This window comes from Metasolibacillus meyeri (assembly GCF_003049505.1).
GTDB lineage: Bacteria > Bacillota > Bacilli > Bacillales_A > Planococcaceae > Metasolibacillus > Metasolibacillus meyeri.
The window spans coordinates 1-48,009 of record NZ_PYWN01000024.1 but is presented as its reverse complement, the minus strand read 5'-3'; the positions used below and the strand labels follow the sequence as shown (position 1 = coordinate 48,009).

43 protein-coding genes and 1 riboswitch are annotated in these 48,009 nt (G+C 37.0%); of the genes, 37 read left to right on the top strand and 6 right to left on the bottom strand.

Going from position 1 to position 48,009, the window contains the following annotated elements:
* Positions 1 to 459: 459 nt before the first annotated feature.
* Complete coding sequence (locus tag C9J34_RS03735) at positions 460 to 2,919, bottom strand: ABC transporter substrate binding protein (protein WP_107838518.1); 2,460 nt, start codon at positions 2,917 to 2,919, stop codon at positions 460 to 462.
* Positions 2,920 to 3,630: 711 nt separating this feature from the next.
* Between C9J34_RS03735 and C9J34_RS03730 the strand changes: the two genes are divergently transcribed.
* The 14 genes from C9J34_RS03730 to C9J34_RS03665 all read left to right on the top strand — a co-directional run bounded on the left by C9J34_RS03730 (position 3,631) and on the right by C9J34_RS03665 (position 18,583).
* Positions 3,631 to 4,614, top strand: a complete 984-nt coding sequence (locus C9J34_RS03730; RefSeq protein ID WP_107838517.1) for an ABC transporter substrate-binding protein — start codon at positions 3,631 to 3,633, stop codon at positions 4,612 to 4,614.
* 13 nt (positions 4,615 to 4,627) lie between these two features.
* Positions 4,628 to 5,977: an NtaA/DmoA family FMN-dependent monooxygenase gene (locus C9J34_RS03725; RefSeq protein WP_107838516.1), complete on the top strand. Its 1,350-nt coding sequence runs from the start codon at positions 4,628 to 4,630 to the stop codon at positions 5,975 to 5,977.
* Positions 5,978 to 6,095: 118 nt separating this feature from the next.
* Entirely contained in the window at positions 6,096 to 7,613 is a 1,518-nt protein-coding gene (locus tag C9J34_RS03720; protein ID WP_193768879.1) for a helix-turn-helix domain-containing protein, read from the top strand.
* Between the two features lie 20 nt (positions 7,614 to 7,633).
* Positions 7,634 to 8,449, top strand: a complete 816-nt coding sequence (locus tag C9J34_RS03715) for an ABC transporter ATP-binding protein (protein ID WP_107838514.1) — start codon at positions 7,634 to 7,636, stop codon at positions 8,447 to 8,449.
* 65 nt (positions 8,450 to 8,514) lie between these two features.
* The gene (locus tag C9J34_RS03710; protein ID WP_420799114.1) at positions 8,515 to 9,489 is read left to right on the top strand and encodes a FecCD family ABC transporter permease; all 975 of its coding nucleotides are present in this window, start codon (positions 8,515 to 8,517) and stop codon (positions 9,487 to 9,489) included.
* Positions 9,486 to 10,514: a FecCD family ABC transporter permease gene (locus C9J34_RS03705; RefSeq protein WP_107838512.1), complete on the top strand. Its 1,029-nt coding sequence runs from the start codon at positions 9,486 to 9,488 to the stop codon at positions 10,512 to 10,514. Before C9J34_RS03710 ends, C9J34_RS03705 begins: the two co-directional genes overlap by 4 nt.
* A 49-nt stretch (positions 10,515 to 10,563) precedes the next feature.
* Complete coding sequence (locus C9J34_RS03700) at positions 10,564 to 11,598, top strand: NAD(P)/FAD-dependent oxidoreductase (protein ID WP_193768878.1); 1,035 nt, start codon at positions 10,564 to 10,566, stop codon at positions 11,596 to 11,598.
* A gap of 198 nt (positions 11,599 to 11,796) precedes the next feature.
* Positions 11,797 to 11,900: riboswitch (SAM riboswitch) on the top strand.
* 78 nt (positions 11,901 to 11,978) lie between these two features.
* Entirely contained in the window at positions 11,979 to 12,716 is a 738-nt protein-coding gene (locus C9J34_RS03695) for a cyclase family protein (protein WP_107838510.1), read from the top strand.
* Between the two features lie 201 nt (positions 12,717 to 12,917).
* Complete coding sequence (locus C9J34_RS03690) at positions 12,918 to 13,715, top strand: AraC family transcriptional regulator (protein ID WP_107838509.1); 798 nt, start codon at positions 12,918 to 12,920, stop codon at positions 13,713 to 13,715.
* A 124-nt stretch (positions 13,716 to 13,839) separates the two neighbouring features.
* A complete protein-coding gene (locus tag C9J34_RS03685; protein WP_238600556.1) occupies positions 13,840 to 14,847 on the top strand; it encodes an ABC transporter substrate-binding protein in 1,008 nt (335 codons plus the stop codon).
* Between the two features lie 125 nt (positions 14,848 to 14,972).
* Positions 14,973 to 15,977, top strand: a complete 1,005-nt coding sequence (locus tag C9J34_RS03680; RefSeq protein ID WP_107838520.1) for a FecCD family ABC transporter permease — start codon at positions 14,973 to 14,975, stop codon at positions 15,975 to 15,977.
* Entirely contained in the window at positions 15,967 to 16,995 is a 1,029-nt protein-coding gene (locus C9J34_RS03675) for a FecCD family ABC transporter permease (RefSeq protein WP_107838508.1), read from the top strand. The genes C9J34_RS03680 and C9J34_RS03675 overlap by 11 nt, the downstream gene beginning before the upstream one ends.
* Positions 16,996 to 17,001: 6 nt before the next feature.
* A complete protein-coding gene (locus C9J34_RS03670) occupies positions 17,002 to 17,826 on the top strand; it encodes an ABC transporter ATP-binding protein (RefSeq protein WP_107838507.1) in 825 nt (274 codons plus the stop codon).
* 28 nt (positions 17,827 to 17,854) lie between these two features.
* Positions 17,855 to 18,583, top strand: a complete 729-nt coding sequence (locus C9J34_RS03665; RefSeq protein WP_107838506.1) for an alpha/beta hydrolase — start codon at positions 17,855 to 17,857, stop codon at positions 18,581 to 18,583.
* Between the two features lie 356 nt (positions 18,584 to 18,939).
* On the opposite strand, the gene C9J34_RS03660 is transcribed toward C9J34_RS03665, so the two are convergent.
* Positions 18,940 to 19,260 (bottom strand): winged helix-turn-helix transcriptional regulator, encoded by a 321-nt coding sequence (locus C9J34_RS03660; RefSeq protein WP_107838505.1) that lies wholly within the window; start codon positions 19,258 to 19,260, stop codon positions 18,940 to 18,942.
* A gap of 142 nt (positions 19,261 to 19,402) precedes the next feature.
* Here C9J34_RS03660 and C9J34_RS03655 point away from each other — a divergent pair, with 142 nt between their 5' ends.
* From C9J34_RS03655 to C9J34_RS03620, 8 genes are all read left to right on the top strand, one after another.
* Positions 19,403 to 19,801 carry a DoxX family protein gene (locus C9J34_RS03655; RefSeq protein ID WP_107838504.1) on the top strand — a complete coding sequence of 133 codons (399 nt, stop codon included), beginning with the start codon at positions 19,403 to 19,405 and terminating at the stop codon, positions 19,799 to 19,801.
* Positions 19,802 to 19,811: 10 nt separating this feature from the next.
* Positions 19,812 to 20,660, top strand: coding sequence for a VOC family protein (locus C9J34_RS03650; RefSeq protein ID WP_107838503.1), 849 nt, complete (start codon positions 19,812 to 19,814; stop codon positions 20,658 to 20,660).
* Positions 20,661 to 20,896: 236 nt separating this feature from the next.
* Entirely contained in the window at positions 20,897 to 21,535 is a 639-nt protein-coding gene (locus C9J34_RS03645) for an NAD(P)-dependent oxidoreductase (RefSeq protein ID WP_107838502.1), read from the top strand.
* A 346-nt stretch (positions 21,536 to 21,881) separates the two neighbouring features.
* Positions 21,882 to 22,634, top strand: coding sequence for a class I SAM-dependent methyltransferase (locus C9J34_RS03640; RefSeq protein WP_193768877.1), 753 nt, complete (start codon positions 21,882 to 21,884; stop codon positions 22,632 to 22,634).
* A gap of 15 nt (positions 22,635 to 22,649) precedes the next feature.
* Positions 22,650 to 23,801 carry an ABC transporter substrate-binding protein gene (locus C9J34_RS03635; protein WP_107838500.1) on the top strand — a complete coding sequence of 384 codons (1,152 nt, stop codon included), beginning with the start codon at positions 22,650 to 22,652 and terminating at the stop codon, positions 23,799 to 23,801.
* A 15-nt stretch (positions 23,802 to 23,816) separates the two neighbouring features.
* Positions 23,817 to 24,818, top strand: a complete 1,002-nt coding sequence (locus tag C9J34_RS03630; RefSeq protein ID WP_107838499.1) for a FecCD family ABC transporter permease — start codon at positions 23,817 to 23,819, stop codon at positions 24,816 to 24,818.
* A complete protein-coding gene (locus C9J34_RS03625; protein ID WP_107838498.1) occupies positions 24,815 to 25,636 on the top strand; it encodes an ABC transporter ATP-binding protein in 822 nt (273 codons plus the stop codon). Before C9J34_RS03630 ends, C9J34_RS03625 begins: the two co-directional genes overlap by 4 nt.
* Positions 25,637 to 25,657: 21 nt before the next feature.
* Entirely contained in the window at positions 25,658 to 25,951 is a 294-nt protein-coding gene (locus C9J34_RS03620; RefSeq protein ID WP_107838497.1) for a cupin domain-containing protein, read from the top strand.
* 103 nt (positions 25,952 to 26,054) lie between these two features.
* Here the strand turns inward: C9J34_RS03620 and C9J34_RS03615 are convergent, their stop codons facing one another.
* Positions 26,055 to 26,834 carry a class I SAM-dependent methyltransferase gene (locus C9J34_RS03615; RefSeq protein WP_107838496.1) on the bottom strand — a complete coding sequence of 260 codons (780 nt, stop codon included), beginning with the start codon at positions 26,832 to 26,834 and terminating at the stop codon, positions 26,055 to 26,057.
* Between the two features lie 113 nt (positions 26,835 to 26,947).
* Here C9J34_RS03615 and C9J34_RS03610 point away from each other — a divergent pair, with 113 nt between their 5' ends.
* The 6 genes from C9J34_RS03610 (at position 26,948) to C9J34_RS03585 (ending at position 32,755) form a co-directional block, all read left to right on the top strand.
* On the top strand, positions 26,948 to 27,631 hold the full coding sequence (locus C9J34_RS03610; RefSeq protein WP_107838495.1) for a Crp/Fnr family transcriptional regulator: 684 nt from the start codon (positions 26,948 to 26,950) through the stop codon (positions 27,629 to 27,631).
* A 278-nt stretch (positions 27,632 to 27,909) separates the two neighbouring features.
* Entirely contained in the window at positions 27,910 to 29,622 is a 1,713-nt protein-coding gene (locus C9J34_RS03605) for a methyl-accepting chemotaxis protein (RefSeq protein ID WP_107838494.1), read from the top strand.
* 15 nt (positions 29,623 to 29,637) lie between these two features.
* Positions 29,638 to 29,850, top strand: a complete 213-nt coding sequence (locus tag C9J34_RS03600; protein WP_107838493.1) for a YdbC family protein — start codon at positions 29,638 to 29,640, stop codon at positions 29,848 to 29,850.
* Positions 29,851 to 30,090: 240 nt separating this feature from the next.
* The gene (locus tag C9J34_RS03595; protein WP_107838492.1) at positions 30,091 to 31,407 is read left to right on the top strand and encodes a transglutaminase domain-containing protein; all 1,317 of its coding nucleotides are present in this window, start codon (positions 30,091 to 30,093) and stop codon (positions 31,405 to 31,407) included.
* 297 nt (positions 31,408 to 31,704) lie between these two features.
* Positions 31,705 to 32,343, top strand: coding sequence for a hypothetical protein (locus tag C9J34_RS03590; RefSeq protein WP_107838491.1), 639 nt, complete (start codon positions 31,705 to 31,707; stop codon positions 32,341 to 32,343).
* 118 nt (positions 32,344 to 32,461) lie between these two features.
* Positions 32,462 to 32,755, top strand: coding sequence for a hypothetical protein (locus C9J34_RS03585; protein ID WP_238600555.1), 294 nt, complete (start codon positions 32,462 to 32,464; stop codon positions 32,753 to 32,755).
* Positions 32,756 to 32,842: 87 nt separating this feature from the next.
* On the opposite strand, the gene C9J34_RS03580 is transcribed toward C9J34_RS03585, so the two are convergent.
* A complete protein-coding gene (locus C9J34_RS03580) occupies positions 32,843 to 34,384 on the bottom strand; it encodes a S26 family signal peptidase (RefSeq protein ID WP_107838490.1) in 1,542 nt (513 codons plus the stop codon).
* On the bottom strand, positions 34,377 to 34,895 hold the full coding sequence (locus C9J34_RS03575; RefSeq protein ID WP_107838489.1) for a sigma-70 family RNA polymerase sigma factor: 519 nt from the start codon (positions 34,893 to 34,895) through the stop codon (positions 34,377 to 34,379). Before C9J34_RS03575 ends, C9J34_RS03580 begins: the two co-directional genes overlap by 8 nt.
* 314 nt (positions 34,896 to 35,209) lie before the next feature.
* On the opposite strand from C9J34_RS03575, the gene sstT reads away from it, so the two are divergent.
* The 6 genes from sstT (at position 35,210) to C9J34_RS03545 (ending at position 43,696) form a co-directional block, all read left to right on the top strand.
* Positions 35,210 to 36,418: a serine/threonine transporter SstT gene (gene sstT / locus C9J34_RS03570; RefSeq protein ID WP_107838488.1), complete on the top strand. Its 1,209-nt coding sequence runs from the start codon at positions 35,210 to 35,212 to the stop codon at positions 36,416 to 36,418.
* 276 nt (positions 36,419 to 36,694) lie between these two features.
* A complete protein-coding gene (locus C9J34_RS03565) occupies positions 36,695 to 37,900 on the top strand; it encodes a DUF2399 domain-containing protein (RefSeq protein WP_107838487.1) in 1,206 nt (401 codons plus the stop codon).
* The gene (locus C9J34_RS03560; RefSeq protein ID WP_238600554.1) at positions 37,882 to 39,291 is read left to right on the top strand and encodes a hypothetical protein; all 1,410 of its coding nucleotides are present in this window, start codon (positions 37,882 to 37,884) and stop codon (positions 39,289 to 39,291) included. The genes C9J34_RS03565 and C9J34_RS03560 overlap by 19 nt, the downstream gene beginning before the upstream one ends.
* Entirely contained in the window at positions 39,245 to 39,913 is a 669-nt protein-coding gene (locus C9J34_RS03555) for a hypothetical protein (protein ID WP_107838486.1), read from the top strand. The genes C9J34_RS03560 and C9J34_RS03555 overlap by 47 nt, the downstream gene beginning before the upstream one ends.
* Complete coding sequence (locus tag C9J34_RS03550; protein ID WP_107838485.1) at positions 39,910 to 43,119, top strand: SMC family protein; 3,210 nt, start codon at positions 39,910 to 39,912, stop codon at positions 43,117 to 43,119. The genes C9J34_RS03555 and C9J34_RS03550 overlap by 4 nt, the downstream gene beginning before the upstream one ends.
* Positions 43,120 to 43,294: 175 nt before the next feature.
* Entirely contained in the window at positions 43,295 to 43,696 is a 402-nt protein-coding gene (locus C9J34_RS03545) for a hypothetical protein (protein WP_107838484.1), read from the top strand.
* Positions 43,697 to 43,865: 169 nt separating this feature from the next.
* Here the strand turns inward: C9J34_RS03545 and C9J34_RS03540 are convergent, their stop codons facing one another.
* Complete coding sequence (locus C9J34_RS03540; RefSeq protein WP_107838483.1) at positions 43,866 to 44,690, bottom strand: methyl-accepting chemotaxis protein; 825 nt, start codon at positions 44,688 to 44,690, stop codon at positions 43,866 to 43,868.
* Positions 44,691 to 44,929: 239 nt separating this feature from the next.
* On the opposite strand from C9J34_RS03540, the gene C9J34_RS03535 reads away from it, so the two are divergent.
* The 3 genes from C9J34_RS03535 to C9J34_RS03525 all read left to right on the top strand — a co-directional run.
* Positions 44,930 to 45,274: a DUF3307 domain-containing protein gene (locus tag C9J34_RS03535; protein ID WP_107838482.1), complete on the top strand. Its 345-nt coding sequence runs from the start codon at positions 44,930 to 44,932 to the stop codon at positions 45,272 to 45,274.
* A gap of 9 nt (positions 45,275 to 45,283) precedes the next feature.
* Complete coding sequence (locus tag C9J34_RS03530) at positions 45,284 to 47,047, top strand: CHASE2 domain-containing protein (protein ID WP_107838481.1); 1,764 nt, start codon at positions 45,284 to 45,286, stop codon at positions 47,045 to 47,047.
* Positions 47,044 to 48,009: FecR family protein (locus C9J34_RS03525; protein ID WP_153062604.1), on the top strand; the 966-nt coding region annotated here is incomplete at its 3' end. The genes C9J34_RS03530 and C9J34_RS03525, both read left to right, overlap by 4 nt.

Below are 48,009 nucleotides of genomic sequence, written 5' to 3'. Positions count from 1 at the left end.
ATGATTATAAATGCTCATAAAAAAATAATCCTCCTTTACAATATGAATATATAATAATCTTATTGTCCTATAAAAGGAAGTGAAATGATTTTTAAATTTTTTCAGACGTTTTGACTAGTCTTGATTTTACAAAGAATATATATGTGAATTTGTTGATTTTTGTTGTGGGAGATACTTTCCACAAGCGTGGTCTCCACTAACTTTTTCAGCGTGGCTGAAAAAATAGGTTTTCCACCTACGCTGTTCCTGTAGGAAAGTTTACTTTGCCCTCCACTTCAATCAACAAGTAAATGCTTTATAAAAAAGCGTTTTCTCCTACAAATTACACTATTTAACAATAATGGGCGCGTGTATTTAAATTTGTTAAGAGAAGGCTAAAAGAATAATTCAAAAATAGTGTTATGTTGTTTTATTAAATTAGGCTAGTCTAGCTACACACAAAGCCGCTTTGCATTTTGTTTAATGTTGCACTTGATCGCCTCGTATCGGTTTACTGAAGTAGTAGCCTTGGATGTAATCGCAGTTGGAGTGTTTTAGTTTTAAATATTGTGCTTCTTCTTCGACACCTTCCACTGTTATTTTTTTATTTAGGCTATGCGCGAGGCGGATGATATTTTCGATAAATGATTCTTTGCCATCTTGTAAAAAAATATCGACGAATGATTTATCGAGTTTGATTTTTTGAACAGGAATGAATGTTAAATAGCGAATAGAAGAGTAGCCTGTGCCAAAGTCGTCCAATGCTAATTGGATGCCAGCGGCTAGGAAGTTTTGGAACAGTTTTGTTGCTTCTTCATCGTTATTTATTAAAATACTTTCAGTAAATTCAATTTCAATTAAATTTGCTTGTAAATGATGTTTGTCCAACAATTGCTTTAAAAATGTCGCATAGTCTTTATCATTTATTTGTTTTGGTGAAAAATTGAGCGCAATTGGGACGAGTGCTATGCCAGCTTCTCGCCAAGAGACTAACTGTTCAACAGCTTTTGTAGCGACAATTCGCCCGATAGTTATCATGAGTTCGCTTTCTTCTGCAACTGGTATAAATTGTGCAGGTGAAAGTGCATCATTTTTCAGGCGTAGCAAAGCCTCATAACAATAAACTTTTTCCGTTGCTACATCAATTTGTGGTTGGAATAATAAATAAAATTCATCTTCTTCACATGCTGTGTGCAAAATATGTTTAATTTCTTGCGTTTGTATTAGTGCTGTGCGCATTTCTGGAGAGTAATAAACATCTTTATTTTTGCCAGTTTGCTTTGCTTCGTGTAATGCCAAATCAGCGTTTGCAAGCAGGCTGTCTACGCTGTCGGCATTTGTGTTGTGCGCAATACCGATACTTACTCTAATATCATATTGGGAGTCATCGTAGATAATTGGCGTCACAAAAGCTTCTCTTACTCGTCTTATCCTATTATCTGAAGGTGTGATATGTCCATTTATGATAATAAGGAACTCATCTCCACCAAAGCGAGAGATATAGATGTGGTCATTTTCTTCTGCCATCGTTAAAAAACGCTTTGCTAAAATAGATAAAAGCATATCACCAGAAAAATGGCCGTATGTATCATTAATTTCTTTAAAGTTATCTAAATCAACGAGCAATACTGTAAAAGGTGTGCGCTCTAACAACAATGTTTTTAAATGAGCTGTTGTTGCACGGCGGTTCGGCAAGTTTGTTAAGTCGTCGTGTGTTGCTTGGAAACGTATTTGCTTTTCCTGTATTTTCAAAGCCTCAATATGCTTTTTGTTGCTTTCAAATTGCACTTTTAAGTCAGCCTCTGTCATAACTAGTTGATTGTATGCTATTTTTAGTTGCTCACTTGCTTTGCGACGTACAAAGTAAGCGACAGTCGCAAGAGCAAGGCAAAGTACTAAAATATTAATAATCCATAGGGCATATTTTTGCAGGAAATGTTCGGGTTCATTCATAATATCCGCATCAATAGGTAGCTTGGAAGAGGCTATATTATATTTCTCCATCACCTTATAATCAAATAAATAAGTAGATGGTGTGTCCAGCTCGATTGGTGGCACGATATTATCTTCAAGAATAGAGCGCATCATCTCACCTGCTAAAAATCCACATTTTTGATGATCAATAATATATCCACCAAGCATGCCGCTACCAACACCTGCTTGCGTAATGCTAAAAAAGGGTGCTTGTGCGTATTTGCGTACTAATGTGTAGCGCTCATCTTCACTATAAATAAGCCCATCTTTTTGTTGACCGATGGAAATACCGAAGACGATACTATTTGTGTTTAATTGCGTAAGCCTTTCGATAAACTGCTCTTTCGTATAATGTGATGTATTTAAATGTTCTACATCATACTGGCCAAACAAATCATTCGCTTCCTTAAGCTGCTCGGTAATGCCGATACCGTTTTCTGTATTATCACTGATGAGTACGAGCTTTTCCGCGGTAGGAAATAGAGAATGGGCAAGCTTTATATTCGCTTCGTAGTTTACCTTTTCAATGACGCCCGTAATATTTGGTGCTTGTGCGGCTTTTTTAGCACTTTCTATATTGTCGATGCCCTCAAAAACAATCGGTGTATTTGGGAATAACTCATCTTTATAGAGCATCATAAATTGTAATGCTGCATCGTCACCAACGATGACACCATCATATGGTAAACGATCGTTTAATTTGTATTTCAAAAACTGGTAAAATTCAGCGTAGTCGGTGCTATATTTCGTATTTTTTGTATCCATAAATTCGTAATTCACCGTATATTGCTCAGCATTCAAACTATTTAAAATGCCATCTATTTGGTGTGGAATTGAACCCCAAGAGTAAGAGTAGGAGCTGATAAATAAAATGCGGTAATTTTCTTCAGAAGGTGCAGCGTGAACAGTATGTAACGGAAATAATAAAGACATCATGAAAGTGCAAACGATGAAGTAAATACGCATAACTGTACCCCCTTCCTATAGTATATAAGTAATATAAATCATAACATTTTAACAATTTAAAATACAATCACTGAAACCATAAATGCTAACTATTTTAGTTGTTTATGTTAAGGTCTGTCCGAGTATAAAGAAGTTGTAAAAAACATATTAATTTAGCTATAATTTTTGATCTTTTTCAATGTAAACTGTTTGAAAAAGCATTTCTTTTTACCGCTTATACAGCTCTCTTACCTCTCCTAAATAAGCGAGGTACGCCTGCTTTTCCTGCCATTATCCGCATAACTGTAATCCAACATTCTCAAAGTTGAAATCACTTTTGAGTAACAAAAAACTAGTTGACTGCTTGATTGAAAGAAAAGACGTAGAAGCGAGTGTTTTCGAATTTATTAGTTCAAAAGTAATGATTCGCTCGTAAGATAGGTCAATTCGCACACAAGATGCTTATTTTCGCACGTTAAACATTAAAATTCGCACGTAAGACAAGCTAATTCGCTCAACCAAATTTAGGAGGTATCTGAAAAGCTGATACCTTTCCACAATCGGGCCGTTTAGAATTGCGAAAATGGAGTTGATTTGAAACGATTTATGAAATAGTCATTTCATTTTTTGTCCGAAATATCCAATAGATTTATGGCGCAATTGTCGCTTGTTAAATCATAGCCACTAAATGATAATGATAATTGTTATCAATTATTTTGTGGAGGGTTACATATGAATAAGTTAAGAAAGTCGAGTTTATATTTTGGATTACTTTTAATGGCAATGGTTTTAGTTGGATGCAATTCCGATGATGCCAAAAATGCAGCTGCGGAAAAAGCAGAAGATATAGTTGAGAAAGAAGAGGCAAAAGTGGAAGCGGAAAATGTAAGTGCAACAAAGATGTATACGGATGCACTTTCACGAGAGGTTGAGATTCCTACTAATCCACAAAGAGTAGTAGCGTTATGGACGGTGGGAGAAATACTTGCTTTAGATGTGCAGCCAGTTGGTTCAACTACACAGTTGTTACGCTTCTATACGGATGAAGAAAAAGACGGTATTGAAATCGTTGGAGATTCTGTAATAGGCGATTATGAAAAAATTCTATCGTTAAATCCAGATTTAATTGTACTTTATGCACTTGCAAAGGAAGAGGAAATTGAGCAATTCAGTAAAATTGCACCGACTGTTACAACACAATTCTTTGGAGAGCCGATGGAATCGTTAAGAGATTTAGGGGAGATTCTTAATAAGCAAGAGGAAGCAGAAGATTGGATAAAAGAATATAACAGACGCGTAGAAGTTGCACGTGAGGAAGTAAAAGATTTAAATTTACAAGATGAAAAAGCAGTAGTTATTCAATTGGCATTAAAGAATATGTATTTATATCGAAGCTCAACATTCCCAACAATTTTTGATGCTTATCAATTCCAATTATCTAGCTATCAGGAAAAGCTCCAACAAGATGGTAATTTTGCAAAGGAGCAATTATCAATAGAAATATTACCGGAGTTTTCGGATGTGGATCGAATTTTCTTAATTGTTAATGATGAAGATTCAAAGGCTGCATATGAAACATTAAAAGACAGTACAATTTGGAATAACCTTCCTGCGGTAAAGAATAATCAAGTTTATGTAATGCACAATCGATTTTCGATTACAGATATAACTACTTTAGATTGGGCATTAGATGAAGTGAAGCGATTATTGAAATAGGAGGAAAAAGGTAATGTCTACAACAAAGCAGTTGAAACTAGGGACAAGTATCATTGCTCCAAGGGCTTCAAATGGCGGGTGGCGACACCCCCTTTCGGATTCCTATATTCGTAATCCGATGAAATACTTTACGCAAGTGATTCAAACAGCAGAAAAAGGGAAAATGGATTTTGTTTTTTTACCAGATTACTATAATGTATTTGCTCGTTCAGAAAATGAATTTGAAAAAAATATTAATGTATGGCTAGAGCCGGTAACATTATTATCTGCAATGTCAGCGGTAAGTGAAAAAATTGGGTTAAGTGTTACCTTATCAACAACATATAATGAGCCTTATCATGTAGCGAGAATGATGGCAAGCTTAGATCACTTAAGCAATGGGAGAGCTTGTTGGAACATTGTAACTTCCCGTGGTGATTCGGAAGCTGTGAATTTTAATGTAGAGCACCGTCCTCAAATTCATGAAAGGGATGAACATGCCACGCTTTTTATCGAATTAGTGAAATCATTATGGGAAAGCTGGGAACCAGATGCAATTATTGAGGATAGAGAATCAGGTGTCTTTGCTCTACCAGAAAAGATTCATCCCGTCCAACATCAAAGTAAGTGGTTTTCAGTTGCGTCTCCATTGAATGTTGCCTCGCCACCACAAGGCCATCCAGTATTGATGCAGGCAGGACAGTCAACGGAGTTTAGAGAGCGTGCGGTGAAAACATCAGAAGTCATTTTCACGCAATTGAATAATATGACGGATGCGAAAGCTTTTTATAAAGATGTGAAAGAGCGTGCGCTGAAAAATGGTGTAAATCCAGCAGAAGTTCTCGTGATGCCTGGGGTTCAAGTAATTGTAGCCAAAACAGAAGACTTGGCTCGACAAAAGCAAATAGACTACCAACAATTTGATAATCTTGCTTCAAGAAATGATCGAATTGCTTTATTTATAGGGTTAGACATGACTAGCTTATCACTTGATATGCCATTACCAAAGCATTCAAATATGAGGCAAGATGCTAAATACCAAGAAGTTTTACACATTGCGAAGGAACACCAGTTAACAACGATTTATGATCTTTATATGCATCTGGAGGAAACCAAGAATCATCATCTGACACTTGTAGGTACTGCAGTTCAAATAGCAGATGTGATGGAAACATGGTTACAAGAAGGCGCAGCAGATGGATTTATTTTAATTCCTCATCTACTGCCAGTAGGAATTCAAGATTTTGTAGAAGAGGTCATACCAGAGCTTCAGAAACGAGGCATATTTAGATCCGATTATGAAGGGAGTACATTGAGAGAACATTTAGGGTTGTCATTACCACCTAAGTCTATTCATCCATATGCTTATGAAAAAACAACGTAAATCCATTCAAACAAATTGCTATCTGACTCAAATGACCGCTTTTTCTTTAAATGAACAGGAAATATTTGAATATGGAGAAGCTAATTTTAATTGTCTAATCATTATTTTAAAAGGAAGTTTGAAATGCTCGTATATTGAAGACATCATTTTAAATAAGGGCGATTCTGTAATATTAACATGTAATCACTCACTTCGTTTGAAAAGCGAAGAGAAGCAAGTAAAGGGGTATATTTTAGAATATCAAACAAATGAACATCATGCAGTTTACGACAAGCCGAATGATTACGAAACGATTCATGGGAAGCCAATTCAAATAAAACCTTTTAGTCATTTAGTTATCCAACTGGAGAAGCTCTATGAAAATGTAGATCATCCAGCATTACAAACACAATTAACAAATCAAATTTCCTTTTTACAGCTACTAGAAAAAGTGTTGCATGCTGTATCGAGTAGTTGTGAGCTTGGTGATGCGGTTTCGCTAGTTAATAAATCTATTGACTACATTCATAGTAATTATATGAAAAAGCTAACGGTTGAGCAGTTAGCGCAAAATGCTAACGTCAGCGTGCGTCAGTATTTGCGGATATTTAAAAAAATAACAGCGGCAACACCAGTAGCATACATCAATCAATATCGAGTTTATCGCGCTCAGGAATTATTATTACAAAAAGATGATTCCGTGCAAAAAATAGCATTGGATGTTGGATTTGATGATGTGAATTATTTCAATCGTATCTTCAAGCAAAAAGTGGGCTGTGCACCAAAAGAATATATCCGATTAAAACATAAAAATCCGAGAATTGTTACTATACATTATACTGGTGAATTATTGGCACTTGGCATTGTGCCTATCGCTGATTTAAAAACGACATTAATGCAAGTTTATCAGCTACCAGAAGGCATTAATCAGGTCGGAGAAATGACATGTGATATTGAAAAGATTAAGGAACTAAACCCCGATATCGTTATTTTGTCAGATGCCATTGAATGTGATGTGAAGGAACAAATTGAAAAGTTTGTTCCTCTCATTGTCATTCCGTGGGATATGGATCCTATTACGAGATTACAGCAGATTGCAAAAGTAATGGGTAAGACTGTTGAAGCAAGCCACTATATTTCAACGTATGAGCAAAAAAGAAAAGAAATGAAGTTATGGTGCTCGCAACAAAATTTCCAAGCTCAAAGCACAACGATTTTACGTTTGGATGAAGGAAAGGTTTGGATACATGCAGCTCGATTTTTTCCATTGTTTTATGAAGTATTGCCATTGAAGCCATCACAACTCATGTTAGAAACAACGGAATCTGAAAAAAGATTACGTCGTTATGATGTGCCTTTTCATCAGTTGTCAGCAATTGAATCGGATCGGATTTATATTGTGTTAGGTATTGAAAGGCAGTTTTCCGCGTGGCTAAAGCAGTTGATTTGTTTAAAGGAATGGCAGCAGCTTCGAGCTGTAAAGAATGATGAAGTGTACATACTTCGTCAGCAAGGTCTCGCCAATAGTATTTATAATCAGCAAAATCAGCTAAAAGAGCTACCAGTTATTTTAAGTGGTCAAGCACAAGCTGATGATGAAGGATTATTAATTGGGAAATTATCCATGTTGCAAAATGTGCTAGGAAATTATTTATAAGAAAATAAGGTTGTGAGTATGTGTCTGCTTTTGAAATTAATGAAGTTGCAGTGAAGTATACATCTAAGTGGATTATTGAGGACTTAACAATAGCTATTCCTAAAGGAAAAATTACGACAATACTAGGGCCGAATGGCTGTGGCAAATCGACATTGTTAAAGGCAATATCGCGTATTCTTTTAGCACAGGGAGGTCAAGTATATATTGACGGAAAAGCAATTCAAGCCTTAGCTACAAAAGAAATTGCAAAGCGTTTAGCCATTTTACCACAAACGGCTACAGCACCAGAAGGCATTACCGTATTCGAATTAGTTTCCTATGGTCGCTTTCCATATCAATCAACATTTGGCAAGCTACAGCAACAGGATTATGACTACATTCATTGGGCGATTGAAGTGACAAATTTAACAGCCTTTTCATCTTGTGCAATTGATGAATTGTCAGGTGGGCAGCGTCAACGGGTATGGATAGCAATGGCATTAGCACAAGGTACAGATATTTTAGTGCTAGATGAGCCGACAACCTATTTAGATATGGCACATCAACTAGATATTTTATTATTGCTTCAAAAATTAAATCTTGAGGGAAAGACCATTGTCATGGTGCTACATGATTTAAACCATGCTTCACGTTTTTCTGATTTTTTAATTGCAATGAAAGCAGGTAATTTAATTACGAGTGGTACGCCACAACAAGTAATGACGAAAGCCAATTTGCAAAAAATTTTTCAGATTGATGCTGTGCTAACCCTTTGCCCGTTCAGTGAAAATCCAATTTGTTTATCGTATCAGTCATCTAAAGAAAACGATAATTGCTCATGGGACAAAGGGGGATAGATAGGATGCCATCGACAATGAAACAACAAAATCCAAAGCTAAAAACATATCCTTTTAAAGTCATTATGGTCCTTTTTATAGGGATCTTTGGCTTAATTATTTCGATGTTTATCGCCATCTCATTAGGTGCAGCTAATATTACGTTTTCGACTGTTTGGGAGGCAATCTTTCACTTGGATATGAAAAATACAGAACATCAAATTATTCATGAAATACGGATACCAAGAGTTATCGGTGCGGCACTCGTTGGTACAAGCTTTGCGGTTGCGGGGGCTATGATGCAAGGCATTACGCGAAATCCCTTGGCTGACTCAGGCCTGCTAGGAATAAATGCAGGGGCTACATTCATGCTAGCAATTTGCTTTGCCTTCTTCCCGCATTTATCGTATACATATGTCATTTTATATGCCTTTTTGGGCGCAGCTTTAGGCGCAATTTTAGTATTTGGGATTGGTATGGCCTCGAAAAAAAAGCTATCACCTCTTCGACTTGTACTGGCAGGCGCAGCTGTGGGTGCATTATTAATGGCGTTAGGAGAAGGAATAGCTTTGCATTTTGAAGTTGGGCAAGATTTAGCGTTTTGGTTTGCAGGAGGTGTTTCAGGGACAACTTGGGCACACCTAAAAGTGATTGCCCCTTGGGTAGTAATAGCGTCAATAGGCGCAATTATTCTTTCTAAATCCATTACCGTGATAAGTTTTGGTGATGAGATTGCCATGGGCTTAGGGCAAAAAGTAACACGAATAAAAATATTTTCTCTAATTATCGTGCTGATTTTAGCTGGTGGGGCTGTTTCTGTTGTAGGTGCAGTAGGTTTTGTTGGGTTGATTGTGCCACATTTAATGCGTTATCTTGTTGGGCATGATTATCGTTGGATTATAAGTGGTTCGATTATTTATGGCGCATGGCTCGTTGTATTGGCAGACTGTTTAGCTCGAACATTGAAACCTCCTTACGAAATACCAATAGGTGCTTTAATCGCATTAATTGGTGTACCGTTCTTCCTGTATATTGCTCGTAAAAGGGGGAGAGAACTATGAACTACCGTGATGTACTTACACACAATCATCAGAAAAAAATCCGTAAAAATCAATATATTCTTCTCACTTTGATTGTGCTCATATTTTTGATGTTTTTTATTAGTATGAATACAGGGTCCATTCGTTTGTCACCAGTAGAAGTAATCAGAGCATTCTTTTTCATAGGTACAGAAAAACAGCAGCTTATTTTATATGAATTCCGCTTGCCAAGGATTGTTATTTCAATTTTAGTTGGATGTGGGCTAGCTGTTGCTGGAGCCGTATTGCAAGGTATTACGAGAAATGCGCTAGCAGACCCAGGAATTATAGGGATTAATGCTGGAGCGAGCTTAATGGCCGTATTATTTGTTACTTTAGCACCTAGTAATAAAATGATTTCGGCATTTGTATTACCATTTGCTGCATTTTTAGGAGCTGGGCTAGCTGCAATTTTAATATATTTACTTTCTTATAAAAAAGGAGAAGGTATTACGCCCATTCGACTTTTATTAAATGGTATTGCAGTTGCTGCTGGAATTAGTGCTGTGACAATTGTTTTAGTATTGATGATTACACCCGAACAATATCAATTCGTTGCAACTTGGATGGCAGGTAGTATTTGGGGCTCTACATGGAAATATGTGTTTGCATTAGTCCCTTGGATTGTATTATTATTACCACTTTTAATGAGACAAGCGAATATGTTAAATATTTTAAGTTTAAATGAATTATCAGCGATTGGCTTGGGCGTAGAAATTGAAAAGGAAAGACGCTATTTGTTATTTCTGGCGGTTGCATTAGCTGGGGCAAGTGTGTCTGTAAGTGGAGGAATAGGGTTTGTTGGGTTAATTGCCCCTCATTTAGCGAGAAAATTAGTCGGAGGTAATCATAAAATATTATTACCTGTAGCAGCCTTAGTAGGCGCATTATTAGTTTTAAGTGCCGATACAATTGGGCGCTCATTATTTGCCCCTTCAGAAATTCCCGCAGGTATTGTAGTAGCAGTGATTGGAGCTCCTTACTTTTTATATTTATTAAGAAAATAAGCTTGAAATAGAGCAAGCGTTTTTAAACGTAAATGAGAGGTGAATCTTGATGGAATTATATGATGTAACGATTATAGGTGGCGGTGCTTCAGGATTATATAGTGCATTTTATAGTGGGTTGCGTGATCTGAAAACAAAGGTAATAGAATATCATCCATATTTAGGTGGAAAGCTAAACGTTTTTTTAGAAAAAATACTTTGGGATGTTGGAGCACAAACACCAATCATGGCAGAACAGCTGTTAAAAAATCTTGTGACACAGGCAATGACATTTTCTCCAACAATTTGTTTGAATACTAAAGTTAATTTTATTGATAAAATAGATGAATATTTTGTGATTTCAACTGAAGCTGGGGAGCATTATTCTAAAACGGTTATTATCGCAATCGGTGGGGGCATTGTTCAACCGATAAAACTTGAAATTGATGGCGCTGAAAAGTTTGAAATGACCAATTTACATTATACGATTAAGCATATCGAGCGCTTTAAAGATAAAGAAGTTATCGTCTCTGGTGGAGGGAATGCCGCAATTGATTGGGCAGTAGAATTATTACCTGTCACCAAAAAAATTACAGTTGTTTATCGAGGTGATGAACTAAAAGCGCATGAAGCATTCGTAAATAAATTGAAGGCAAATCATATTGAGATATTAGTAAATGCTACGATAAAATCATTGAAATCTAATCATGAACGAACTTTGGTAGAAAAAGTCATCATTGATCAAAATGGTGTTGAACTAGAACGCGATGTCGATGATATAATAATTTGTCATGGCTACAATCGTGACATTTCTCTTGATTTTGCGGAATCGATTAGCCCAGAACGTAAATCGGAAACATTATTCCAAAGCATCGGTCAATGTCAAACAACTATTCCAGGAATATTTGCTGTAGGTGATATTGTTGCTTATGAGGATAAAGTAAATTTACTTGTAGGAACATTTCAGGACGCTGTATTAGCAGTAAATGGCGCAAAAAAATATCTTCAGCCTGATGCCAACCCATATGCGATGGTATCTTCTCATAATGAAAAGTTTATTGAACGGAATCAAAAGGTTTTTAATGGGAATTTAGTGAAAAAATGATGCGATAGCTAGTGGCACTGTTTATAAAGTATATAGAACAATCATCTAGCGTTTTTGAAAAGATACGTGGTGATATAGCTAGATAGGCATCATTCATTTATGCAATCGTTTTTGGGATGACGGATAGAAAAAATAAAATCTAATTCATATAAAACTTGTAGGATAAGAAGGGTTATGCTACAATCAAAATAATTTCATAGCTTATCAAGAGAGATTGAGGGATTTGGCCCAATGACGTCTCAGCAACCAGCTGCATACAGTATGGTGCTAAATCCAATAGGCGATTGCCTTAAAGATGAGTGGAACACGATGAAACTGCAATCGAGGCTCTCTTTATAAAAGAGGGCTTTTTTACATTTTACAGAAAGTAGGGATGCATAATGACAAATGATTTATTACAGGCGGTTGAATTATTAAAGGAGAAGAAATGGGTAGATTTAACGCATACATTTGGGCCAAATTCTCCACATTTTTTCATGTTTGAGGATGCCAAATTTGAAACGCTATTTTCACATGATGATGGATTTTTTGCACAGCAATTTTCATTTCCTGGTCAATATGGTACACATATTGATCCACCGATTCACTTTGTGCGTGACACACGCTATTTAGATGAATTAGATTTAAAGGAACTTGTGTTGCCGCTTGTTGTCATTGATAAATCAAAAGAGGCGGAGACAGATAATGATTTTACTTTGAGTATACAGGATATTTTGGCATTTGAGGCTGAGTATAGTGAAATTGAAGCAGGCACATTTGTTGCGCTACGTACAGATTGGAGTAAGCGCTGGCCTGATAAAGAAGCGTTTAGTAATAAGGATGAGGAAGGCAACAATCATATTCCTGGCTGGGGCTTAGAGGCATTACAGTTTTTGTTTAAAGAGCGTAAAGTTAGCGCGGTTGGGCATGAAACCTTCGATACGGACTCTGCTGCCGATTTCCGTAAAAATGGCAAGCTGGAGGGTGAATATTTTGTGCTTGAACAGGATACGTATCAAATCGAGCTGTTAACAAATTTAGACCAGCTTCCAGCAAAGGGCGCAGTGATTTTTAATATCGTGCCAAAGCCTGAAAAAGCATCTGGCTTCCCAGTTCGCTCATTTGCGATTTTGCCATAGTTAAGTGAGCTATATTGACAAAATAAAGTAACCATCTAATGCGTGAGGATTTTCGCATTAAATGGTTTTTTTTGATATGAAGATAACCGCTATTGAATATTGCTGGATGAATAGAGATGTCATCAGATAATACGCAAATAAAATTTTTGCGCATTTTTTTCATTTCCTATACAATCATCAATTATTGGGAGGTTATTTATAATGAATATTTCGTTAAATGAAACGATTAAATACTTTGCTCGGTCAACCATTCAGTATTCAGATTTATTTGTTAGGGCGCTTGCTTCAGGAATGGTTGATAGGAACCGTTATACTGCACCAAAGGTTAGTGGTTTAGTCATTACATTATCAGGTTCAGCTACGTTTTCATTGAATGGCGTAAAGTACGTATTAAATAAAGAACGCATATTACATGCGGGACCAAACATGCTCATTGAAATTACTACAAATGATACTGTAGCGTGGGAATATGTTGTAATTCATTACAATATGTATGTTGGTAAGCTTGGCTATGAAAATAAACATTTTATGATTGAAACGGGAGAACATAATAAAATTGAATATTTCGTTCAACAGCTTATTCAACAAGATCAACAACCTGGTGATATTGCTAATTTAAAATGTCAATTATTATTTTATCAGCTTATTGAAACGATGTTAGTTTGTGCAAAAATGCAAATTTCTAATAATTTTGTAGACTATGCATTAATATTGCTTGCTGAAAATTATGCACAGCCTATTTCGATTGCAGATATTGCGGAGCAGATTGGCTGTGAAAGACGACGCTTTGCTTATTTATTTAATAAACAAGTAGGCATGACACCTATTCAATATTTAACAGAGATACGCTTAAAACAAGCCAAAAAATTACTACGTACAACGAAAATACCAATTAATGAAATTGCAGAGCTTGTTGGTTATGCAGATTCCTTTTATTTTTGCCGCGTCTTTAAAAAGCAGTATCATATGACCCCTACGCAATTTCGCAACGAAATATAACCTGTTTGCGCAAAAGTCCATATGGATTGAAAAAAACTCTATTTACTTTAAATCCGGCTATTGTTATCATTTTGTATGTGATAATGATAATCGTTATCAATTGAAAGCTAGGAGGATTTTAAAAGTGAATAAACTTAATGCATTATTTAGTGTATCAGCATTAGCTTTAATGTTAGCTGCATGTGGAGCAGAGGGAGCTAGCGAAGAAAAAACATCTGCTGTTGCGCAAACGTCAGAGGCTGCTACAAAAGAAAATAAAGAGGAAGCTTCAACACAAGCTGATGACAAGGCAACTCAAACGATTACATATTTAGGTACATCATATGAAGTACCTGCTCAAGTAGATACAATCATCGCAGCAAGCCTTGAGGCAATGGAAGACGCTGCAGTGTTAGGGATAAAGCCAGCTGGTGTTATTTCAAATGATGGGCAAACAATACCAGAGTACTTGGCAAAGGAATTAGAAGGTGCAACAGTTGTTGGGACAAAAAGGGAGCCTAGCACAGAAGCGATGTTAACTTTACAGCCAGATGTAATTTTAGGAACGAGTAAATGGGATGAAGCGCAAATGGTTAATTATAATAAAGTAGCTACAACATTCCCATACTCTCATATTTCAGAAAACTGGAAAGAAAATTTATTATTATTCGGTCAACTAGCTGGGAAAGAGGCACAAGCTCAAAAAGCACTGGATGATTATGTTGCAAAATTAGTAGATGCGAAAGAGAAAATTCAAAACAGTGACTTAAAGGATAAGGAGGTTGTCATGATCCGTGTTCGTGGCGGTCTAGCTGTTTATCCAGAAGGAGTATATTTAAATCCCTCATTATATGAAGATTTAGGTTTACAAGTACCTGCTAACTTAGCATCAGTGGAAGCGCAAACTGAAATTTCATATGAGGCATTAGCTGAATGGAATCCCGATGTGATTTTATTACAGTTTGCAACTGATGAAAATACGGATAATCCTAAGTTACTAGATGAAATTTTAAATAACAAGATTTTCAAAGGTACGACAGCAGCTCAAAATGACCAAGTATTTGTCAACATTGTTGATCCACTAGCGCAAGGTGGTACAGCTTGGTCAAAAATTAACTTCTTAGATGCTTTTGTTGAAAATGTACTAAAGTAATAGTGAAGAAAGATGCTGTTTGACAGAAACAGCTCGAAAAACTGAGGTGAGCTGGTGAGAGCGTTCTTGCCAGCTTACTGTCGTTTGCTACTAGCAATCACAAATTAGAAGGTGAAAAAGAAATGATGGCATCTAAGAAAATATATTGGTTTACATTCGTTATGCCAATTTTAATTGTTATGGCTGCTCTAATTTCAATTATGTTTGGCACAAAGGACATACCGCTTTCAGACATATGGCAGGCTATTGTAAATTTTGATGAGAGTAATTTGAATCATCAAATCATTTGGTCAGGCCGTGTTCCGCGGGTATTAGCAGTATTATTTGTTGGGGCATTTCTTGCAGTTGCTGGAGCAGTTATGCAAGGTGTCACACGCAACTTTTTAGCATCTCCTTCCATTTTAGGTGTTGCAGATGGTTCAGCATTTGTTGTTACGATGGCCATTGTTTTTTTACCAAGTATTACGAATTTCCAACTTGTTTTGCTGTCAATGCTTGGCTCATTATTTGGTGGAATGCTTGTATTTGGCTTTGCATCAATGATTAAAAACGGCTTATCTCCTGTTCGTTTAGCGATTATCGGAACAGTGATTGGTACGTTTTTAAGCAGTATTGGCACAGCGATTGCTATGTATCATCAAGTATCACAAACAATTACAATGTGGTACAACTCTAAGCTACATACAGTTCAAATGGATATGGTGCTATTATGTGTGCCGATTGGTTTGTTAGGACTCATACTTGCACTTAGCTTGTCTAACTCTGTCACGGTTATGTCGCTTGGTGAAGATACAGCAGTCAGCTTAGGACAACGTACACGAATCGTCAAAGTGTTAAGTATGTTATCCGTTGCTATTTTAACTGGAACTGCGGTAGCACTTGTTGGAAAAATTGCTTTTGTGGGACTTGTTGTGCCACATTTAGTACGAATGCTTGTAAGTGTTGACTATCGTTATATTATTCCATGCTCAGCAGTAATGGGGGCATTTTTCTTAACTGCATGCGATGTAATTAGTCGTTATATTAATTTCCCATTCGAAACGCCAATAGGTGTCGTAACAGCGTTAATTGGTGTACCGTACTTCTTATACTTAATTCGTAAAAAGGGCGGTGAAAAATATGCCGCATAATATAAAGCGCTATCGCTTCATTCTTTTTACAATGTTTGTGGCGTTGCTGCTAGCTATTTACTTACATTTAACGAGTGGTGCATTTACGATGACGACGTTGGAAGTATTTAAAACATTGCTTCGTATTGATAGCACAGATAATTTCGATTTAGTGATTTTTGATTTCCGTCTGCCACGAATCGTTACAGCAGTGATCGTTGGCATGGGACTAGCACTAGCTGGTGTTGTTTTGCAGGGCATTACAAAAAATGGGCTTGCCGACCCGGGGATATTAGGCATTAATGCAGGTGCTAGCTGTACAGTAGTGATTTTTATGTATTTCTTTCAAATCCAATTAGTCAATGTAGAAATACATAGCATTTTTAAAATTATTGTTATCCCGATTTTTGGTTTTGTTGGTGGTGTCGTTGCAGCCGCTATTATTTTAGCTTTTTCCTATAAAAATAGTCGTATGGATATGCAAAAGCTTATTTTAACTGGGATAGCTATTAATACAGGTTTCGGTGCATTGACATTATTTTGGTCATTAAAAATGAATGCGGATGATTACCAAGCAGCCGCTATTTGGATGAATGGTACAATTTATAATTCAAATTGGTATTTCGTAGTCGCAATGCTACCATGGGTTGTGCTACTTAGCATATTTGTCTATCGCAAATGTCATTTACTCGATTATTTTCAATTAGAAGAGGATAGCATTATTAGCTTAGGAATTGCGCTTGAAAAGGAAAAGATTTTCCTGCTGCTAGCAAGCGTAGGTCTAGTAAGTGCCTGTGTTTCGGTATCAGGCAGTATAGGCTTTATTGGTTTAATGGCACCACATATTGCAAGGCAGCTTGTCGGTATTTCACATCGTGCTGTCATGCCTGTAAGTATGCTTATCGGTGCGATTTTACTCGTCTTTGCTGATTATATTGCCAAAAATGTCTTTGCTCCTGCTGAATTATCAGTTGGTATTGTTGTATCCATTATTGGGATTCCTTATTTCTTATATTTACTTGTAAAAGCGAAAGGATAAGTGCATATGACAGAAGTTTTTCAAGTTAACCAGCTTGTTGCTGGCTACAGCCAAGTGCGTATTTTAAATGAGCTTACAGTGTCAATTCCAGCAGGGAAAGTCACGACGATTATAGGTCCAAATGGCTGTGGGAAATCGACATTATTAAAAACACTTGGGCGCATTTTAAAAAAGGACAGCGGAGATATTTTTTTACAGCAGCAAAATATGAATACAATGTCTACAAGAGAAATTGCTCAAAAGCTAGCAATTTTATCCCAGTCTCCTTCTGGGCCAGGACAATTAAAAGTATTTGAGCTGATTGCTTATGGACGTTATCCACATCGTAAAAATCTGGGAAAGCTTACTGAACAAGATAAAGAAAAAATTGCTTGGGCAATGGACATAACGAACACGTCAGCCTTTGCAGAGCGTGAAATTTCAGCACTGTCTGGTGGGCAACGTCAGCGTGTGTGGTTAGCAATGGCACTCGCACAAGAAACCGATATTTTACTGTTAGATGAGCCGACAACCTATTTAGATATGGCACACCAGTTAGAGGTGCTTGAAATCGTTGAGGAATTAAATAAAAATCTAGGCTGTACCATTGTCATGGTATTACATGACTTAAATCATGCTGCACGTTATTCGCATGAATTAATTGCAATGAAGGACGGGCAAATTCAATGCTGTGGTGCCCCAAACGATATTATGACAAATGACATGTTAAAAAAGGTATTCAATATTGACGCACAAATTTTATATGATGAGCACAATATTCCTGTTTGTTTTTCCTACAAGCTTATCAAAGAAAAGGCTGAGAGAATAGAAAGAGAAAAAGTGCTCGTATAATTTTAGTTATTCAAATGGAGGTACATGGATGTATTCAACTTATTGTCAATACGATTATCCGATTGAAGTATTTATTCCAGAAATGCCTGTGCCAAAAGATGGTTTTCCAGTTATTTTTGTATTAGATGGACACCGCTATGCACAGATGATGTTTATTGCTATGAAAAATCAAATGCTTGTAAGCGAAAAAACAAAAGTTCATCCAAGCATTATTGTGAGCGTTGGGCATAATCAAGACGAAGCAAGCAATCGTCGTTTTTACGATTTCACTGCACCAGCTGAACAATATCATTTCCCGATACGTAGAGGGAAAGCGATGGAGCCAGTTCCTGTAGGGGGAGCAGCAGATTTTCAGCAATTTTTCATTCATGAATTAATACCGTATATTTGTGATAAATATGATGTTAATCGCGCGCGTTTTTCTCTATATGGTCATTCATTAGGCGGTTTATTTTCACTATGGTGCTATTTAACAGAGCCAAATTTATTTGAAAAATATGTAGCAATAAGTCCATCTGTTTGGTGGAATAACCATGATTTACTGCGCATTTTGCATGAAAATAAGGAAAAAAGCGTAACACCTGTTGCAATTTTTGTTGGTGGTGATGAAGGGGATATGGTAGATGATGCGATGACTTTTTATAATCATCGTCTTGCAGCTAATTTACCTGTACAGTTTTATGTGGCACTGGAAGAAAATCACGCTTCAGTAATTCCAGCAACATTGAGTAGGGCGCTGCGTTTTATTAGTAGCTAATCTTTAAAATGAAAACCTATAAAAGCTTGCTTTGTTTATTAAATAAATAGTTCAAAAGTTACAATTCGCCCAGCGGATAAAGGAAATCGCCCAACCAACCACTAAATTCGCCCAACCAATCCTTATTTTCGCCCGTTAAACAGTGAAATTTGCTCAAAAATAGGGGCGTGGCTGAAAAGATCATACCTTTTCAGCCACGCCCCGTCCCCCATTAGAGAATATTATTTCTTATATAGAGCTTAAAATAGTTAATCCCCTAGTTCTCCAAGATTTAGCTTCAATTAATTTTTCCAACCGTGCTTTTGGAGAAGGCCTCGAAATAAAGCCAATGAACATACATTTCAGCCCTGTAACGATTATTCAGATTCAAGTTTAACCCACTGTTGAGACCAGTTTTCGATTGTTCGTAAAATAGGTTCCATGGATTTTCCCTTTTCTGTTAACGAATATTCAATGACTACTGGAGTTTCTGGTATAACCTCACGCTTAACGACCTCTTGTTGTTCTAATTCCTTTAAACGCTCAGATAATACTTTGCCGCTAATTCCGATTGCAGATTGAATTTCGCTGAATCGTTGTGAGCCTGATAATAGTTGATAAATAACGAGTGCAGTCCATCTTTGGCTTAATAATGAGATAGCTTTTTCGAATTTTGGGCAAATCGCTGGTTGCTTCATACTTTTTTCACACCTCACTTAGTTAAAGTATACCACAAACTAAAAAATAAATTACAAAAAGAAAATTAGTTACTTGACAAAAATAAATTACTAAAATAAACTAAGTTACATAAAGTAAGTTATAGAAAAGGAGAAAGTGATAATGAATAAAAACGAAATTGGGAAAGTTATTTTAAGAGCTGTGTTAGGTCTTACATTCTTTATTCATGGATTATCAAAATTTCAAGGAGGAATTGCTAATACGGCTGGTTTCTTTGATAGCATAGGTATTCCTGGATTTATGGCGTATATTGTTGCCAGCATTGAATTGCTAGGTGGTATTGTTGTGATTTTCGGTTTAGGAACGCGAATTGTTTCAACATTACTAGCACTCATTATGGTAGGCGCTATTTTTACAGTAAAGCTTCCAGCAGGCTTTCTTGGCGATGGGCAAATGGCAGGGTATGAGCTGGAATTATTATTACTAGCAATGTCCATTTATTTCATTTTTGCAAGTAAGTCAAAATTTTCGTTAGATCAAAAATTTTCAGCTGACAATTAGGAGGGAGACAATGGGATTTCATACTAAGCCAACTACATTTGTAGGGCATGTCAAAATTAAAGTAACGAATTTACAGCAAGCTATAAAATTTTATCGAGATATTCTTGGCTTTGGAATTTTAGAACAAACTACGTCGACAGTAGAGCTGACGACAGATGGGAAAACAAGTATTTTATCACTTGAACAACCACAAGATGTTATTGCGAAAGAAGGAAGAACAACGGGATTATATCATTTTGCGCTCCTTTTACCAAAAAAATCAGATTTGGCAAATATTGTAGTGCATTTAATGGAACATCATATTCGCTTTGGCTCTTCTGACCACCTTGTCAGTGAAGCATTATATTTACATGACCCTGATGGAAATCAAATTGAAATTTATAGAGATAGAGCATCTTCCGAATGGACTTGGCAAAAGGAAGAAGTAGCGATGGCAGTTGATCCGCTAAATTTCGAAAATTTATTAAAGCATGTAACCACAAGTAAATGGAACGGTATGCCAGAACAAACAGTAATGGGTCATATTCATTTACATGTTGCGGAATTAAAAGAGGTAGAAGAATTTTATGTAAAGGGTCTAGGGTTAGAGGTTGTCAATCGATATGGTGGGCAGGCGCTATTCCTTTCGGATGGTAAGTACCATCATCATGTTGCTGTTAATGTATGGAATGGTATAGGAGCACCAAAGCCAGCTAAAAATAGCGTAGGTCTTGAATTCTTTACACTTGTCTATTCAAATGAAGAAGCGCGTAAAGAGGTTATTAGTAATTTGCAGAAAATCGGCAGTGTAGTTGTTGAAGAAAATAATCGTATCATGACACAAGACCCTTCAGGAAATTCGATTGTGTTAGCTGTTTAAGCTTGGAGGAAACTATGAGCCAAGAAAATAATAGCAGCTTTGAAATCGGCATTTGCGGATAAAGGTTGTATAGCTCCCTGATGAAGTGAGGGAACGACATCGCTGATTCGTTCCTAGAAGTACAATTGATAGACGTTGCAAATGAAGCAGACGAGTAGGACAAAAGAGAAGGATACGGGCTATGAAAATACTGTGCGTATCAGTATATAGAAATGAAAAAAATGGAGGAAACAAAGATGAAAATTGCAATAATCGGAGCAAGTGGAAAAGCAGGAAATCATATTTTAAAAGAGGCTGTTAGCCGTGGGCATGAAGTGACAGCTATCGTGCGAGAGGCAGCGAAATTACAAGATAAAAATGTAACAGTTATTGAAAAAGATATTTTTAAGCTGACAGCAGCAGATTTAAATCAATTTGAGGTTGTTGTGAATGCTTTTGGTGCGCCACTTGGTGAGGAGCAAGCGCATGTGGATGCGGGTCATGTGCTAATAGAGGCACTAAAAGGAACAGAAACAAGAATCATTGTTGTAGGTGGTGCTGGTAGTCTGTATGTTGATGAAAATAAAACTGTGCAGTTAGTTGATACAGCTGAATTTCCAGAGATTGTGAAGCCAACAGCAAAAGGTCAGGGACGCAACTTAGAAAAATTACGTCAAACAACGGATTTAACATGGACATTTATTAGCCCCTCTGCTTTCTTTGATGCAGAAGGCAAAAGAACAGGGACATATCAATTAGGTAAAGACCATCTTCTTGTCAATTCAAAAGGTGAGAGCTACATCAGTTATGCAGACTACGCCATTGCGGTAGTGGATGAAATTGAGAATGCGCAACATGTAAAGCAAAGATTTACTGTCGTTGCTGAAGCGGAATAATTGCTATTTGAAAAGAGCATCCAAAAAGGTTAAGCTTATGCTAACACAATCAAAACTTGATTTTTCAAAGAAAAGCCTTTATAGCTATTAAAAAAGTATCTATTTTTCTAAAAGATGAATATTTCAAAAAATAATAAATATCCGCTATGTGTACCTGTCGCGTCGCAAATATTGCACACGTTTGTACAGAAGTACAGCTTGTTAATATGGAATAAACAAAATGGTCTCTGCCTGTCAAAGCAGAGATCATTTTTTTATTTTGCTGTTATGTGATGTGCGTCACAGAAAGTTTAATTGATAATGATTATCATTGTGAATGTACCCAATTACGGAAAGGAAGTATTTTATGACAGTAGAGCAGCAAGAGATGTTACCTCTTTTTTTAGCGCGTATGGGCAAGACAATTATTCGTCCAGGTGGGATGACAATGACAAACGAGCTACTTGAGCAATGTCACTTAAATGAGCAAACGACTATTTTAGAAGTGGCATGTAATATTGGAACGACAGCTATTCATTTAGCGAAAAAATATGGCAGTAAAGTAGTTGCTGTAGATTTAAACCCACAAATTGTTGCAATGGCACAGGACAATATAGGGAAGCATGGGGCATCAAATTTAGTCTCTGTTCAACAAGGAGATGCCTTAAGTTTACCGTTTGAAGATAGTCGCTTTGACGTGTTGATTAATGAGGCGATGTTAACTGCATTTGCACCAGAAATGCGTACACAAGCATTGGCTGAATTTTCACGTGTCTTAAAGCCAGGAGGCGTATTAGTCACACATGACTTGTTGCATATTGAGCCACAGTCAACGTTAACTGACAATGAAATTCCAGCAGAGCAGCTAGATGAAAAGAGATGGCGCTCTTATTATGAAGCATCGCCATTTGAAATTATGGAAATGAAAACAGGTGACTTACGGTTATTTTCATTTATTGGCATCTTACAGGATGAAGGCATAACAGGGTTAATTCGTATTTTGCAAAATATTGAGGACAATGAGGAAGATCAGCAGCGCTTTATTGACGTTGTGCAAAACTTTGATGACCGCCGCAAAATAGTTGGAAGTATTGCATTCATTAGTAAAAATCAAAAATAAAGGAGTTTATATAAGATGAAAAAGAAATTAGCAGCACTGTCGATTTTTTCAGCGCTTGTGTTAGCAGCTTGTACTGAAGAAGAGGGTAAAAGTGTGAAAGATATCGAGCAGGACAAGCAGCAGGTAGAACAAGCAGCTGAGAAAACAGAAAAGACAACAAGAGTAGCAATGGACCATTTAGATCGCGAAGTTGAAATTGAGGGTGAAATTGCAAGGGTCATCTCTGGAACGCTGACACCGTATTATTCACTTTGGTATGTAGCAACGGATTCAACAAAAGAATTAGTTGGAATGAATCCCACATCATATAGCACTGCTAAAAATTCAATTTTAGCAACAATGTCACCAGAGGTTTTGAATGCTTCTACAAGCTTTATCGAAAATGGCGAAGTCAATGTGGAAGAAGTATTAAAATTAAATCCAGATATTCAATTTGAACCATCTGGGTCACAGGACTTAATTAGCAAGCTAGAGAGCGTTGGCGTGACAGTAGCTGGATTAAATACGATTAATGCCAATTCTGCCGACCCATTATCCACTTATGATAGCTGGCTGACATTTACGAGCCAATTAACAAATACAACAGACAGAGCAGAGCATTTTTTAAAGGAAGCGCGCAGTGTACAGGATGACATTGCAGAATCATTAAAAGATGTAAAAGAAGAGCAGCAGCCACGTGTCATGTTTATATTCCAGCACGATGAAAATGCAATTACAATAACAGGAAACAATCATTTCGGACAGCAATGGTTAAATTCTACAGGCGGTATTAATGTTGCAAAAGAAGAAATTACTGGATCGAAGCAAGTGAATATGGAGCAAATTTTCGAATGGAATCCAGATATTATTTATATTACAAACTTCACAGAAACACAGCCAGTTGATTTATTTGAAAATAAATTTGCTGGTCAAGACTGGAGTCAAGTAAAAGCAGTGCAAGAGGGGAAAGTGTATAAAGTGCCTGTTGGCGTATTTCGCTGGTATCCACCAAGTGGTGATGCACCGTTAATGTTAAAGTGGATGGCACAAAAAAACCACCCAGAATTATTTAAGTATTCAATGGAAGAGGAAGTGAAGAAATATTATAAAGACTTTTATCATTTCGACTTAACAGATGAGCAAATTTGGGACATTTTAAATCCATCATCAAAAGTAACGAACGGATAATGTGGTGAATGGAAAATGAAACTTTGGAAAAATATTTTAATATGGTGTTTACCAGTTGTTCTAGCTGTTTTTTCATTAAGTATTGGACGTTTTGATGTTAGTTTCTTTACAGCGCTTGATATTGTTTTAGCACAAGTTTTTCCGATTGAGCCGTATTGGACACCAATGCAGGAAAGTGTCATTTTAAACTTAAGATTACCACGGATTTTATTAGCATTATTAATTGGGGCAGGGCTATCAATTGCAGGAGCATCATTTCAAGGGATGTTTGGCAACCCATTAGTAAGTGCTGATATTTTGGGAGTAGCAGCAGGTGCAGGGTTTGGTGCAGCGCTCGGGATATTATTATTTGGTCACAATTTTTTAGCAAATATTTTAGCGCTAATTTTCGGCTTAGTTGCTATTGGCTTTGCATATATGATTAGTGGCGCTGGAAAAAACCTGCCCATATTTATGCTTGTTTTAGGAGGAGTCATTACAAGCGCTTTATTCCAAGCACTTGTATCGCTTGTAAAATTTTTAGCCGACCCCGAGGAAAAGCTACCAGCGATTACATATTGGTTAATGGGAAGCTTAGGTACAGCTTCTTATCGCGATTTACTCGTTAGCGGTCCGTTAATTATTGTTGGGATGATTGTACTAATTAGTGTGCGTTGGCGTCTCAATTTATTAACATTGCCAGAAGATGAAGCAAAGTCACTGGGCATTTCAGTTGCTAAGCTACGTTGGACGATTATTTTAAGTGCAACATTAATTACAGCCGCTGCCGTATCCGCAGCGGGGATTGTTGGCTGGATAGGTCTTGTCATCCCGCATATTTGCCGAATGCTAGGAGGAAATAATAATCGCATTGTCCTTCCGCTTTGTGTAGCGATAGGCGGTAGTTACTTGCTGCTAATTGATAATTTAGCGCGGTCGTTAACAGCAGCAGAAATTCCACTTTCTATTTTGACAGCAATTATTGGTGCACCATTCTTTGCCTTTTTATTAAGAAGAACAGGAGGGAAATGGGCATGAAGATAGATGTAGTAAACGGCAATTTCTTTTATGCTTCCAAGAAAATAAAATCCACCGCTTTCCTCTATGAGCAAGATATTAATTTCACCTTAAATAGTGGTGAAATACTAGCAATTCTAGGCCCAAATGGAGCGGGTAAAACGACTTTACTGAAATGTATTACAGGGCTACACCCATGGAAAAAAGGGCAAACGCTGATTGATGATGTGGAGCTAACGACAATCCCATATCAAACTTTGTGGAAGCGGATTGGCTATGTGCCACAAGCTCATAAAATGGTGTTTGGTTTTTCGATTGAGGAATTAGTTGTTATGGGAAGAGCGCCATATATTAGCTCGATTTCGAAGCCGAAAGCGGAGGACTACAAGCTGGCGTATGAGGCGTTAGAGAAGGTCGGTATCGCTAATTTAGCGCAAAAATCTTGCAATGAGGTGAGCGGTGGTGAGCTGCAGCTCGCCCTCATTGCTCGCACACTTGTGTCAGATCCACAAATATTAATCTTAGATGAACCTGAATCGCATTTAGATATTCAAAAACAAGTAACGATTTTACAAGTTATTAAACGTTTAGCAAAGGAACATGGAATCAGCTGTATTATTAATACGCATTACCCGAATCATGCATTTTATTTAGCGGATCAAGTATTAATGATTGCTAAAAATCAAGCACCACTTTATGGGCCAGTGGATGACGTTATGACAGAGCAAAATATGCAGAAGTATTTCCAGTTGGAGCTTGAAAAAATTGCATATGAGTCAAAAAAACAGTTACTGTTCGAGACGCTGGTACCAACTGCATTTGCAACGTTAATAAAATAATCAATAAGGGAGCTATGGAAGATGCAAAAATTAGAAATTGCTAATGTTTTAGCAGAGCAAAGTAAGAAAATGGGCAAGGTATTTAGTCATGATAAGTTCGATGTATTAAATATTCAACTTAAGCAGGGTGAAGCAATTCCAGAACATAGTGCTAACAATGTTGCTGTTATTATCGTGCGACAAGGAACAGTTCATTTTGATGTAGAAGGGAAAGAGGTTATGTTAACTGACGAGGATGTACTAATTATGGAACCGCTAGAAATGCATAGTCTAAAAGCAATAACGGATGTAGACATTGTTGTACTGAAGTTGTAGTAAGAGGCTGTCCAAATACTTTTTGGACAGCCTCAGCTATTAAGTGAAGTTTTCGAATTAGCTCTATTTGTACTCTTGAGCTAGCTCTTTCTCCACGTATAGATTAATCTTCCTTTAGCGTTGCCACAATACAAATGCCTTGTAAGTATTTTTCATATTTCATGAATGTATGTCGCATTTTAAGGACACGTTTTCTTGCCGCAGGCTTTGTTAAGATGTTTTTGGCAATTTTCGCTACACCTAAAAGACCCTCGTCCTCAATTAAACGTTTTGGATGTAGCAGATGCATCGGTACTTTTTTCACGTAGTCAATCTCAAAGCCATGGCTTTTAAGTGCAGCCTTCCATTCCTCCTCAAGAAGTGGCGTTGCATTGACACGGATGGCCTCTACTAAATCTTTACGAATATTTTCTCGCATACCATCCATTTCAACAGCGGGTGTTAGGCTCATTTCATGAATCGCATATTTCCCACCTTTTTTCAGAATGCGTTTTGCTTCGGAAATGATTTGATCTTTTTGTTTTGCTGATTGCATTGTTAGCATAGCTTCACCATAAACGATAGTCGCACTGGCATCTGGCAACCCTGTTCGTTCAGCAGTACCAATTAAGCATTGTTGATTCGCTTTTTGTAAGTAGCTACGTACTTTACTTGCTGCTTGTTCATTTTGCTCGATTGCGATGTAATTTGGATTAGACTGTAATGTTAGCTTGGCTGTTACACCAAGTCCAGGGGCAAATTCGACAACATAATCCTCAGCTGTTATTTGTAAATGCTGGAGCATGGATTGTGTTAATTGTAAGCCACCAGGTCGCAGTACGGTTTTTCCTAAACTGGATAATAGCCAGTGGCCAGGCATTTTTTCATAATCAAATTTTGACATCTATTACACTCCTTATTGATAATGATTATCATTATTGATAATATTATACGAAATAGATGTTGTCTATGCTGTGATGCACATCACAAAAAATAGGATTTTAAGAGGTGTTTATAATGATTTGTCCGAGTACATATTGTTTTTCACATGTGCCAATATTTCAAAATTTAAAGCCAGAGGAATTCGAAAAAATTTCTAAAATGATTACACGACACGTGTTTAAAAGAGGAGAGCATATCCTATTAGCGGGAGATATTAAAAAGAGTTTATTTATTATTCGAAAGGGACAAGTGAAAATCGTCAAGCTTTTGCCAAATGGTCAGGAGCAAATTGTTCGTATTTCAGGAGCAGGTGATTTTTTTGGTGATACAACACTTTTTAATAATTTGCCACTGACGACAAATGTAGAGGCAATTGAAGAAACATATATTTGTATGATTAATGGAGATGAATTAAAACAATTACTTGCACAAAATCCCAATATTTTATTTAAAATTTTGCAGGAAATGTCTATGCGTATTGATGCAATTGAAGAAAATATAAGCGAAATTTGCCATTGTGACGTGGAAGCGAGAGTGGCTTCCTTTCTAGTGAGGCATCACGACGAAGCTGGCACACAGCCGATTACAATGAGTAAAAAGGACATTGCTTCTTATTTAGGTACAACCCGCGAGTCTATTAGTCGGAAGCTATCAGATTTTCAACGTGCAGGCTTTATAAAAATTGAGCGTAATAACATTTATATTGAAAACATTGAGGGGCTGAACGAACTCCATCAATCAAATCTTTTTAAAGTTTAAGCTTTCATTGCTTGCCACTAACTCTATCTAATGGTTCGCTCGGTGTTAGATTAATGGTTATTTAAATATTAATGTAACTTCGAAAATACGAAGAAAGGCGATACCAGCACGAAGTATTATAAAAAGATTGTGTGGGATGGAGCTTGTCTCATTTGAATTACAGTAAACTAAAAAATGGAATAAAATACCTTTTTCGAATGCCTTAAAAAAGATTCTTTTAAAATACATCTTTTTTATAGTATGATTGCTTCATACGGATAAAAAAGGAGAAAAATATTATGAATCTGCGAAAATCATTGACTTTCCAACTTGGAACGATTATTGCTAGTATTTTAGTCGTGATGTTAAGTATTAGCTCTTTTGCTACATATATCACAGCTTATAATAAAATATATGAGGCTGCAGGAATAGAAGCTTATGGCTGTGCGAATATTACGACAGGCCTAATTGCAGCAGCTGATGTAGAGCAAGCTTTAAATGGAAGTGATGCAAAGAAGCAGGAAATGAGCGATGCATTGAATTGGACGACAGCGCATAAAGATATTTTTCAAACGCAGTATATTTTAACGTTAGATGGAAAATTGCTAGCACTTGATCAGCATCTGGCACAGGATGGCTTTAAAATTGGCGATACATTTCAGGTGGATGAAAAAGCTGTAAGCGCTTTATTAGAGCATAGACATCCAACATATTCTGAAATTTACAATTTCGGTGGAATGGATCGTTTATCGGGCTATGCACCGATTTTCAAAGACCATGACGCAACGAAAGAGATTATTGCGATTAGCGTCATTGATTTTGATGCAAATATTGTAAAAGAGCGCACATGGGATGTAGTACGTAACGGCATTTTAATTAGTATTTTCCCTATGTTTTTAGCATCGGTTATTACAGGCTTTTTAATTCGCCGTAAAGTGAAGCCGATTAGTGATTTAATTCATCAGGCGAAGGAGATTGCTAACGGCAATTTAGCAGTTGAAAAAACATCGATTAAAAATCAAGATGAAGTGGGCGACTTAGCCTTAACTTTAAATCAAATGACAGATAATTTACAAGGTATGATTTTAACAATGCGTCAAACGGCACATACATTATCCAACAATGCAGAGAAATCGGCAAAAACATTAGGAAGTATGACGAACACAATGCAAGGTGTTGCAAGTCATATTAGTGAGGTGACAAGCTCGATTACTGGTGGTATGCATCATGCGGAAGAGGCGAGCGATGCCCTTGTGGATTTAGCGAAAGAATTGCAAATGATGAAGGTAAAGGCAGACCATACTGTAGAAAACTCGCAAACGACATTGCGAATTGCACGAGATGGTGAGCAGCGTGCATTAGATATTAACAATGATATTGCGTTGATTCAAAAAGGCTCTGACGAAGTAAGTCAAACCGTCGAGAATTTAGTAGCTTCTGCAACAAAAATCCAAGCGATTACAACAACGATTACAGAAATTGCTGCTCAAACAAATTTACTGGCACTTAATGCATCGATTGAATCGGCACGTGCAGGCGAGCATGGCAAAGGCTTTGCCGTCGTTGCAGAGGAAGTACGTAAGCTAGCAGAACAATCAAATCGTGAAGCATCGCAAGCTGAAAAGTTAGTCCAAGACATTATGGCAAATATCGAGCATGTCATTACATCATCGAAGGATAATACGAAATATATCGTACAGGGAACGGAAACTGTCAAGCTTACAACCGAGTCCTTACATGCTATTTCACAGGCTGTGACAGAGACGGTCGAGGAAATTATCCACATGACCTCAATGATGACAGCAGAGGCAGAAAAATCGCAGCATGTTGTACAAATGATTCAGCACTTAGCAGCTAATATAGCTGAAATTGAAATAACAATGAACAATCTAACAAATGCTTCTCAGCAAACGACGAACAGCATTGATGAAGTGGCACAAGGCTCAAATGAAACAAATGAAATGGCACAAACATTAACAGAGCATGTAAAAGCATTTACATTAAAATCGTAAACATTGGAGGCAACTATGGCAGAAATCAAATACGAAATTGTCGAGCATATTGGCGTACTTTCGGAATCAGCAAAAGGCTGGAAAAAGGAACTAAACCGCATTAGTTGGAATGGCAACACGCCCAAATATGATATTCGTGAATGGGCTCCAAACCATGAAAAAATGGGCAAAGGGGTTACTTTATCGGAGGATGAGGTAAGGGTTTTGAAGGAATTGTTGAATAAATAATACGATCAAGTCACCTCAGTTTTTAGGAGGTGACTTTTATTGTGATTCAGTAGATGTTTAAACAATTGCTGCATCACAATGAAGAAATTTGTAACTCCATTAAGTACTATAAAATCGAATAAATTCTAGGTGAATAAAATGTAAAAATAAAAAGTGTCCTCACTTTATTTTAACTAGCTTTGAGGGTTTCAATGCGCATTTTTTAGTCTATCCTTTATAATGATAGGAAGAGGTGATGATATGCTGAGTGAGCTAAGTAGTTTTATTATATTTACTGTGATTTTTTGTATAGTGGCTTTGCTATTTATTGCTTCATTAAAGTCCTTTTTTTCTCAACTGAATATACGACGTCGATTAAAGAAAGCGCTGCGCCAGAATCGTAAGGAGATTCGCCAAGCAAAAGGTAATAGAGCGCAGCAGTTCGAGATATATAAGCGTGTTTATAACAATGTAGTATATGGCAGGAGGCGTTTTAGACGGGCGCGGAAGCAGGAGAAGTATGAACAAAGGCTGAATGATGAGTTAAATTTAATGATTAAAAATCCGTTGACAGCGCTTTTTTCTTGGCTAAAGTCAGTTGTGTTCGGTGTTGCTACTGTATTATTCTTGCTTTGTAGCCTATTGTTTGGCTCCATTGCTGTGGATGAATTTAAGGCTTCCTCTTTAACCCTACCGACAGTTAATCCACAAATTGCATTGAAGTTAGACACCGATTTTAACTTTGATGTTGAGAGACAAATCAATCAGCTTTTGAATCTATTTACTGAGCAACCTAGCTTTAATATTGAGAAGGTTGCAACAACGAATATTACGCCTGTTTATAAGGAGAGCGATTACCCAACAGCTGTGACGAATGGGGAGCAGCTTGGACAGGCAATGGCTTATTATATGGGGCAGTTTGAAAGTGATTTTATGATTGAATATCACGGTGTAATGCCTGATTTGCAGCAAGTTGTAGATGAGGCAATGCGCTGGCTAGAGGACAATGAACTCTATTTATCTCGCTTACGCAGAGAGTTATCTTGGCAAGCAAAAGATTATCGCAATGGCTATGTGGAGTTTCAAATCAAAGCGACATATGATATGACAGCAGAGCAAAATGCACTCGTCAAAGGAATGGTTAAGCAAATCGTTAGTGCAATGCCAAACGACTTATCAGAAGTCGAGAAGGTGAAATATGTCAATGACTATATTGTAACGAATACAAAGTACAATTTGAATAGCAAGGAAAGTCCATACACACCGTATTCGATTTTAATGAATGGTGAAGGCGTATGTGAGGGCTATGCATTAACGGCTTTACTTTTATTAGAAGAGCTAAATATAGAATCAAAATATATTTCGGGTGAGGTTACTTCAGGTGAGTTACATGCTTGGAATTTAGTGAAGCTAGATGGCGAGTGGTACCATCTAGATGTTACATGGAATGACCCTGTTCCAGATCAAGGCAACAAAGTGTTTTATAATTATTTTTTAATTTCGGATAAGCAAATTTCAAAGGATCATTTTTGGGATAAATCGAAATACCCTGCTACTGCAAGTGAAGGATATATGTAAAAAGGAATGCCGAATGAAAAAGGCATTCTTTTTTGTGATATTTGAGATTATTATTTTAAATGTGGGAGAATCGCTCATAACTAGCTAAAAAGCGCTCAAATAATACGAAGAAGTGATCAAATCGCAGCGAAAATTGCTCAAATAAGTTATTTTGCTCGCGAGTTCCCAGCATTTTAACTTGGTTCAACAAGTGCACAATCTATCTCAGGTGACTTGTTCGAAAGAAATTGATTTTACACCATACAAATTCCAGCAACATATGATAATAAAAAGCTTATCAGAGAAGGGAGTAACACCTTGCTGAATGTGGTCAGTGAAGCATTTTTTAAGCAATATATTGACCGGGAATTTCATATAAAGGGAATAAAGTGGTATGTGTGGGTATGCTCACTTAGCTTAATTGCGATGATGGTATTCTTCATACTTTATGCCTATCCAGATACGCAAAAATTCAGATGTATTGTTGGTGGGGTAGTCTGTGGGGTGACATCGGTTATTTATTTTAAACATGAGAAAAATAAAAATACGCGTGCTCAATTAGGTGATGAGAAGGAAACATTTCAAAAAAATATTCAACTAATGAGGAGAGTATTAATAGAAAATCATCTACTGAAACTGGAGCAGCTAAATATGTTAATTAGCTCAGCAGATACTGAACTGTCAGGCTTACGTTTGAGCGAAAAATTAAGGAAGTGGCTGTATGGAATTATTTCAGCAATTTTGATTCCAAGCACGACATTCATATCGACATTGATTGGCAATTATGAGCAAACGATTAACTATATATTGCAAGTTTTTTCGCTTGTTTTAATGCTATTAGTTATTTACCAGCCAATTAAATATTTATTGTATTGGTCACTCGATACAGAATTTCACCAAATGCTCGTATTGAAGCGTTATCTTGAGGATGTAAAGATGATGGATTATATTAGGTAATGAAAGAAATAGGAGTCCCTAGCTAACAACCAGACCAAATTAATTGTGTCACATAGTGTGGGAATACATATAGTAGGTGCAGAGGGCAAAACATGGCCTAGAATAGGAGTGATGAAATATGTATGGAAATCATCAGCCACATCCATCGCATATGTATCCACAAGGAGCACAGCCAAACACTTGCAACAATGGAGGGCAACATCATAATTTACAGCAGCAAACACTCGCTGCGATTGCACCAGTTGTTCATCATGGCTTATGCGAAGCACAGTATTTAGGCTATCAGCATGCTTTAACAGAAGCAGTAGCAATTGGTTATTTAATGGGAACGGGCTATAGTTTTGAGGCAGCTTGGAAACTGGTTGAATCTTGGTGGAGAGCGCCAGGAAATCCTTTACCACAGCCATATTAATAGGAACTGGTCTAGAAAGTAGTGTATGAATCACTTTCTAGACCAGTTCCTTCTGTTATTAGTGGGGTACAAATTTTTTGATAGCTATCATTGTAACGGCAAAAAGTCAGATTGCCAAATGCCGTTTTTATTTTGAATCATGCGCCACATGCCTATGTCTCCACTAGGTAAGTGGAAAGTAATAATACCTTCATCATTGTGAATTTGAAATTCACCAGCTTGTAGAAGTTGCGCATAGTACGGGGCGTAACGGCGCTCGTTTTCTAAATGGGAAAAGGAGTTATTTTGACGTATATGCTCCTCTTCAGTCCATTGAACATGCCCTGGCTCTGTTGTATACATGCGGTAGGCTGTCCGTTTATCTACTAAAAACTGCGCATATAGCTGTACACGTGCATAAGTAATCGGGTCAACATTGCGGAATACTTCTATATCGTTTGAATTTTTGAAGGCTGTATATAAGCTGCGCTCCTGTTCAGTCCATTCTTTTTCCATATATTTACTTTCGTAACCTATCACCTTGGCATCAACTTGCTCCAGTGAGATTGCTTCTATTTTATCAAGTGACCAATTGTCAGGAATGACGAAAATTTCTTTTTCTGAAAGCTGTGTGATCGCATGATTAAAAAAGAAAATTTCTTGTGCATTTTTTGTATCTTCAAATTTCTCAATATAATTTTCATAGACGGTTTCACCCATTATTTTTGCGAACATAGCATGGTACGGAATTGGAATTGTATTAATAACGACAGAGCCATTGATAATTTCAATCGTTTCATTAGGTAAGCCGAGTACACGGCTCATTACTTGCTGCCCATCCTTAGCTGTATAAAGAATAACATCTAAACGATCTAGTTGATCGAATTGTGGATCAACGACAAGAGGGTATTGCGTATATTCTTGCTTACCTTGTTCCATCGTATTACTCGTTAACTGGATAGCATACTGTTCTCCTGATAATGAATTAATCAATGGAATATCTTCGATTTCATCACTCCTACTATATAAGTCCCCAGCTAGTCGTTCCCATGTATTGTCTTTATTTTGGACAATAATACGTGCGGCCTTATCGCTAATAGCAAACCAGTAAGTGAGCCCATCTGTAAGGGGAATCAAGGTTGCCTTCTGTTCACCGACGATAATTTGTTTTATCTCTGCTGTCTCAATAACACCTGCATACATAAAAGGCTCTTGGACAGTTGAACCCCAAAATTCCTTACCGTCATAGGGCTTACTTTGTGTACCTGTCGCTTGTATCCACCGCCAGCCATTTTTGTATTCTAAATAGGCTAAATAGATTTTTTCCCCCTCGTCTCGCTCAATAAAGGCAACAAGTGCATCCCCCTCTTTTAAATAATTAAATTCCTGAAAAATCACTTCATAATTTTCGCCTTCCATGTAGCTTTCAAAGAAGTGAGTAAATTGTGCTTTTGAATCATTTGTTTGCTGCCATAAGCTTGCACCAACAAATAATGCGAGCAATGTGACAAAGCTTGCTGCTATAAATAAAGTAGTCCAACTTTTCTTTTTGGGCTGCATGATTTGTTGCAGGACATAGTTTTCATTTTTTGGTGTGAAGTGCGTTTTATCTTCCAGTACTTCCTTGAGCTCTCGCTTAATATTATTCATACAGATCACCTCCCAATTGAACTTCGCTCAGTGACGTTTTCAATAAATCGCGCCCTCGCCTTAATCTCGTTTTAATTGTATTTTCAGAGATGCTTAAGAGTGTCGCAATTTCAAAACTCGTCATTTCTTCATAGTAAAATAACACGATTGCTTCTCGGTATTTGATAGGAAGCTCTAACACAGCTTTTGCAATCGCGTGCTGTTCTAGCTTTTGTAAAGTTTCTTGCTCACTTGATGGGATTGTTTGTTGCTTGTTTTTCCAAAGGCCCTCTAAGATGCGCAGCCTATTTTTTATGCTGCGTAAATGGTCACAGCTTTTATGTATCGTCATTTTTGCTAAATAAGTTTTGATGCTTGCTTGCCCTTTATATTGCTGTGTTTGAAAATATTTGATGAAAACGTCTTGCACAATGTCTTCTGCAATCGTCCAGTTTTTCACATAAACATAGGACAGACGCGTAAGGTAATCGCCGTATAAACCCATCAAATCTCTCATTTCGTCTGCATTCAAAGCTAGATGCCTCCTTTCTTCACGCAATAGACGGGTGAGTGGTGAAAATAGTTTCAAAAATAATGGATGGATATACTTCAAGTAGGAACCTAAAGTGAAATATTTAAAGAAAATGATACTTTACACCAATTATTTTTGATGAATATATTATGTAATTATTAATGATACAACACTTGAATATTTTTTAATCTAAAATAATTAATAAGATAAGATGTTTGTTTGTGCTTTTGAAAAACACAGTTGTGTTATTGTGATATACAATGTATGATTATTGTACAATAAAGAAATTACATCTAGATTCGCGGAGGAAAGAAATGAAAACATTGTTTGAAACATGGAATCGCATTAATCTTGTAAGCAGAATTGTTGTAGGTATTATTCTCGGCATTATTTTAGCATTAATTGCTCCAGAGGCATTAAGTGGTATAACAATTTTAGGAACATTATTTGTATCAGCACTAAAGGCCGTTGCGCCAATACTTGTATTCGTGTTAGTTATTAACGCACTTGCGTCACACGTTAGTGGCAAGGCAACAAATATGAAGATGGTACTGGTGCTTTATGCGGTTAGCACATTTTTAGCAGGCTTTGTTGGTGTTGTAGTAAGCTATCTATTTCCAACAGAGCTGACATTAAAAACAGGCGCTCAGGAAATTGCTCCACCAAGTGGCGTTATAGAAGTATTAGAGTCGCTATTATTTAATATTGTAACAAATCCAGTGAGCGCTATTATGAATGCTAATTACCTTGGTATTTTAGCATGGGCTGTGCTGCTTGGGATTGCATTAAAGGCATCGAATGATTCAACAAAAACGATGTTAGCAAATATATCAGATGCTGTTACAAAAATTGTACAGTGGATTATTAGTCTAGCGCCAATTGGTGTTATGGGGATTATGTTTGATATTATTTCGACGACAGGCTTATCAGCATTACAAGAGTATGGTCGACTAATTATTATTTTAGTTGTTACGATGTTTTTTGTGGCATTAGTTGTTAATCCATTGATTGTCCTGCTTGTAGCACGTCGCAATCCATATCCAATTGTTTTAACAAGCTTAAAGGAAAGTGGTATTACAGCATTCTTTACACGTAGCTCGGCTGCCAATATTCCAGTGAATATGGCACTCGCTGAAAAATTAAAGTTAAACAAAGATACATATGCTGTATCGATTCCATTAGGGGCAACGATTAATATGGCGGGGGCGGCTGTAACCATTTCTGTTTTAACGATGGCAACGGCGCATACGTTAGGTATTGAGGTTGATATTTTGACAGCCGTCATTTTGATGGCTTTAGCAGCGGTTTCAGCTGCTGGTGCGTCAGGCGTTCCAGGAGGTTCCTTATTGTTAATACCGCTAGCATGTGGCTTACTCGGCATCTCAGATGATATCGCCATGCAGGTCGTAGCAATCGGCTTTATTATTGGGGTTGTACAAGATTCCTGTGAAACAGCGTTAAACTCATCGTCAGATATTGTGTTTACAGCGGCTGCGGAGTATGCGAAGGAACGAGCGAAATAGGCGTTTTCTTATTTTTATTGAGAACATAAACGAAGAGCTTCACATTATCTGGAAATGCTTGTGTGATCAATATCATGTTGGTCTTATTCAAACTTTTATGGATGGTGATTGTTTTTTATCTTGAGACGGGCGTCTGCTTTTATGCAAAAAACTTACTGTTCGTTAATGTAGGATAAAATGGTAAAAAGAGCATCTTTTCTCTTTATGAGAGAGGATGCTCTTTTCGTAGTATAATGAAACAAATAACAATGTTGGTATTTTTAGAGGTGATAAACGTTGCAATATAAAGAAAATAATATAATAGATTTTGTTCAACAATTTATTTTAAAATCTGGTGAAAAAATTGAGAAAATCGAACAGCAAGGTAATATACAAACTTTAACAATCGTGAAGCATTCAGCACGGATTTATAAAAAAGTTGCGCAAATAAAGATAGCAAAGCAATTAGCTAATGAAATAGTCATACCTAAAGTATTGGTGAAGTATAAATTTTCACTTAAGGCAAAGCGTCAGTTAGATGAACCTGTTGAAACGATTTATCAATGGCTTTCAGCAGGATGGATTGTGCGTGAAATTCGCTACAATGTAGATGGGCTTAGCGTAAAAGAAGAGGTTTATCGTATGGGACCAACATATATGGAGGTGCTTGAGCAACAGCAAGCACAAGACCAGCAACAATATAATTTTCAGCTAACACTGCTATTCACACAAGCAGAGGCACTACAAATGCCACAATCATTTCAGAAGGCTATGCGTTTCGATGTCATGCCATCCCGTTGGAATCAGGCAAAACGGTTGAAGTTTATCCAATTTTGCATTGCATTTTATCAGCTTGCACAGCGTAAAGATTTATTTGATTTTAAAGAGATTGGCGCTACATATGAAGATCGAATAGGCGCTTCTAAAATGTTTGATGCAGAGCGTGAGGAGTTTTTAGCATATTTAGAGCAATTCAATATTGATGTGGCGAACTATGGACTTGTCAGCATTGGGAAAATTGTTCCAATTTATTTCGCTGGACATGCACAAGCAGCATTGGCTACATATGAAATTGGCGCAGTGCATGCGACAACAGATAATGCGGTGTTGCAAACAACATTTACAACGAATAATACAACATTATGGTTAGTTGAAAATCGAGCTATTTTAACAAGAATGGCAACAGAAAGTGAATTTTTACAGAAGAGCAATTCGTTTGTTCTTTGTTTAGACGGACAAATTCGTTCTGCTCATAAACAATTGATTAAGCAGTTGCTATGTAGTACGATTCAGCAAGTGTTAATTTGGACGGATTATGATGTAGCAGGGCTAACGATTGCCAAAAATGCGATTCAACTATTGTCATGCCCATATAAAATTATCGGGCGTCATAATCAGCTATTTACGGATATTTCCTTATATGAACAATGGCTTCAACAGGAAGGAAAGCATGAGCAAGAGCAGCAATTAGGAGGTAGAGAGCAATGGGAAACATGGGTGTAAATGCACCAATCTCAATTTTTCAAAGTGATTATTTTTCAGCAGAGTTTATGAAATCGATGCGGGATTTAGCTTCCTTATCAGCTGTTTTGAAAGATTTAAGCACGGAAAAAATGTACGATTCACCGACAGAAATTATTCGTTTTTTGAATATTATCCAGCTATTGAATGAGGCATCATTAGGAATTCGTGAACCAATCGATACGGAAGATACGCTATATTACCGATATCGAAGCATTTATACAAATGATGAAGAACCACCGACAATACAAACGATTCAGCGCGTCTTGAATATTTTAGAGCGCAATAATTGGGTGATGAAGCAAACGCGGCAAATTAAGCTAATGGATCGTGGAAAGCGCCTAATGGACGGCTTAATTCGGATGGGAAATGATGCGCTTGCTTACTATTTGCAGGATGATATTGGTCGTTCACTATTTCAAGCGAGGCGCGATGCAGAAATTAGTGCAGCTTATGATGATAAGGGCATATCTGGTGGGAATAAAATTGCGTCGATGATTTATAATGTCGAGCAGGCCATTGAACAGCTTGAAAGCCGACAGCTTGAATTTTTAGCGGATCGCAATGCGTTACCACAGCTTGAGCAAATTAACGGATTAATGCAGGAATTAGAAGGGAAAATGGCGGAGCGTTTAGCGCAGTTTCAAACATTAGAGGAAAGCCTTATTATGAGCAATTTAATCCATCGTGGGACAGCGACAATGACAAAAGGAACTGCGTTAAGCTTAAGCGTATTAACGAAATACATTCGCTTCGTCAATATGCAGCTCACACCAATAGAAGAAAAGATTTCTCCAGAGAAAGTGCGTAATTTTATTTTATCGATTTATGAGCCACCAGCGCACTCAAATATTCCAACGACACACGATATTTTTAGCTTTATGGAGCAAAATCAGTATGAAGGTGAAACATTCGATGGCTTATGGCTTCCAGTAAAATTTGCTGCACCGATTGGTAAGGAAGATATTCATGAGGCGGTGAATTATTTAGAAATATACGAGCCGAAGCGTGAGGGAGAAATGCAAGAAATAGAAGAGCCTGTGTATGATGATATTGAGATTATGAATGGTTCAATTAGAGAGGCATTGGATTCGGCAAATTGGCAAATGATGAAGGCACAAATCGATACGTCAAAAATAGAAAACTATTTAGAGGAGCATGGTGAAACGGAAATAGAGCAACTCATTGTGGAATCTAGTTCAAATAAGTGGAATGATGCGATTTTATCTATGCTGGCACTGTCTGCCTTAACGAGTAATAGCAAAATAGCGGCACAGCCAAAAGCAGAAACGAAGGAATTCGACAAGGAATGGGAGTGGATAAATGATGGAGACAAACAATATACCATACGCAAGCTCACTAGCGATGATTAATCAGCTCAAAGGTTATTTAACAACAGAGGAGGAGCTTGCGTTTATGCAGCTTTTATTTTCCTCATCGGCTTCAATAAAAGGAGCAAATTATGGGCTGCGTCGCGTTGAATTAGAGAGAATTTTAAACATTAAAAATGATGATGAAGCATTGTATTCCTTTATTCAACGTGTGAATGGAGCGGTGCAGCGCTATTTTAAAATTGTCTATGATGAGCGACGCGACCGCATTGTAGCGATGATGCGTGTGACAGCGAATAATGCGAAATCGACATTAAGCCATGAGGCGTTAGCCATTTTATTATATCTATTTTATCAGCAGGAAGTATTGGGGCATGAATTTACGTTATTGCATCAGTTGCTGCTTGACTTTGGACATGAATCGCTAAATGCGAATCGAAAAATGAAAGTGAATATGGATCAATTGAAAAAAGTTGGCGCTGTTGAAGATTATACAGAAACCTCGGAAGAAGCGTACCAGCTGACAACGATTGGCGTCCACTTATTTTCTGATTCATTTTTGCATCGCACGGTCGAGTTTGCACAGGAAACAAAGTTAAATAAAGAAGAAGTAATGAAATTTTTTAAGCGCTATAATTTGTATGTTGAGGAGGATATGCAATGATTCCATATGTCTTAAAAATACATGGTGTCCGTGACTTTTCCTCCTGTAGTATCGCCCTCGGAGAAGCGAACGAACATATACTCATTACAGGACCAAATGGCGTTGGGAAGTCAACGCTCACTTTTTGTATTGGCGCCATTTTATATTCAGCAAAGGTTGAGATTGAAGGTCTGCGTTCAAATAATTTGGCGGCAGATAAGCCGTGGAATGCAAGAATGACACTTGTATTTAAAAATGAAGGATCTGCACGCATCGATGGACCACCTTTTATTGCCTTTGAGTTAGCTGTTCATCAGCCTATCAAAAATGGCATCATTCAAAAGGAATATCGTATTTTAACAGGTGAAACGGAGGAGCAATTAACAAATGTGACTTCCTATACATCGGGAAATACAACGGGACGCAATTTTAGTGCTTATCGAGAGGACTTGCGAAGTAAATATAAAATCGATCCAGATTTATACTATTTAATTTGGTATCAGCAGGAAGTAAATCAATTTGCAGCGATGAATCCAGAGGAACGCTTTCGCCAATTCAGTAATATGTTTGATATTGCGGATATGCAGAATCAGTGGGAAACTGCACTCGAAAGCGTGAAAGAAGTAGAACGTGAAATTGAGCATTTATCCTCTGTTGTAAGAGCCGCAGAATCTAATTTAAGGGTTGCTGAAAATGATTTAACTAATTTTCAAAATAATCGTCGACGTTTAATCGAAAATGGAAGCAAATACTATACGTTTATGACGCTGCTATTGCAAAAATTTACGAGCGAGCTAGAGAAGGAGCGTGCGATTCTTTTACAGCTTGAGGAGGAGAAGAAGGAGCTACTGCAAAAGCAATCTGAATATAGTCAACATGAAAAAGCAGCAATCCAGCACTTAGAAAAACTGAAAGCTGAAAGCAAGGAAATTGAAAAGCAGCTAACAGAAAAAAAGGTCGAGTTAGAGGGATGGCAAGATAAAGCAACGACATTGAGAAAAGACTATGAACAGTTATTTAAACAGCTTGAAGCAATTTCTGAAAAGGCAAGACGCCTACGTTTTGATGAGGAAACGACATTTGCTAAATATGATGCAACAGTAGCGCAAAAAAAGCAGTTAGAGGAACAGGAAAAACAATTACAACATAATGAAACTCTTTTGAAGAAGCAAGAGCAAAGGATTGTAAGGGAACAGGCTCAAATAGAAACAAATCAACAAACTTTTCAGCTGCAGCTTGAAAAGGCGTATAAGGCTGTCAATCTGTATACGAGCAGTAGTCATATTGAAACATTGATCCAACAAGCAAATATGAAGCAGCAGGAAATTTTCAAAGAACAGCAGTTAGCTATACCAAAAATAAATGAGCATGAGCAAAAGATCCAGCAATTACGGAAGAAGCAAGTAAGGTCTACACGACAACAGCAAGGATTACAAGATTTGCGAAAAAAAGGTATGGAGGCCTATACATTACGTGAATTAATTGAGCTTGCACCAAATGCTCCTTTGAAATTAGAAGAGAAAATCGAAGCAATCAAATATACGATTTTTTATAATGGCGCTAATTATAGACCGATGAACGACTTATATTATGTGTCGTTAAAGCAAGTTGTACCAAATCGTATTATTGTGAATCTTCCTCAACTTGGTTTGCAAATGCGCAGTGGTTTATCAGAGCAAATGCAAAACTATGCAAATAAAGCATTATGGTGGGTCGAACAATTTTTTATAAAGACGCCACAAATTGAAAACGGCATTCTCTTTGATGAGCGAGGTAGTCGAGGAGCGCAGGAGCAACTGCAATATATTTTAAGCGATGCCGCAATCCAGCAAATGCTACAGGAACAAGAAAGTTTATTAGCTAGTTTAAAGCAACAGCAAACAAAGCTAGATGAACAGTATAATAGTAACCAAATATCTATTCAGCAATTACACGGAGAGAAGCGTGAAATTCAAGAGGCGGAGAGTATACTGCTACGTGAAGGTGAATTAGAACATTATAAAAAGCAGCTTGTACACCTAGAGGAGCAATTGTCTACAATTTATGATGAGCAAAGCGCTATAGAGCAGAGGCAGAAAAAAATACAAAAACAGCTAGCTGGCACAGTGCATGAATTTCAACTATTAGAGAAGGAATGTCAAATTTATGACGAGCTTGGGGCAGCAGCAGAACAGCAAAGGCGACTACAACTATTAGAAGCACAGCTAAAAACAGTTCAAAAAAATGTAACCGAACTTAATCAGCAGCGAGGAAATCTTGTAACGGAATTGACAAGCAAAACAAACGAGGTACACCTTCAAAGCAACGAAACACGAAAACGTAAGGTAGATGTTGAATTAGCTATAGAAAGATTAACGAAAAATGACTTAAACAGCAAAAACAACAAAGACAGAATGGAGACGCTAGATGCGGAGCAGCAATCTTTAACAATTAAACTACAGGAACTAGCGCAAATTTTACCATTAGAGGCATCTGTCATGGATGAAGGAGTTTCCATGAATTTAGGCAAGGAAGCATTGCGAAATGGTACTGTGCAATATGCAGCAGCTTTTGAAAATGCACGGACAGAAAAGGTAAATGTCAATGCTGAGAAAAACTACGAAGTGATGAAAAATGATTTTGACCGTAAGAAAAATGATTTGGCGACGGCTGAAATACTTCTTGAGGAAAATGCGAATCGCGCGGCTGAAAACGAAGACAGACTTGAAACGACCATTAATATGCATTTAACAAAAATCAATTTGCTTTTCCAAAAATATATGGACAAATTCCACTTTGAAGGAAAAATTGAAAAGGAGCGAGTGACAGAAAAGACAGGCCGTATTAAATACTTACTCTTTGTCAAGGCGCGTAAAATTGGTCATGGTGGTGACATGGAAGATGTTAGCGTAAAAGCTCGTCATGGGAAGGTGGGGAAAGGTGTTTCTGGTGGTGAGGAGTCACTTAGCTCCTTGCTATTTGCGTTAGCATTGCTCCAAAATTTATCCATTGCTCCAAGCTATATTGTGCTAGATGAATTTGATAGTGCATTAGACGATGAGCGCAAAGATAAAGTGTTTGATTTATACGCGAAGGAGCTAAAGCGCAAGCTCATTATTTTATCACCAAAAGGACATGATAGTTCATATTATAATTATTTCTCAAAAGCATTTATTATTGAACACGATTCATCCATTCCGAAGAGCTTCATTAGAGGGGTGGAAAAGAAGGGGAAAATGCTTAGTTGATGCATATTTTTATAAAATGACAATAATGGTTATCGGGAAGGGAAATGGAAGTTGCCCTTCTCGATTTTTTAACCGCCTTTCATGTAGCGTAGCAGTGAGCGCATTTTGGAATTTTCCTCTATTAATTTATCAATCTGTTTATGCTACAATTTAGAAGAGAGGGGAGGTGAAGAAAATGAACAATGAAAGCATTATGATGGAAATGCTCCAAAACCTAGTAGTAAGTGTTGATAGTATGCAACAAAATATGAATAAACGTTTCGATCAAGTAGAGGCACGTCTTGCAGATGTAGAAGTACGATTAGAAAACGTAGAAGTACGCCTTGGTAAATTAGAAACAGATATGGTAGATGTAAAAGTACGTCTAGAAAATGTAGAGACAAATTTACATGCTCTGAATGGACGTGTGGAGGCATTGGAAAAAACAAATAGTGGCATAGGTGAGATGTTTGAGCATACAGTACGGCTTCAGCAAGAAGCAACTGATAGCATTCATGAAATTTTACAATTCCATGCGCATAAAATTACAGAAAATGAAAAAAGCATTTACTTTTTAAAAAATAAGCTAACCTCTTAAATAACTACTTAATTTCATATTTAGTAGACCTCATTTGAATGTTTAAACATCCAACATCGGATCTTTTCGGATTACATTACTCCCATTTTGTCATTGAGGTGCAATGGCTTACACTAGGATAAGCCAAAAAAGCGGCTTACACCCTTTCGCAAAGGATGAAGCCGCCCTTTTATTTTAATGTACTTTGCATAAATGATTTCATTTCATGACTTAGCGTTGTTAATTCTTCAATAATTTCGCTAAAATCTTGGACTAGCTGAGCTTGTTCATTTGTAGCTCCGTTGATTTGCCCCATGTTTTGCTTTAGATTTTCTAAATTACGATTAATATTTTTTAATGAACCTTCAATATTTTCAGTCGCATTTGATGTTTCTTGAGACATTTTACGAACTTCCTGCGCTACGATGTTGAATCCTGCACCATGTTGACCTGCACGTGCAGCTTCGATGGAAGCATTTAAGCCAAGTAAGTTGGTTTGACGAGAAATATTTTTAATTAAATCGGTAATTCCATTTGTTTTCTCGGCATCTTCTAACGCATGTTGCGCTTGACGGTTAATTTCTTCACTTGTTGCAGCTAGCTCCTCAGAATGAGAGGCGATTGTATGTACTTTATCTTGTAAATTTGTAACAATCGTATTCATTTGTTCTATATATTTTTCAAGCTTAACAGTATTATCAATTGGTAGACCGAAAGCTAGTGCTCCTACGACTTTACCATTTTCACGAATCGGGAATGAGAAAGCATTTACCGCCACACCGTATACATCCTCTGGAATGATAACATCTGCATTGTTTCCTTTAAAGGCTATAAATACATTATCGTCGTTCGGATTAATAGAATCCCCATCTTTGTAACCAGTATCTACTCGCTTACCAGCTAAATATTTAATCATTTTTTGATCTTCTTTTCGACAGACAGCTACAATAGCTTCTTCTTTTAAGGCAAGGTGAATATAAGGGGCTGACATAGCAAGTGCTTCGATAATGTTCATGCTTAATTCCTCCAAGTTTCATAGTAAAATGGCAATGATTAATTTTACTTTAACATAATGACAGATAATACTAAATGACTAATTCATGAAAACTGTATTTAATTTAGCTAGATATATTATATTTTTCAGAAAAATATTTAATTTTTTAACCTAATTTTAACCTTACGAATTTATCCTATGTATAAATGATGTTTTAGCGTAGTTCATTTTAAAATCATGCCTATGTGAGGAGGTATACAATGGACTTTTTAATATTAGTATTCGCACACTTACTAGCCGACTACCCTTTACAAGGAGAATTTCTTGCTAAAATGAAAGGAAAAAATTTTATTGTTCTATGTAGTCATGCGGGCATTTGGACGGGAACCGTTTTAATAGCAGCACATTTAATAGGCTATTCAGTGGACCTTTTAGATGTTTTGATTTTATTTACTGTACATGCGCTAGCGGATTATTTAAAGGCAAAACCAATAGGGTTTTACAAAAAGTTAGATTCTTTAGGAATGGGTTTGTTTATAGATCAATCCATACATATTTTGCAAATTATTATTTTCATGCTCTTTATGTCAGAGAAAATTTCATAGGAGGTAGATATGAAAATAAAATTTAGTTATATGATGGTTGCTATTGCGATTATTTTAAGTTTTTTATTATATAAAGATGGCTTGAAGGGGCTTGAGCTAAAGCTACAAGACCTATGGTTACAAGAAGGGAGAGCTATTGATTCAAGAATTGCGATTATTGCGATTGATGACGAGAGTTTACAGCAGATTGGGCACTGGCCTTGGAAACGTGATACTCATGCGAATTTAGTGCGTATTTTAAATGAAGGGAAGGTAGCGATTATTGGCTTTGATGTTACCTTCCCCTTACCGGCTGAGGATGCAAAAGAGGATGAGCAGTTTATTCACGCGATTCAATCGAATGACAATGTAGTACTTGCACATTATGGGCAATTTGCTAGTTATGCGACAGAAGGCATGATAGAGAGTACAGCATTATCAGAGCCATTTCCAGCATTGAAAGAAGCAGCAAGTGGATTAGGGCACTTGAATACAATTCCTGATCAAGATGGCATTGTTAGAAAAGCATTGCTTCAATTTTCTTATCAAGGTGAGATGGTTCAAAGTTTTTCAGCCGTAATTGCTGAAAAGTATTTAGAACAGCAAGGTCAAGCCTTAACAATAAATCACAAAGCTTTAAACCGATTTCAACAATTGCATATTGACTATGTAGGGAAGCCGAATGCGTTTGAAGTAATTCCTTATACGATGGTGCTGAATGGAGATGTTCCACCTCTATATTTTGAAAACCGGATTGTTTTAGTTGGTCCGTATACAGTCGGAATTAAGGACGATTTTTTAACACCCATGAGTCAAAAACAGCCTATGTATGGCGTAGAAATTCATGCCAATATTATTCAAAATTTATTGGAAGGTAATTTTAAAAAAGAAGTAGCTTGGCAATGGAATATGGGATTATTACTAGTAGCAGCAGGTATTGCTTATTTCATTTGCCGAATGCGTTCTTCATTATTGTCGCTACTACTATTTGTTTTAACAACAGGTATTGTGCTGTTAAGCAGTAAAATTTTATACGGAAAAGGTTGGATTATTTCCCTTGTTTATATGTTAACGCTGTTTACTGTTTCTTACATTGTGTCAGTTGGTTTTAATTATTTTACTGAACAATTGGAGCGCAAGCGTATTACTTCTATTTTCGGACGTTACGTAGCACCTCAAGTAGTAACAGAAATTTTAGAGAATGGTGAAGAAGGGCTAAAATTAGGCGGCAGTCGCAAAGATATTAGCGTTATTTTTGTTGATATTCGAGGTTTTACAACATTATCGGAAAGTGTTGAACCAGAGGAAATAGTCGGTATTTTAAATGAATATTTAAATTTAACGGCCAACTGTATTTTTGAATATGGGGGTACATTAGATAAATTTATTGGTGATGCAACAATGGCTATTTTTAATGCTCCTTTACCGATAGAAAATCATGAGCTACAAGCTGTGAAAACTGCTTGGGCAATGAAAGAGGGAGCGGCTGTTCTTGAAGAAAAATTACTAGAACGTTACGGAAAAAGTGTTAAATTTGGTATCGGTATTCATACAGGACCAGCAGTTGTTGGCAATATTGGTTCAAAAACACGAATGGATTATACGGCGATTGGTGATACGGTAAACACAGCAGCGCGCCTTGAAAGTAATACAAAGCCGGGACAAATTATTATAAGCGATAAAGTGTATGAAAAGGTGAAGAATCAAGTTGTGGTGAATCCATTAGGTGAAATTCATGTGAAGGGGAAGATAGAAAGTATTACAATTTACGAGCTGGAAGGGGTGAGGGGATGAATAAAAAAATAGTAGCAGTCGTTATTGCAGTTACTAGTATTATTTTCATTTCTTTATTTGCTTATTTATTTATTAACAAAGAAACAAATGTAGTTGGGAAAATCCTATCGATTACGGGCTTAGTAGAAGTGAAAAAAGAAGCGGAGAATAAAATATTGAAGGTGTTTGCCAATATGGCTTTTACTGAGGGCGATACGTTAATGACAGGTGCTGATGGACGCGCTGAATTAGCGATTGATGAAAATAAAGAAATTCAAGTGGCACCCAATACACAAGTATCCTTTATAGAGCTAGTAACTAGCATAAATGCAAAGGCAGGAAAGTCTTACTTATATTTAAAAGAGGGGAAAGTCAAAATTAAAATTGAAGAGAAGTTAACAGGAGATTCCCGTTTTAATATTGAAACACCAAATGCGATTATGGGTGTAATGGGAACTGAGTTTTTTGTCTATTATGATGCAAAAGGTACATGGGTAGGCGTATTAGAAGGAGAGGTTGAAGTTGTTACAGACGATGGAAATCGTATTTTACTAGTACCGTTAAATAAAAGTGTATTTATCGGCTATGATGGCGAAATCGAAATTGTTGATTTAGATATGGAGCAAGTTCGGAAATTTGATACAGAAATAATTAGTAGCGCGGATGAGGACAGAATAATAGTAGATACAACATTCCTATCTGCTTTATTAAATGGCAAGGACGAAAAAGAGGATGCAATAAATCAACAAACAGGTGACCAAGCACAGCTAACTGATAACATGATGCAAAGAACAATTTTCAATAATAGACCACTAGCACAAGGCAGAATACGCAATCAGCCTAATGCTACAATGTCACAAGCTATAGAGGAAACGTCAACAGTGGAAGAAGAGCCACCATATGAGGAAATTCCACCAGTGGAAGAAGAGGAGCCACCGTACGAGGAAATTCCACCAGTGGAAGAAGAGCCACCGTACGAGGAA

What these genes read in the sequence shown, in the direction of transcription:
- C9J34_RS03645 (WP_107838502.1), top strand. Translation starts at nt 20,897, where the DNA reads ATGAAAATTGCAATAATCGGAGCAAGTGGAAAAGCAGGAAATCATATT.
- C9J34_RS03640 (WP_193768877.1), top strand. Translation starts at nt 21,882, where the DNA reads ATGACAGTAGAGCAGCAAGAGATGTTACCTCTTTTTTTAGCGCGTATG.
- C9J34_RS03700 (WP_193768878.1), top strand. Translation starts at nt 10,564, where the DNA reads ATGGAATTATATGATGTAACGATTATAGGTGGCGGTGCTTCAGGATTA.
- C9J34_RS03710 (WP_420799114.1), top strand. Translation starts at nt 8,515, where the DNA reads ATGGTCCTTTTTATAGGGATCTTTGGCTTAATTATTTCGATGTTTATC.
- C9J34_RS03535 (WP_107838482.1), top strand. Translation starts at nt 44,930, where the DNA reads ATGGACTTTTTAATATTAGTATTCGCACACTTACTAGCCGACTACCCT.
- C9J34_RS03620 (WP_107838497.1), top strand. Translation starts at nt 25,658, where the DNA reads ATGCAAAAATTAGAAATTGCTAATGTTTTAGCAGAGCAAAGTAAGAAA.
- C9J34_RS03605 (WP_107838494.1), top strand. Translation starts at nt 27,910, where the DNA reads ATGAATCTGCGAAAATCATTGACTTTCCAACTTGGAACGATTATTGCT.
- C9J34_RS03585 (WP_238600555.1), top strand. Translation starts at nt 32,462, where the DNA reads ATGTATGGAAATCATCAGCCACATCCATCGCATATGTATCCACAAGGA.
- C9J34_RS03670 (WP_107838507.1), top strand. Translation starts at nt 17,002, where the DNA reads ATGACAGAAGTTTTTCAAGTTAACCAGCTTGTTGCTGGCTACAGCCAA.
- C9J34_RS03630 (WP_107838499.1), top strand. Translation starts at nt 23,817, where the DNA reads ATGAAACTTTGGAAAAATATTTTAATATGGTGTTTACCAGTTGTTCTA.
- sstT (WP_107838488.1), top strand. Translation starts at nt 35,210, where the DNA reads ATGAAAACATTGTTTGAAACATGGAATCGCATTAATCTTGTAAGCAGA.
- C9J34_RS03730 (WP_107838517.1), top strand. Translation starts at nt 3,631, where the DNA reads ATGAATAAGTTAAGAAAGTCGAGTTTATATTTTGGATTACTTTTAATG.
- C9J34_RS03550 (WP_107838485.1), top strand. Translation starts at nt 39,910, where the DNA reads ATGATTCCATATGTCTTAAAAATACATGGTGTCCGTGACTTTTCCTCC.
- C9J34_RS03530 (WP_107838481.1), top strand. Translation starts at nt 45,284, where the DNA reads ATGAAAATAAAATTTAGTTATATGATGGTTGCTATTGCGATTATTTTA.
- C9J34_RS03735 (WP_107838518.1), bottom strand. Translation starts at nt 2,919, where the DNA reads ATGCGTATTTACTTCATCGTTTGCACTTTCATGATGTCTTTATTATTT.
- C9J34_RS03595 (WP_107838492.1), top strand. Translation starts at nt 30,091, where the DNA reads ATGCTGAGTGAGCTAAGTAGTTTTATTATATTTACTGTGATTTTTTGT.
- C9J34_RS03705 (WP_107838512.1), top strand. Translation starts at nt 9,486, where the DNA reads ATGAACTACCGTGATGTACTTACACACAATCATCAGAAAAAAATCCGT.
- C9J34_RS03545 (WP_107838484.1), top strand. Translation starts at nt 43,295, where the DNA reads ATGAACAATGAAAGCATTATGATGGAAATGCTCCAAAACCTAGTAGTA.
- C9J34_RS03615 (WP_107838496.1), bottom strand. Translation starts at nt 26,834, where the DNA reads ATGTCAAAATTTGATTATGAAAAAATGCCTGGCCACTGGCTATTATCC.
- C9J34_RS03625 (WP_107838498.1), top strand. Translation starts at nt 24,815, where the DNA reads ATGAAGATAGATGTAGTAAACGGCAATTTCTTTTATGCTTCCAAGAAA.
- C9J34_RS03555 (WP_107838486.1), top strand. Translation starts at nt 39,245, where the DNA reads ATGGAGACAAACAATATACCATACGCAAGCTCACTAGCGATGATTAAT.
- C9J34_RS03580 (WP_107838490.1), bottom strand. Translation starts at nt 34,384, where the DNA reads ATGAATAATATTAAGCGAGAGCTCAAGGAAGTACTGGAAGATAAAACG.
- C9J34_RS03675 (WP_107838508.1), top strand. Translation starts at nt 15,967, where the DNA reads ATGCCGCATAATATAAAGCGCTATCGCTTCATTCTTTTTACAATGTTT.
- C9J34_RS03650 (WP_107838503.1), top strand. Translation starts at nt 19,812, where the DNA reads ATGGGATTTCATACTAAGCCAACTACATTTGTAGGGCATGTCAAAATT.
- C9J34_RS03635 (WP_107838500.1), top strand. Translation starts at nt 22,650, where the DNA reads ATGAAAAAGAAATTAGCAGCACTGTCGATTTTTTCAGCGCTTGTGTTA.
- C9J34_RS03725 (WP_107838516.1), top strand. Translation starts at nt 4,628, where the DNA reads ATGTCTACAACAAAGCAGTTGAAACTAGGGACAAGTATCATTGCTCCA.
- C9J34_RS03690 (WP_107838509.1), top strand. Translation starts at nt 12,918, where the DNA reads ATGAATATTTCGTTAAATGAAACGATTAAATACTTTGCTCGGTCAACC.
- C9J34_RS03655 (WP_107838504.1), top strand. Translation starts at nt 19,403, where the DNA reads ATGAATAAAAACGAAATTGGGAAAGTTATTTTAAGAGCTGTGTTAGGT.
- C9J34_RS03660 (WP_107838505.1), bottom strand. Translation starts at nt 19,260, where the DNA reads ATGAAGCAACCAGCGATTTGCCCAAAATTCGAAAAAGCTATCTCATTA.
- C9J34_RS03665 (WP_107838506.1), top strand. Translation starts at nt 17,855, where the DNA reads ATGTATTCAACTTATTGTCAATACGATTATCCGATTGAAGTATTTATT.
- C9J34_RS03610 (WP_107838495.1), top strand. Translation starts at nt 26,948, where the DNA reads ATGATTTGTCCGAGTACATATTGTTTTTCACATGTGCCAATATTTCAA.
- C9J34_RS03540 (WP_107838483.1), bottom strand. Translation starts at nt 44,690, where the DNA reads ATGAACATTATCGAAGCACTTGCTATGTCAGCCCCTTATATTCACCTT.
- C9J34_RS03560 (WP_238600554.1), top strand. Translation starts at nt 37,882, where the DNA reads ATGGGAAACATGGGTGTAAATGCACCAATCTCAATTTTTCAAAGTGAT.
- C9J34_RS03680 (WP_107838520.1), top strand. Translation starts at nt 14,973, where the DNA reads ATGGCATCTAAGAAAATATATTGGTTTACATTCGTTATGCCAATTTTA.
- C9J34_RS03695 (WP_107838510.1), top strand. Translation starts at nt 11,979, where the DNA reads ATGACAAATGATTTATTACAGGCGGTTGAATTATTAAAGGAGAAGAAA.
- C9J34_RS03600 (WP_107838493.1), top strand. Translation starts at nt 29,638, where the DNA reads ATGGCAGAAATCAAATACGAAATTGTCGAGCATATTGGCGTACTTTCG.